At 51.5% G+C, this 53,116-nt stretch carries 50 protein-coding genes and 1 pseudogene; 29 read left to right on the top strand and 22 right to left on the bottom strand.

Going from position 1 to position 53,116, the window contains the following annotated elements; all coding sequences use genetic code 11:
* Positions 1-167: 167 nt before the first annotated feature.
* The 8 genes from CLV80_RS17650 to CLV80_RS17615 all read right to left on the bottom strand — a co-directional run bounded on the left by CLV80_RS17650 (position 168) and on the right by CLV80_RS17615 (position 7,419).
* Positions 168-1,025 carry a hypothetical protein gene (locus tag CLV80_RS17650; protein WP_133169797.1) on the bottom strand — a complete coding sequence of 286 codons (858 nt, stop codon included), beginning with the start codon at positions 1,023-1,025 and terminating at the stop codon, positions 168-170.
* Entirely contained in the window at positions 1,015-1,548 is a 534-nt protein-coding gene (locus CLV80_RS17645) for an NUDIX hydrolase (RefSeq protein ID WP_106359261.1), read from the bottom strand. Before CLV80_RS17645 ends, CLV80_RS17650 begins: the two co-directional genes overlap by 11 nt.
* Positions 1,541-2,647 carry a class I SAM-dependent methyltransferase gene (locus CLV80_RS17640; RefSeq protein WP_106359260.1) on the bottom strand — a complete coding sequence of 369 codons (1,107 nt, stop codon included), beginning with the start codon at positions 2,645-2,647 and terminating at the stop codon, positions 1,541-1,543. Before CLV80_RS17640 ends, CLV80_RS17645 begins: the two co-directional genes overlap by 8 nt.
* A 66-nt stretch (positions 2,648-2,713) precedes the next feature.
* On the bottom strand, positions 2,714-3,256 hold the full coding sequence (locus CLV80_RS17635) for an ATP-binding protein (RefSeq protein WP_106359259.1): 543 nt from the start codon (positions 3,254-3,256) through the stop codon (positions 2,714-2,716).
* Positions 3,253-4,788, bottom strand: coding sequence for a GNAT family N-acetyltransferase (locus CLV80_RS17630; RefSeq protein WP_106359258.1), 1,536 nt, complete (start codon positions 4,786-4,788; stop codon positions 3,253-3,255). The genes CLV80_RS17635 and CLV80_RS17630 overlap by 4 nt, the downstream gene beginning before the upstream one ends.
* Entirely contained in the window at positions 4,763-5,554 is a 792-nt protein-coding gene (locus tag CLV80_RS17625; protein ID WP_106359257.1) for a helix-turn-helix domain-containing protein, read from the bottom strand. Before CLV80_RS17625 ends, CLV80_RS17630 begins: the two co-directional genes overlap by 26 nt.
* An 81-nt stretch (positions 5,555-5,635) precedes the next feature.
* Positions 5,636-6,694 carry an N-acetyltransferase gene (locus tag CLV80_RS17620; RefSeq protein ID WP_106359256.1) on the bottom strand — a complete coding sequence of 353 codons (1,059 nt, stop codon included), beginning with the start codon at positions 6,692-6,694 and terminating at the stop codon, positions 5,636-5,638.
* 179 nt (positions 6,695-6,873) lie between these two features.
* Positions 6,874-7,419 (bottom strand): recombinase family protein, encoded by a 546-nt coding sequence (locus CLV80_RS17615; protein ID WP_106359255.1) that lies wholly within the window; start codon positions 7,417-7,419, stop codon positions 6,874-6,876.
* Between the two features lie 497 nt (positions 7,420-7,916).
* Here CLV80_RS17615 and CLV80_RS17605 point away from each other — a divergent pair, with 497 nt between their 5' ends.
* The 4 genes from CLV80_RS17605 (at position 7,917) to CLV80_RS17590 (ending at position 14,077) form a co-directional block, all read left to right on the top strand.
* Positions 7,917-8,339 (top strand): ImuA family protein, encoded by a 423-nt coding sequence (locus CLV80_RS17605; protein ID WP_311135540.1) that lies wholly within the window; start codon positions 7,917-7,919, stop codon positions 8,337-8,339.
* Entirely contained in the window at positions 8,308-9,765 is a 1,458-nt protein-coding gene (locus CLV80_RS17600) for a Y-family DNA polymerase (RefSeq protein ID WP_106359252.1), read from the top strand. Before CLV80_RS17605 ends, CLV80_RS17600 begins: the two co-directional genes overlap by 32 nt.
* A complete protein-coding gene (locus tag CLV80_RS17595; RefSeq protein ID WP_106359251.1) occupies positions 9,762-13,079 on the top strand; it encodes an error-prone DNA polymerase in 3,318 nt (1,105 codons plus the stop codon). The genes CLV80_RS17600 and CLV80_RS17595 overlap by 4 nt, the downstream gene beginning before the upstream one ends.
* Before the next feature lie 386 nt (positions 13,080-13,465).
* Positions 13,466-14,077, top strand: a complete 612-nt coding sequence (locus CLV80_RS17590; RefSeq protein ID WP_106359250.1) for a hypothetical protein — start codon at positions 13,466-13,468, stop codon at positions 14,075-14,077.
* A 233-nt stretch (positions 14,078-14,310) separates the two neighbouring features.
* Here the strand turns inward: CLV80_RS17590 and CLV80_RS17585 are convergent, their stop codons facing one another.
* From CLV80_RS17585 to mgtE, 4 genes are read right to left on the bottom strand one after another with little or no spacing between them, the layout of a single operon-like run.
* Positions 14,311-15,354, bottom strand: a complete 1,044-nt coding sequence (locus CLV80_RS17585; RefSeq protein WP_106359249.1) for a succinylglutamate desuccinylase/aspartoacylase family protein — start codon at positions 15,352-15,354, stop codon at positions 14,311-14,313.
* Complete coding sequence (gene rimK, locus CLV80_RS17580) at positions 15,354-16,259, bottom strand: 30S ribosomal protein S6--L-glutamate ligase (protein WP_106359248.1); 906 nt, start codon at positions 16,257-16,259, stop codon at positions 15,354-15,356. Before rimK ends, CLV80_RS17585 begins: the two co-directional genes overlap by 1 nt.
* A 35-nt stretch (positions 16,260-16,294) precedes the next feature.
* Positions 16,295-16,744, bottom strand: coding sequence for an ATP-dependent zinc protease family protein (locus CLV80_RS17575; protein ID WP_106359247.1), 450 nt, complete (start codon positions 16,742-16,744; stop codon positions 16,295-16,297).
* A gap of 2 nt (positions 16,745-16,746) precedes the next feature.
* Positions 16,747-18,120, bottom strand: coding sequence for a magnesium transporter (gene mgtE, locus CLV80_RS17570; protein ID WP_106359246.1), 1,374 nt, complete (start codon positions 18,118-18,120; stop codon positions 16,747-16,749).
* A 52-nt stretch (positions 18,121-18,172) separates the two neighbouring features.
* Between mgtE and CLV80_RS17565 the strand changes: the two genes are divergently transcribed.
* Positions 18,173-18,493, top strand: coding sequence for a hypothetical protein (locus tag CLV80_RS17565; RefSeq protein ID WP_243394614.1), 321 nt, complete (start codon positions 18,173-18,175; stop codon positions 18,491-18,493).
* Between the two features lie 118 nt (positions 18,494-18,611).
* Here the strand turns inward: CLV80_RS17565 and CLV80_RS17560 are convergent, their stop codons facing one another.
* Positions 18,612-18,977, bottom strand: coding sequence for a hypothetical protein (locus CLV80_RS17560; protein ID WP_106359245.1), 366 nt, complete (start codon positions 18,975-18,977; stop codon positions 18,612-18,614).
* Positions 18,978-18,997: 20 nt separating this feature from the next.
* Complete coding sequence (locus tag CLV80_RS17555) at positions 18,998-19,465, bottom strand: helix-turn-helix transcriptional regulator (RefSeq protein WP_106359244.1); 468 nt, start codon at positions 19,463-19,465, stop codon at positions 18,998-19,000.
* Positions 19,466-19,563: 98 nt separating this feature from the next.
* Here CLV80_RS17555 and CLV80_RS18830 point away from each other — a divergent pair, with 98 nt between their 5' ends.
* From CLV80_RS18830 to CLV80_RS17515, 8 genes and pseudogenes are all read left to right on the top strand, one after another.
* Complete coding sequence (locus CLV80_RS18830; protein ID WP_106359243.1) at positions 19,564-19,752, top strand: MerR family transcriptional regulator; 189 nt, start codon at positions 19,564-19,566, stop codon at positions 19,750-19,752.
* Positions 19,753-19,940: 188 nt separating this feature from the next.
* Positions 19,941-20,183: a helix-turn-helix domain-containing protein gene (locus CLV80_RS18825; RefSeq protein ID WP_375342205.1), complete on the top strand. Its 243-nt coding sequence runs from the start codon at positions 19,941-19,943 to the stop codon at positions 20,181-20,183.
* A gap of 239 nt (positions 20,184-20,422) precedes the next feature.
* Positions 20,423-20,932: a PDDEXK family nuclease gene (locus CLV80_RS17540; RefSeq protein ID WP_243394613.1), complete on the top strand. Its 510-nt coding sequence runs from the start codon at positions 20,423-20,425 to the stop codon at positions 20,930-20,932.
* Positions 20,929-23,052 (top strand): TnsB C-terminal domain-containing protein, encoded by a 2,124-nt coding sequence (locus CLV80_RS17535; RefSeq protein ID WP_106359241.1) that lies wholly within the window; start codon positions 20,929-20,931, stop codon positions 23,050-23,052. The genes CLV80_RS17540 and CLV80_RS17535 overlap by 4 nt, the downstream gene beginning before the upstream one ends.
* Positions 23,039-23,995, top strand: coding sequence for a TniB family NTP-binding protein (locus tag CLV80_RS17530; protein ID WP_106359240.1), 957 nt, complete (start codon positions 23,039-23,041; stop codon positions 23,993-23,995). The genes CLV80_RS17535 and CLV80_RS17530 overlap by 14 nt, the downstream gene beginning before the upstream one ends.
* Positions 23,988-25,796: a TniQ family protein gene (locus CLV80_RS17525; protein ID WP_165793420.1), complete on the top strand. Its 1,809-nt coding sequence runs from the start codon at positions 23,988-23,990 to the stop codon at positions 25,794-25,796. Before CLV80_RS17530 ends, CLV80_RS17525 begins: the two co-directional genes overlap by 8 nt.
* A 373-nt stretch (positions 25,797-26,169) precedes the next feature.
* The gene (locus CLV80_RS17520; protein ID WP_106359238.1) at positions 26,170-26,403 is read left to right on the top strand and encodes a recombinase family protein; all 234 of its coding nucleotides are present in this window, start codon (positions 26,170-26,172) and stop codon (positions 26,401-26,403) included.
* A 419-nt stretch (positions 26,404-26,822) separates the two neighbouring features.
* Positions 26,823-27,056, top strand: a pseudogene (locus CLV80_RS17515) (integrase core domain-containing protein); the annotation flags it as partial.
* A 366-nt stretch (positions 27,057-27,422) separates the two neighbouring features.
* On the opposite strand, the gene CLV80_RS17505 reads toward CLV80_RS17515, so the two are convergent.
* Entirely contained in the window at positions 27,423-28,436 is a 1,014-nt protein-coding gene (locus CLV80_RS17505) for a LacI family DNA-binding transcriptional regulator (protein WP_243394612.1), read from the bottom strand.
* A 192-nt stretch (positions 28,437-28,628) separates the two neighbouring features.
* Between CLV80_RS17505 and iolG the strand changes: the two genes are divergently transcribed.
* The 13 genes from iolG (at position 28,629) to CLV80_RS18765 (ending at position 42,767) form a co-directional block, all read left to right on the top strand.
* A complete protein-coding gene (gene iolG / locus CLV80_RS17500; protein WP_106359235.1) occupies positions 28,629-29,615 on the top strand; it encodes an inositol 2-dehydrogenase in 987 nt (328 codons plus the stop codon).
* A gap of 112 nt (positions 29,616-29,727) precedes the next feature.
* On the top strand, positions 29,728-30,651 hold the full coding sequence (locus CLV80_RS17495) for a sugar ABC transporter substrate-binding protein (protein WP_106359234.1): 924 nt from the start codon (positions 29,728-29,730) through the stop codon (positions 30,649-30,651).
* A 64-nt stretch (positions 30,652-30,715) separates the two neighbouring features.
* Positions 30,716-31,822, top strand: coding sequence for an ABC transporter permease (locus tag CLV80_RS17490; protein WP_106359233.1), 1,107 nt, complete (start codon positions 30,716-30,718; stop codon positions 31,820-31,822).
* Position 31,823: 1 nt separating this feature from the next.
* The gene (locus CLV80_RS17485; protein ID WP_106359232.1) at positions 31,824-32,603 is read left to right on the top strand and encodes an ATP-binding cassette domain-containing protein; all 780 of its coding nucleotides are present in this window, start codon (positions 31,824-31,826) and stop codon (positions 32,601-32,603) included.
* Positions 32,604-32,679: 76 nt separating this feature from the next.
* The gene (locus CLV80_RS17480; RefSeq protein ID WP_106359231.1) at positions 32,680-33,792 is read left to right on the top strand and encodes a Gfo/Idh/MocA family protein; all 1,113 of its coding nucleotides are present in this window, start codon (positions 32,680-32,682) and stop codon (positions 33,790-33,792) included.
* 4 nt (positions 33,793-33,796) lie between these two features.
* The gene (locus tag CLV80_RS17475; protein ID WP_106359230.1) at positions 33,797-35,719 is read left to right on the top strand and encodes a bifunctional 5-dehydro-2-deoxygluconokinase/5-dehydro-2-deoxyphosphogluconate aldolase; all 1,923 of its coding nucleotides are present in this window, start codon (positions 33,797-33,799) and stop codon (positions 35,717-35,719) included.
* Positions 35,720-35,726: 7 nt separating this feature from the next.
* Positions 35,727-37,571, top strand: a complete 1,845-nt coding sequence (gene iolD / locus CLV80_RS17470; protein ID WP_106359265.1) for a 3D-(3,5/4)-trihydroxycyclohexane-1,2-dione acylhydrolase (decyclizing) — start codon at positions 35,727-35,729, stop codon at positions 37,569-37,571.
* Positions 37,572-37,581: 10 nt separating this feature from the next.
* Positions 37,582-38,493, top strand: a complete 912-nt coding sequence (gene iolE, locus CLV80_RS17465; protein WP_106359229.1) for a myo-inosose-2 dehydratase — start codon at positions 37,582-37,584, stop codon at positions 38,491-38,493.
* The gene (iolB, locus tag CLV80_RS17460) at positions 38,486-39,280 is read left to right on the top strand and encodes a 5-deoxy-glucuronate isomerase (RefSeq protein ID WP_106359228.1); all 795 of its coding nucleotides are present in this window, start codon (positions 38,486-38,488) and stop codon (positions 39,278-39,280) included. Before iolE ends, iolB begins: the two co-directional genes overlap by 8 nt.
* 28 nt (positions 39,281-39,308) lie before the next feature.
* Positions 39,309-40,091 carry a TIM barrel protein gene (locus tag CLV80_RS17455; protein WP_106359227.1) on the top strand — a complete coding sequence of 261 codons (783 nt, stop codon included), beginning with the start codon at positions 39,309-39,311 and terminating at the stop codon, positions 40,089-40,091.
* A 282-nt stretch (positions 40,092-40,373) separates the two neighbouring features.
* Positions 40,374-40,790 (top strand): BAR domain-containing protein, encoded by a 417-nt coding sequence (locus CLV80_RS17450; RefSeq protein ID WP_133169796.1) that lies wholly within the window; start codon positions 40,374-40,376, stop codon positions 40,788-40,790.
* 60 nt (positions 40,791-40,850) lie between these two features.
* Entirely contained in the window at positions 40,851-41,120 is a 270-nt protein-coding gene (locus CLV80_RS17445) for a hypothetical protein (RefSeq protein ID WP_106359225.1), read from the top strand.
* Positions 41,121-41,129: 9 nt separating this feature from the next.
* Positions 41,130-42,767 carry a S8 family peptidase gene (locus CLV80_RS18765; RefSeq protein WP_106359224.1) on the top strand — a complete coding sequence of 546 codons (1,638 nt, stop codon included), beginning with the start codon at positions 41,130-41,132 and terminating at the stop codon, positions 42,765-42,767.
* On the opposite strand, the gene CLV80_RS17435 is transcribed toward CLV80_RS18765, so the two are convergent.
* The gene (locus CLV80_RS17435; RefSeq protein WP_165793419.1) at positions 42,764-43,387 is read right to left on the bottom strand and encodes a helix-turn-helix transcriptional regulator; all 624 of its coding nucleotides are present in this window, start codon (positions 43,385-43,387) and stop codon (positions 42,764-42,766) included. The genes CLV80_RS18765 and CLV80_RS17435 overlap by 4 nt on opposite strands.
* Positions 43,388-43,688: 301 nt before the next feature.
* Between CLV80_RS17435 and CLV80_RS17430 the strand changes: the two genes are divergently transcribed.
* The 3 genes from CLV80_RS17430 to CLV80_RS17420 are packed head-to-tail and all read left to right on the top strand — an operon-like array spanning position 43,689 to position 47,806.
* The gene (locus CLV80_RS17430; RefSeq protein WP_243394611.1) at positions 43,689-45,539 is read left to right on the top strand and encodes a tetratricopeptide repeat protein; all 1,851 of its coding nucleotides are present in this window, start codon (positions 43,689-43,691) and stop codon (positions 45,537-45,539) included.
* A gap of 9 nt (positions 45,540-45,548) precedes the next feature.
* Positions 45,549-46,415 carry a phosphatase PAP2 family protein gene (locus CLV80_RS17425; RefSeq protein ID WP_106359222.1) on the top strand — a complete coding sequence of 289 codons (867 nt, stop codon included), beginning with the start codon at positions 45,549-45,551 and terminating at the stop codon, positions 46,413-46,415.
* 2 nt (positions 46,416-46,417) lie between these two features.
* On the top strand, positions 46,418-47,806 hold the full coding sequence (locus tag CLV80_RS17420; RefSeq protein ID WP_106359221.1) for a S8 family serine peptidase: 1,389 nt from the start codon (positions 46,418-46,420) through the stop codon (positions 47,804-47,806).
* Positions 47,807-47,841: 35 nt separating this feature from the next.
* On the opposite strand, the gene CLV80_RS17415 is transcribed toward CLV80_RS17420, so the two are convergent.
* The 6 genes from CLV80_RS17415 to fghA form a co-directional block, all read right to left on the bottom strand.
* Positions 47,842-48,399 (bottom strand): PQQ-dependent catabolism-associated CXXCW motif protein, encoded by a 558-nt coding sequence (locus CLV80_RS17415; protein WP_106359220.1) that lies wholly within the window; start codon positions 48,397-48,399, stop codon positions 47,842-47,844.
* A complete protein-coding gene (locus CLV80_RS17410; protein ID WP_106359219.1) occupies positions 48,396-49,226 on the bottom strand; it encodes a substrate-binding domain-containing protein in 831 nt (276 codons plus the stop codon). Before CLV80_RS17410 ends, CLV80_RS17415 begins: the two co-directional genes overlap by 4 nt.
* Positions 49,210-49,686, bottom strand: a complete 477-nt coding sequence (locus tag CLV80_RS17405; protein WP_375342206.1) for a c-type cytochrome, methanol metabolism-related — start codon at positions 49,684-49,686, stop codon at positions 49,210-49,212. The genes CLV80_RS17410 and CLV80_RS17405 overlap by 17 nt, the downstream gene beginning before the upstream one ends.
* Before the next feature lie 121 nt (positions 49,687-49,807).
* Positions 49,808-51,610, bottom strand: coding sequence for a lanthanide-dependent methanol dehydrogenase XoxF5 (gene xoxF5, locus CLV80_RS17400; protein ID WP_106359217.1), 1,803 nt, complete (start codon positions 51,608-51,610; stop codon positions 49,808-49,810).
* A 121-nt stretch (positions 51,611-51,731) separates the two neighbouring features.
* Complete coding sequence (locus CLV80_RS17395) at positions 51,732-52,157, bottom strand: c-type cytochrome (protein WP_165793418.1); 426 nt, start codon at positions 52,155-52,157, stop codon at positions 51,732-51,734.
* 28 nt (positions 52,158-52,185) lie between these two features.
* Positions 52,186-53,016, bottom strand: a complete 831-nt coding sequence (fghA, locus tag CLV80_RS17390; protein ID WP_106359216.1) for an S-formylglutathione hydrolase — start codon at positions 53,014-53,016, stop codon at positions 52,186-52,188.
* Positions 53,017-53,116 lie beyond the last annotated feature (100 nt).

The raw sequence follows: 53,116 nt of genomic DNA, 5'->3' as shown, positions 1-53,116 counted from the left end.
AACATGCCAGAAACGGAATGCTGTCGCCCGTCGACTTCGAAAACAGACAGCTAAATGTGAACCAAGAAGGTGTCTAGGAAACTAGGGGCTATTCACCGGTAGGAATCGATTCAGTTGAATTTAAGCTATCTGAACTTGCCGTTTTGCTCATTTTGCCCGCCTCACTGTTAATCAACTACCTTTTCGATGGAAACGTTTGGATCACAAACGCCCTCTGTCTTCATGCTTTTCGACCATACTGAATCAAACTGAGAGACAGCCATAGCGTGAAAATCGGGTGAAGCCGCTTTTGTCGCATGAAGCATCGGACGATTGCGGGCCGGAACTTTGTAAGCGTAAAGCTCTATGGACGCACTGGATTCACCAGCTAGCTTCTCGACCGCCAAGATACTGAATGACATCGCAATATCACATGTCCTAACTTCGACATGATCATACTTTTCTGCTAAGGCCTCAAATAATCGGAGAGCAGAACGGCATTGGTGGCGGTACGCTTCTATATCATCGCTTTCATAAACAACTTCGTTGCAAAGCCTTTCAACCGCATCACTATCTGGGTGGCACACGACTAGTTGAATCGAACATCCCTGCTCGGCAAGTTCTTCGAACAAGCTGCGGTATTCATTTGCCAGCCGAAAAAGCGAGCCACCAGAGATCTTGAGGCTGGTCGAACCAGCCAACCTACCTTCTAGCGGTGGTAAGACCTTCCTTGATCCAACCAGTGAATCAAGTCCCACATTTGTTGGCAGGCTTATCCGATCGCCCAAAACCGTCACGTCGTCGCCGATTTTTTCTATCATATTTCTGTTTTCGCGGTTCACGAACCAACGTTCAGAAAGCAGCGTCGCGGCGATGAGTACATTGACTGCCAAAAGTCCCTGCAAAATGGTCTCTGATGTCAGTTGGTAAAAGCTGGCCGCCGTCGTCAAACCTATGCAAGCAAACAACGTCAGAACCGGAGGACTATCTCTAAGTAAAAATACTATAAAATTACGAAATTTGTGGGTAGTTGTTTCATTTTTCATTCAAGATACTCTTCCTCGAGATGCGATCGTAGATAAGCAGACTGGTTATCGACTTCGGGTCTGTAAGCTCGCCGCTATCAATGGCGGATCGAATTTGGCTGGGCGAAAGGAGGCAAGTTTCCGTAATTTCTTCCTCGGTAGTTGGTACCGGTGATCCTTCGCCTACAATCTCCGTTTCATACAAATGAGCAAATTCGTTCGAAAAATGAGGTGCAGTATAGAATTTCCGAAGGAGGCACGCGCATTTCCCTTTCAATCCTGTTTCTTCGCGAAGTTCTCGCAAAGCAGCGGTTTTTGGATCCTCATCGGCCTCAAGCTTGCCCGCTGGCAATTCAAGTATTTGTAAGCCTGTAGCCACACGATGTTGGCGAACAAATGCAATTTCACTTTGTTCCGTTAGAGCTATACAAATTACTATGTTTGGCCGACCGATGTACTCCAGTCGAACATCTTGATTTTGGATTTTGCGACTTGTCTGGTGGACTGACAGGTGCTTTCCAGAATACTTGAGTATATCATTCATCGGCCTCACCCTTTGCGACACAAAGATACCCTATCCAGTTTTTTTGCCGCTCTACCTCTTTTGTCCTGAAACGGTTCAGAACTTCGAAGCCGGCATCGGACAAGAGTTGCGAGAAAGCATCCTCTGTCCAACTAGACCTAAACCGAAGCATCTTTTTATCGTAGTCTTCTTTGACAAAAAATCCTTCTGAGCCTTCCAATTCGGACGTAGTATTGATGAATATTCGGCCACTTCTGACCAACCAGCGCCGTACTCGTAGTAGTTGTTTCAAAGCAATTTCCTTTGGAAACAAATGGATGAATGCTCCCATGTAGACACCATCAAAGTGGCAATCTGGAAAATCAACATCCTGTACGTCGGCTATGACGACTGACGCGTTGGGTGCCGCTTTTTGTGCAATTGAGGCCATTTTTGGTGATAGCTCGACTGCTATCACTTGATCGCCAACTGAGCCAAGGTGGGCCAATACGCTTCCAGATCCGGGACCCAATTCAAGGAGCCGCTTTGGGCAATCGCGTAAGCCATCGGTTAAGTGGGACGCTAGATCTTGCGGTGGTTCTTGACTTTCCCCGGGCGTTTCAGCCCGATCAATGTACTCTTTTGCAAGGACTTCGTACGCAATTTTATTGATAACAGACGTGATCTTTCCCTTGGTATGCAACGAAAGGGTTAAAATGATCTCTCCTAACGGTGTCCGGGCCTCCGTCACTCGAAATCCTCTGTCTGTTAGATAAGAAAGTAGCGGCTCGTATTTTGGATAAACCGTCACAAAAAGTGTTTCGACGCCTTTTTCCACAAGAAAAAGAAGAACACTCGACAAGAGCTGATCAGCGATGCCCTGGGCGCTTGCTCCTTCAGAAATTTTGAAAGTAGAAAGCTTAGCGCTTAGTGAGGCATCGCCGTGAACCCCCTCACCTAGTTTAATGATCGCAATAGCGACCAACCGGGCATCAGGAGTATTAGCGATCCAAGCTTTTCTGGTTTCCGGTTCTTGGGATACCTTCGCGCACCACTCTTTGAATGTCGGGTAGTCTTGATACAAGCTTGCAAAAAGAGGGTCCGAAAAGTCGATATGCGAGGTTGAAATAGGGGTTATCATTTTTTCTGAATGCTCTCCCCACCGTAGGCGTCGACGTCCTTCCAGATTGCTATAAATATCGTCATGCTATTGCAGCCCTAGGATGAATGAACTCACGGGCTTTACGTCCATATTGGTTGCCTCAATCAACGGTACATTCAGTGACCGACACATAGTCTTTGCTACTGCTATGGAGCGTGACTGATGTTCAAAAATTTCCTGTTTGGACAAGATCGGGCGATCTCTTTTATCATCACTAATCCTGTGCTCCAGAATTCTTGTTGGGTCGGCCGACAGATGCACCATACCGTCTATGTTCAAAGCTTCAAATATGTCGGCACTTAGTTCTTCTAGTCCCAACGGGCCATGAATCACGACATGACCGTCCATGATAATATATCGTTTATTGAGATCTCGCGATTGATGAAATCCTTCTATCAGGAATTGCTGATTTTCATCGATGTCGGCTAGTCGAAGTCGATCGCGATCAGATGACTTAATCGCACTGCCCATTTTGATGAGCGTGCCCGCTGTTAAGTGTTGTATCGGCAGATCTTCGGCCAACTGTCGTGCAAAGGTCGTCTTGCCGACACCAGAAATCCCAACCAATGCGACTATCTGCTGCTTCATACGTCAAACCCCAAATTTGCCCTAGATAATATGTCTTCAAAGGGCTTGCCCTTTATCTCAAAGATCGATTGTGGGAAGCCTCGGATTACCTGCATTTTTTTCAGTTCATCGTATCCTATTGGTGGGTCCACGTAGCCAACGAGTAAATAGTTTATGACCTTTACTGGCTTTGCCGGACTAGCCTGCCAGGCATCTAGTTCTTTTTCGCCATAAACAGATCGCCCACCAGTCTTTAGCATCAGGTCTTTTGTCGATGTTGCCATTGTGACTTCTTCCAGCACGCCTATTGCCGTGATTGCTCGAGAGGGTAGCTCTTTTGAAGTGCTCTTATAGAAGAATAGTATCGATCCTGGTTCTGCTAGCTTGGACGGCGCTCGGCAAAGGTACACCTTCCGGATAGTGTTCCCTGGTCTAGTAGGTGACTCTGCGCGCGAGGCACCTACAAAAAGGTCCGCCTGCTTCGGCTCCCATAAATCAGGATACAGTGTATCGTGATACTCTTCTTGGATTGGAATTCCAAAGCAGCGTACCTGATCTGTGACAAGGAACCGTGGATAGTTCCGACGCGTTGTTTGGAACACTGTTTCAGAATGTTTTGGCACGAGCTTAGATGACCCAAAAGAACGCTCATATATCAACTCGCCGTCTGCTTTGCTGCCAGCCCGCACAAAGCCATAGTATTCTAAGAGTTCGATCAGAGATGTTTGATCTTCAAAAGTGGTGAGATAAGCTAAGTCGTAGGCATTTGACTGTGCAAACCAAAGAACCTGCTTCAGAAGTAGTTCACCCAGCTTCACCCCTCGCATTTCTGGGTGAACCTTGAATGTGCATACTTTGAGTATCCGAGTGGATTTTGTTACCGCGTCGGTATCGTCTCCGGTCTCGTCTTTTCTAACAATTAGGCCAGCGAGGTTCTCATCTTCATAGACGACCCAACATGGACGCCGTTGTTTAATGCACTTGTCATTCCACCAATTGTCAAAGCCCCTATATCCGTCCCTTAAACTATCAAAAAAGCCATCTTCATGATCGATCGTGTGAGCCGCGACTTCAGAAACATGCCTGATGGGAACCTCTTTTGGCTCGTAGGTTTGAACTAGAAGATCTGCGGCGTCACTAATGAACAAGACACGGCGTGCCATATCTGTCGAATGCCTAAGGGCACGTTGGTGCAAACCCTTATCTTGAGTTACGAGGAAATCGACCGCCCCGATTTTTAATGCGTTGAGCAGTGTAGCATCGACCACATCGTTTGGCTTTTTTAGTGTGCCAAAGTCCTGTTCCAGCTCCGTTTCCGTTAGTCCTCGGCGCTTCGAAAGAACCCTATACTTATTTAATTTGCTCACCGATATTTGGCGACGACGTAAATCTTTGTCTCGTGCGATGTCATCCATTGCCGCTGCATGCACAAAAACATCGATCTTATGCTTGGTCGAAAGGCTGAGAAACCTAGCATAAGCTGGATTTACCGCATGGTCGTCCTCAAGACCTATAAGGATGTTCGTATCAATGAGATACGACTGAAGATTCATCCTTGAGAGCCCTTCTTAGGTCACGTTTTGCATATAGGTAAGACTGAGGAGGCTCGAAACCAAACTGCTCTCTCAGCTTTGATAACGGTATTGGATCCGAGAACGTCCGAACGTCGTCAAACAGCAATGCAAAACCAAAATCCCGTCCTTCAAAATACTTGTCAAAATCTGGCTTATCAATAAATGCTGTATCCTCAAATTCGCTCCATATCTGATCAATCGGAAGCTTCAAAACGTCTTTGATTTCCGCCACCCCCACCATAGCACGAACTGGTGAGGTAGAATAAATGTATGCAATTGTACCGCTCGGTGCAGAGACTGGAAACCGGCGGCGTAACTCTACAGTTTTACTGCCTTGGAGTATCTTGTCCGTGTATTTTGGCCGAATAGAGAGAACTACGTCACGCTGTGCTTTGAAGGGTTCATCACCCAAGAGTGGTAGCACCATTTGATCATCGTTACCAAACTCCACGTCAAAGGCGTCTCTTATGCTAAGTGCGAGTGGCGCATCAGCCGGAAAGCTGGCGTCGATGCGCAGAGATGCACCCAGAGCTTCAACATATTTTCGTACAGTCGAAAGATGTACGTCTCCACCCTTTTCGATCTTGGATATGGCCGCTTGCTGCACCTCAAGACGAAGAGCCATCTCCTTCTGGGTTAAGTTTGATAACAACCGCAAACGCCTCAAAGATGGTCCAACGTCCTCTGTTCGGCCCTGTGTGGTGGCTGCAAAGGCCTCAATGATTTTTCCCGACAGTTTGCCCATACTTGATCCCCATTTTCGTTTCGTCGTATGCTAGCTCGACATTCCTTGCAAGGAATATTTCAGTGCGACAGGCATCATTTCCTAGTCGATTATGATGCCGCTCGGGACTTCCGCGAGCTCGAGCAACCGACGGGCTTGTTCTTCTGATAACTCCTTAAGATCCCAGCGGGGCTGTTCCGCTATTAGAACGTCTTCTAGGAGGAATTTGCGGATAATACGTCGTTCGAATGCTGCGTTGTAGAGCATTCTTAGCGTAGAAGTTCGAGCGCTGGTCCGGTAGGCGGTCTTCAGTTCAACTTCTTCAAAAACGCTGTGTTTTTTGCAATAAGCAATGAATTCCGCTTCATTTTCAAAGTCTTTTTTTCTTTTGCTCTCGACGGCCACACAGACAGATGTGGCGACAGACCTAAAGTATGCAGGGCCCTTCTTGTCACAAGTACGGTACATAAAGACAATGTCTCCCGCATTAACTCGAGACAAAGCTACTTTTCCGACATAGATTTTTTCGATCGTGTTGGTATGAGATACGTCACTGACAGTGTCGACGGGATCTGTCACCAGCTTTGAGTCGGGCAGCAATCGCGTATGGTACTCTGGGTAGATTGCAAGAAGCCAACACTTGCGACCTCCCAAACTAAGCCGAGGGTAATTTAGACGGATGTCCGAATGGTCGGTCTGAAGATCCTTTACGAAAACGCATTCCACTCCGCTAACTGAGTCCTTTTGACCCCGCAAAGCAAAGCCATATCTCTCTAGCAGACTTATAAGCTCTTTGTGTTTGGCGAAAACGGTTACATATACGCCTACGCACTCTTCCGCGACGGCATGGTCGAAGGCTTTTTTTATTACTCGTTCACCTGCTTTAGTTCCGGCCGCGTTTATCTTGAGCGTTCCGACTTTAAGCCATCTTCCGGGCCCAAGATTAGGTTCAATGTCTTGGATGGGGCCCTCTTCTATCTTAATATAGAGCATACCCTGTACAGCATTGGAGATTGAATCTTCCAATATGTAGGCTTTTTCAGCCGCCTTCGAAGCAAACCACCTATCAAAACCCACATATCCATCTCGCAGGCTGTCGAAGAATTCGTCTGATACGTCAACATCCCCAAGGGCTTTGTAAACTAAAACTCGATCTGACACTTGGCCTCACTATACATTTTTGGTCTAGAGCTTGGTCCGACCTGTTAAATCTTGTTCGAGTTTGGCGACCAGTCGGCACAATCACAAGGGGAATAATGCCGTCATACACAGCCAAAAGTCGAACTATCTTCAATCAGCTCCAATGAAGGTCACCTCATTGCGCCTGCTAGCTTGTTGTCTCAGCGAAGCCTTGAAATCGTGGTGTGAGCGACACCCAAATCTTTAGCTATAGCGCGGCAGGTATCTCCTGCTGCCAGGCGATCGCGAGCGAGCTGACGTTGGTGCTCCGTAAGTTTTGGCTTGCGTCCAAACTTCACGCCTTTGGCAATCGCGATCTGTCGACCTTCATTCGCACGACGGGTTATGCGTTCTCTTTCGTCTTCAGCTAAGGCTGAAAGAAACGCGAGGATGCCTTTCCCCATTGGGGTGGTGAGATCGAGCCAAGGCTTATCCAAAACGTTAACGGTCGCGGATCGGTCAGCGACACGTTGGATAATTCCGATCCCATCCATCATTGATCTAGTAGCCCGATCCCATTCCGCGATGATCAATACGTCCCCTGCCCCCAAAGCATCGATGGCGCGTTCCAACTGAGGCCGGCCTTTGACGGTCCGACCGGATGCGACTTCACGGAAAATCTTGTCTGCCTTGGCAGTGTTCAGCGCACCGATCTGGCGATCGAGGGATTGCCCCTGACTGGACACTCTGGCGTAACCTATGAGCATACGAAAATCCCAAATAATATGAATACATTATGCACCGGATATATGCACCGCTTCAATTGCATGTTTTCAAGGCTTCAGAAACGTGGTGCAAATATCATGAATTTCGCTACACACACCTAAAGCAGTCGTTGCAGCATTGTGCAGCGAAAGTCTCAAAAGAGCCCAAATTGCGTAATGCTGCAAAAAGTATGAACGACGGCAATGGACGAAAGCGACCGTTCGCTGTGCTTTGCACAAATGCCAAATATGCGGAAAAGCCATCATTTACCGTTCTTTCCTTATAGGTTTTTGGCGACACTCAGAAACTAATGTTGCTTAAGGCCTTTGGATTTATTCACCTCTAAAGCGTTTAAGTTTCGTGCATGTCATGTAATGTCCCTCCCATGCTCAGTTTTTTCACGCACTTCCCCCTAAAGGTTTCACGCACGCATGAAGTTTGCGGCCCAGCTGCGGTGTCATTTGCCTTTGCGTTAGCAGCGCATTGCGGAGGCAGTGTAATGTGGGTTTCTAAGGCTTGGCAGGCTGAACAGATCAATCCCAATGGGTTTAGCGCGTACATGGATCCGCAGAACCTGCTTATCTCCAAAGTTAAAGACCAAGATGACGGACTGGCCGTTGCCGAGGAAAGCCTGCGCTCTGGTGCAGTGTCTTTGACGGTCATCGAACTGACTAAGTCCCTTAGCTTTACCGCAGGGCGGCGGTTGCAACTTGCCGCTGAAACGGGGCGTTCAACTGGATTGTGCATTATCCCCGAAGGCATGGGCAACAATGCAGCCGAGAGCCGTTGGCGATGCAGCCCACTTTTTGACCCGCAGGACTCGACTCTTCAGCGTTGGGAAATTATTAAGAACAAATCGGGAACATTAAGCGCGTGGGATGTGAGATGGGATGCAGAAACGCGTCGTGTCATTGTGGTTTGAAAAACTACCCAGCGAGAGGGTTTTACGCGCGCACCCGACGGATGCGCCATTTGCCCTAACCCACCACCAAAAGAACACCGACCGCATTTATTGTCTGAATACCGAGGCTGAAAAAGCTGGACTGCATCGTGGCATGGGGTTTTCGGATGCGCGGGCATTTTGTCGTGATCTGCAAAGTCGCCCTGCTGATCTGAACGCCGATGAGCGCTTTCTGCATATGCTGGCACGGTGGAGCAAGCGTTATTGCCCTTGGGTTGGCCTTGAAGGGCGTGATGGGTTGAGCCTGAACATCACGGGGTCTGCGCACTTATTTGGTGGTGAGGGCCCCTTGCTGGATGATATGCGCCTCCGCCTTACCCGTTCAGGCATTAGCGCACGAATAGGGCTGGCGGATACGCGTGGTGCCGCATGGGGTATGGCGCATTATGGTGCGGGCGGGGTTTGCACCCAGCCGCGCTTGGCTTCCCTTCCTATTGCAGCTTTGCGTCTCGATGAAAAAGCCTGTGTGGGCTTGCAACGGCTTGGCGTGCGCAGCATCGCTGATTTGGTAGCGTTGCCTCGCGCTACTGTTACCCGCCGTTTTGGGCGCGATGTGCTGTTGCGCCTTGATCAAATGATGGGGGACCAGCCAGAGGATATTTCGCCCCTGCCCGATGCCCCCCATTACGGGGTTCAAATGACACTTCCCGAACCGATTGGTCTTAAAGAAGACGTGATGGCGGGGGCGGAACGGTTGCTGGGCCGTTTGTGTGCCAAGCTTAAGGCGAATGAAAAAGGCGCACGGATATTGCAGCTCACCCTGCGCCGTGTGGATCAGGGAAGTCAGCAGGTTGAACTGCGCCTTGCCCAACCGCTACACGACGCGGCCCGTATCCTGCCTCTGTTTGAACGCGGTGTGGATACTGTTGATGCGGGCTTTGGCATTGATCAGTTGCGCCTTGTCGCCACGCAAATTGAAACTTGTCAGGCCAAGCAGATCAGCCATAGTCGGGGGCGAGAAACTGACAGGTTAGACGACCTCATCACACGAATTGGTGTGCGCATCGGTTTGGAAAATGTTCAGCGGTTTTTACCCGCTGATAGTCACATCCCAGAGCGCAGCTTTATCATTTCACCTGCGGCTTATTCCGCACCGACAAGCAGTTGGGCCACCCCGCAACCACGCCCCATATGTATATTCCCCCCAGAACCCATCACAGCCCACGGCCCACGTCCACCTGCGCGGTTTAAGTGGCGGCGTATGCCCCTAACAACAGGCCGTGCAACGGGGCCAGAACGTATCGCCCCAGAATGGTGGTTGAGCGATGACAACTGGCGTTCCGGCATTCGTGATTACTGGAAAATTGACACACGCGAAGGCCGCCGCCTTTGGCTGTTCTACACACCGCAATCGCCCAATTGGTATGTGCAGGGGATTTTCGCATGAGGTATTCCGAGCTTTGCGTCACCTCAAATTTTACCTTCCTAAAGGGAGCATCCCACCCTGAGGAGTTGATGTTGCGGGCCGCCGAACTGGGGCTGTCTGCTATCGCGATCACGGACCGTAATTCACTGGCGGGTGTTGTGCGGGCCTATTCTGCGTTGAAGGAGCTCAAGCGCGGCGCAACGGAAGCGATCAAAGTGCGATCCAGTCAGCAGATGGATTCCGATACACGAAAACGCGACGGCCCTGCGCTTGAGATACCACGCCCTGAGACAATGCAATTCCCGAAGCTCATTGTCGGGTGTCGTTTGGTGTTGCGCGACAGCCCCGTTGATTGGATCGCCTTGCCGCAAGACCGCGCGGCATATGCGCGTCTGTCCCGTCTTCTGACCCTTGGAAAACGGCGGGCCGAAAAGGGCGACTGCCACCTTGATATGCATGATCTGTTAGACGGATGCGCGGGCATTATCTTGATTGCTTTACCGCAGGGGAATATCCACGCCAAACCAGTGCGTGATCATATCCAAGCTGCGATTCGCAGTTATCCCAACCATGTGTTTCTTGGGGCGGCACCTAGATACAACGGGTCCGATCAAGCCTATCTAAAGTCTTGTGCAGAACTGGCGCGGCGCACCTCGGCGCCGATGGTCGCCGTTGGGGATGTCTTGATGCACCACGCCAATCGTCGCCAGTTGGCGGATGTGCTGACCTGCATGCGCGAACATATCACCATCGACCAGATCGGCACTCATGCTTTGCCCAACGGCGAACGTCGCCTCAAGGGTGCGCAAGACATGGCGCGGATGTTTCGCGACCACCCTGCCGCCATTCAGCGCACGCTTGAGATCACCGCACGGTGCGGGTTTTGTTTGAGTGAGTTGTCGTATGAATACCCAGATGAGATTAGCGACAGTGAAACACCCCAACAGCGCCTGACGCGCCTTGCCTATGAGGGGTTAAAACGGCGCTACCCAAATGGCGCGACTGACAAGGCCATCGCCCAAGTCAAAAAGGAATTGATCCTTGTCGAGAAACTGAAATTCCCTGCCTACTTTCTGACGGTGCATGACATTGTGCAGTTTGCACGCGGCGAAGGCATACTGTGCCAAGGGCGCGGGTCTGCGGCCAATTCGATCCTGTGTTACTTGCTAGGCATTACCGATGTCAGCCCCGAAACCATCACGATGGTTGTTGAACGCTTTGTGTCCGAACATCGTGGCGAACCACCCGACATTGATGTCGATTTTGAACATGAACGCCGCGAAGAGGTGATCCAGCATATCTATGCCAAATACGGACGCCATCGCGCAGGTCTATGCGCCACGGTGATCCATTTCCGATCCCGTGCAGCCATCGGCGAAGTTGGTAAGGTCATGGGCTTGTCGAAAGACGTGACCGCCAATTTGTCGGGGCAAATTTGGGGCCACTCCAACAGCGGCGCCGACCCCGAACGCATCCGCGAACTTGGTCTTGATTTGAACGACAAGCGCCTCGCCCAAACCATACGTTTGATTGGTGAAATCATCGGCTTCCCACGCCATCTGTCTCAACACGTTGGGGGCTTTATCATCACCAAGGGGCGGCTTGATGAACTTTGCCCGATTGAAAATGCGGCGATGGACAACCGCACCATTATTGAGTGGGACAAAGATGATATTGATACGCTTGGTATTCTGAAAGTCGATATCCTCAGCCTTGGAATGCTAACGTGTATTCGTAAAACCTTCGATTTGATTGCAGCGTCGGAAGGCGGCGAACCGCTGAGTATCGCGACTGTGCCGCAAGCGGATACCGCAACCTATGACATGCTATGCGCCGCTGACGCGGTTGGTGTGTTTCAGGTCGAAAGCCGTGCGCAGTTGAACTTCTTGCCCCGCATGAAACCCCGTGAGTTTTATGATCTGGTGATTGAGGTCGCCATCGTGCGCCCCGGCCCGATCCAAGGCGGCATGGTGCATCCCTATATCAACCGTCGCCAAGGCAAAGAAAGCGTGAGCTTCCCGTCCCCCGAACTGGAAAAGGTATTGGGCAAAACGCTGGGTGTGCCGCTGTTTCAGGAACAGGCAATGCAGATTGCAGTTGTTGCGGCGGGGTTCAGCCCCGAAGAGGCCGACCATCTGCGCCGTTCATTGGCGACGTTCCGGCGGATGGGAACAATCAGCACTTTCAAAGACCGCTTTATCGGTGGGATGCTTGAGCGCGGATATGAACCAGATTTTGCTGAACGATGCTTTGGCCAGATCGAGGGGTTTGGTGAATATGGTTTTCCAGAAAGCCATGCCGCCGCCTTTGCACTGCTCGCCTATGTGTCTGCTTGGCTCAAATGCCATCACCCTGCGGCCTTTGCATGCGGGTTGCTGAATTCACAACCGATGGGGTTTTACGCACCGGCCCAGATCGTGCGCGATGTCCGCGAACACAGCGTTGAGACACGGCCGATTTGCGTGAACAACAGCGCATGGGACAATACGCTTGAGCGCCGCTCGGATAGCAGCTTGGCGCTGCGCCTTGGGTTTCGTCAGATCAAAGGGTTTCGCGAAGAAGACGCAGGTTGGATTGTCGCTGCGCGTGGTAATGGCTACCCCGACCCTGAAAGCCTGTGGTTACGGGCGGGCATAGCCCCAAACGTGCTGGAACGGCTGGCCGAGGCCGATGCATTTTCTGACATGGGTTTAGGGCGACGCAATGCGCTGTGGTATGTAAAAGCGATCCGTGGACAGCAGCCTTTGCCCTTGTTCAACGACCCCATCGAAGGCGAAGGCATCTTTGAGCCGCGCGTTGATTTGCCCACCATGAACCTTGGCGAAGAGGTGGTGGAAGACTACGTTTCTATGCGCTTGTCTTTGCGTGCGCACCCGATGGAATTGTTGCGCCCCAACATACCGAACCTCACGACCCACGCCGCCCTTGCCACGGCCCCGCTTGAGCGCACATGCGTTTGCGGCCTTGTGATAACACGCCAGCGTCCCGGCACGGCCTCTGGCGTAGTTTTCCTGACGCTTGAAGATGAAACAGGCGTTTCCAACGTGGTGGTTTGGCGCAAAGTTTACGAACAATACCGCCGTGTTGTCATGGGCGGGCGTCTGTTACGGGTCACGGGGTATCTGCAACGTGAAGGCATCGTCGTGCATTTGGTTGCGCAACATATCGAAGACCTATCGCACCGCCTAAGCGAGCTTGGGCATCCTATGGATGACGCAATCGGGATAACCGAACCCCAAGCTGACGATGCGCCGCGCAAGCCTCGCTATCCCTCGCGTGCCAGGCATCCGCGCGAGCAGGCAAAGCGGCTATTTCCGAGCAGGGATTTTCACTAAAGATATCTTAGATTTTAATGTCACACATTGGATACATAGACGTTGAAGGATACCGCTATCGACTCGTTGTCGACGTTCGCAGTATCTGCACGAAGGTCGGCCTTGGGCCATCTAGCAGACATTTCGAACGACACTTTGAAGGTGAAGTTTGTCCGCGCTGTGTCAGTTCAGACAAGCCGCAGCGAACGGCACGATTTCCTGAACCGATCATTGGTGCAGAACGCGGCGAAGGTCTCAAGAGAGCCCGAAGTAACGGCTGCTGCGATTTGCACGAGTGTCTGGTTCTGCGGGTCTCTATCGCTTATCTGTTTTTCAAGCCTGTTCTGTGAAGTTCGTCCAGAGCAGAAAATTGTATTGATGCGCATTCAGCGATAGGTCTAAATAACATGCCTCAAGAAGTCAGACTTGCAGGTAAGAAGTTGTTTTTGTCACCGCTTCTTACTGGTTCAATCATTTTTGCCTCACAAATATCTCAAGTCCTTGCCGATGAGACTACATTGATTGCGTCACGAACGCTTGACCTCGACGGTGACGGTCTGGCAGAAATTATCGAATTGCGTGGTTACGATGAGCTTAGACTCGATATTAGATCTTCTGACGGTTCAAAAATTCTTGCGTCAGGTGGAGTTGTTGGTTGGCTCAATGAGCCAAGTGATCAGCCGCAACTTGAAATGAATGATGTCGGCTCTTTGACTGTCACATCTGAGCACTTGAACGGGCCAAGTAAGTACCGAGTGAACCTTGTCGTAGCGCACCGTGCTGAGGCATATCGCGTTGTGGGCCTAACGTATGATCAATGGGGTCTTGATTTTGATGATCCTGAAACTGGGGAAATGTTTGGTCAAAGTTGTGAGATGAATTTGCTGACTGGCAATGGTCACACAACATTTCCAGATTTTGGTGATTTGCAGGTTCGGAGCATTGATTTTCCGGTACCGACCTTAGAGGACTGGCGATGGGAAATGCTTGAGGATATTTGTGGAGAAGGTGCCGAATAGGGTTCGGCAAATATCGCTTAGTGCGGTCATTCCAAGTCAAGTTTTGAACGGCAGCAAAGTCCGCGCTGTGTCAGTTCAGACAAGCCGCAGCGAACGGCACGATTTCCTGAACCGATCATTGGTGCAGAACGCGGCGAAGGTCTCAAGAGAGCCCAAATTACCAAACTGCTGCGACGCAGCGAATGCACGCTATTTCATGTGCTACCAAATGAACACGTTGCAGGCCTAGGGGGTCATATAATCTCGTCTTCATCGAACAGTGGGTCATCTGATAGCTGGTCGTTCAAATCTTCGACTGTGCCTTCTGCGACAGACATGGATTTCACACGTGCGAGGTGGAACACAGCGTCACCTTCATTGACGATGGGCAGAACGGCCCGTCCCACGACGATGCCATTGAAAGGCGCGACGATATCTTCTTCGGCTTCGCCGAAGGGGTCAGCGACAACCGCCATGATGTCGCCCTTGGCGACCACATCGCCATCGGCACGGAATGTTCGAAGTAGCCCACCTGCAGGTGCGCGGAGCCATTTGCTGGACATGCAATATTGTGATGCAGCTTTAGGCTTTGCGATGCCTTTTGCCGAAAGCATTCCGACATGCCGCAGCACGCGCAAGATGCCCGCAACGCCAGCCCGTACCGACATTTCGTCAAACCGCAGACCTTCACCCGCTTCATAAAGCAGAACATCCTTGCCAATATCCTTTGCCGCCCCCCGCAATGATCCTTCGCGCAGCGGCGATTGCAGGATCACAGGTGCTCCAAATACTTCGGCCAGTTCTGCAGTATAGGCGTTATCAGGCGAAATGCGCACTTGCGGCAGGTTTGTGCGATGGATCGCAGCCGAATGAAGGTCGATTCCAAGATCACAACGCGCGACGATTTCGTTCAAAAACAGATGTGCCAGCCGCGAAGCGAGCGACCCACCTGGCGTGCCGGGGAACATGCGGTTCAAATCCCGCCGATCAGGAAGATAGCGCGAATGGTTGATGAACCCGAAAGCGTTCACAATCGGGATCACAATAAGCGTACCGCGCAGCGTTTTAAGATTGGGTGCCCGCAAAAGGCGGCGTACGATTTCAACGCCAATCACTTCGTCCCCGTGGATGCCCGCGCTGACAAACACAGTCGGACCATCGGCCTTGCCGTGAATGACATGCACCGACATCGCGACAGGCGTGTGGTCCGACAGAACGCTGACGGGAAGGTCAACGGTCTGCCGTGTGCCTGCAGGGATGCTTTGGCCACCAATTTCAAATGCTGCGCGCCGCGCCATTAGCCTTTACCTTTGGTCTTGGTGTTGCCTTTGGCGGCGCTTTTCTCAAGATACTCGATGATTTTTCCCGCAACGTCCAGACCAGTAGCCTTTTCGACGCCTTCCAGACCCGGGGATGAGTTCACCTCCATAACAACAGGCCCATGGTTTGCGCGCAGCATATCAACACCACAAACATTCAGGCCCATGGATTTTGCAGCGCGAATGGCTGTTGAACGTTCTTCTGGTGAAAGCTTAATCACCTGAGCAGAGCCACCACGGTGCAAGTTCGACCGGAAGTCACCTTCGGCACCTGTGCGTTTCATGGCTGCGATGACTTTGCCGCCGACAACAATGGCGCGAATGTCGGTTCCGCCAGCCTCTTTGATGAATTCCTGCAAAAGAATGTTCGTGCCTGTTGCGCGAAATGCCTCTACCACAGAAGTTGCAGACCGGTTGGTGTCAGCCAAAACCACACCTAGGCCCTGCGTGCCTTCCAACAGCTTAATAACGATAGGTGCACCGCCAGCCAGTTTCAGAACCTCGTCGGTTTGTTTGGGGTCGTGCGCAAAAGTCGTCACAGGAAGGCCGATGCCATCACGGGCAAGCAACTGCATGGAACGCAGCTTGTCTCGGCTACGGCCAATCGCAACGCTTTCGTTCAAAGGATACACACCCATCATTTCAAATTGGCGCAACACGGCTAGGCCATAAAACGTGATAGATGTACCAATGCGGGGGATAACCGCATCAAAACCTTCAAGTTTTTCGCCGTTATAATACATTTCAGGACGCCGCGATGCGATGTTCATATAGCAGCGCAGGGTGTTAATAATGTGGAACTCATGCCCACGTTCTTCAGCGGCCTCTTTCAGGCGTTGGTGTGAATACAGTTTAGCATTGCGTGCCATCATAGCGATTTTCATATCGAAAACCCTTTCTGCCTCTGGGGCGTTGACCTTTAAGAACTGGTCAAGTTTGCGCGGCGTGTATGCACCGCAATGTTATGTTTCTTGAGCGCGGTGCGCCCTATGATCATCGGAAATGTCATGTTGCTGCGATCAGCAAGAGACACTGATATGAGCCAAGATTTATTCGTCAGCTTTAGGCGTGTGCGGATCACAATACGCACCTCGGGAACGCCGCTTGTGTTTTTGATTTCACGTCGATCATAGACGGGGCATTCGGCCCAATGAGTTGGTGCATCGTCGGAAATTTGCGTCTGGAACCGCACCCATTCAATTCCGTCGTTGTCAAAGACTTCGATATGCGTCGCATGCAGCGCGGATGTCCGGGCGCCTGTGTCAATCTTGGCCTTCAATTGCCGGACATCAAGATCTGGAAGATCAAGGTGTTCCATCCATCCAATAACCAGCAGGTCAGGTTTGGGCTTTTTGGTTGCTTTGCTCATCGTTACACCAGCCATGGCATCAAAAGTGTCGCAAGGCTCAGTACGAAAAAGAACCCAGCCATATCAGTTACAGTCGTCAAGAGCGGCCCGCTCGCTACGGCAGGGTCTTGGCCGATCCGTTTGAGTAATAGGGGCACCACGCCGCCAATCGACACGGCCAACATGGTATTCAGTGCAAGGGCCGCACCAATCACGAGCCCAAGCGCAGGGCTTCCCTTCCAAATCCAAGCAACGATGCCAATGAGAATGCCTAAGGCGATCCCGTTGATGACACCAACGCTGATTTCTTTAAGCCATACTTTGAAAGCATCCTTGGGACGCACAAGACCGAGGCTTAGTTCGCGCATGGTGACGCCAACCGCTTGGTTGCCTGAACAGCCGGACATGTCCGATACCATCGGCAAGAACACTGCGATTGCGATGACCGCGAGCAGCGTTTCCTCATAAGCGGAAATCACCGATGCCGCGATCATATTCAGCACAATATTGGCTGAAAGCCATGCTAGCCGCCGCCGTGACCGCAGCCAGGTTGGCATTGACCGTAGTTCGTCCCCGACAACACCTTGCAGTTTGAGGTTCTCGCTTTCGGCACGTTCTAGCAATGCCTGAGAAACGGCATCGCGGCTCACGACACCCAGCACCTTGCCATCATCGCCCACGACCGGCACGCCCAGAAAATCAAACTTGTCGAAAATGTCTCCAAGATCAGATAAAGTCGCGTTCGCTAGTACCGTCTTTGGTTCAACCATAATGGTTGTCAAAAGCGCGGCCCGTTTGGTTGCAAGCAAACCACGCAGCGAAACCACGCCAACCAGACGACCAGTACCGTCAATAATATAAGGGTGCTGGCCGCGATATCGGTCAACATCATCATCGTCTTTGGCAAGCACCTTAATGACGTCGCTGACTGTCATTGTGTCCGCGCATGCGAATACTTCTGACATCATCAGGCCACCAGCAGTGTCATCTTCGTATTCTGACAGCCGGCGGACATCAGCAGCTTCCTCAGCATCCATCTGGCTAAGGATAGCCTCGGCTTCTTCGTGCTCCATGTCGCCGATAAGATCGGCCTGCACGTCAGAATCCAGTTCGTCCATAATTTCGACGGCGCGTTCAGTCTCAAGGCCCTCCATAAGGTCTGCAGCGACTTCATGCGGTGCTTCCTCAATCAGGTTGGCAGCCATTTCGGGTGAGACCAGCGTCAGAACAGAACCGCGTTCTTCTACTGTCAAGTTCAGTAGCTCTCGGAGCGCTTCTGACAGTGAAAGCCGTTCAAGTAGGGAATCCAATTGCACAGCATCGCCAGCCGCTACTGCAGCTTGTAATTCTTCCGACAAGTCGATGTCGATCTCAATAGGGGTGACGTGCTGATTCATTTCGGTTTCTCCATGCGGAGTATTTACATAGGCAAATATTTATTGTCTATAGATGAAAAATGATCACGTATTGGAAATTAAAATGTCTCACTTTCAGGCTGCTGCGCAGCAACTATCTAACCTCTACGCAAAGAGCTTTGGTGGCAAAGAAAGTGGCCGGTTTCGAATGTCATCGAAGCAAGTCAAAGAGTTGTTAGGAAAGAAACGGCTTTATGCTGACGATATCGAACAGCTGACACGCGCCGTCTTGGAGGAAGGCTATGTGCTCATCAATATGGATAGTTTTTTTGTCGTGCTCAGCGCTAATGCGTTTGTAAATTATAGGCGGGTCAGCGGCGAGGCGCTAACGACCGCGATGACAGGGGCAATCTAGGAGGCGCAGCAATCAATTTCTGAAGTACGTCACTGAAGCGGACACTGGAACGGTTGCATCGAGCGGCCGCTCTGTCCCACATCGCGGACACCAGCCCTGCCCGAGATGAAGGTCTGGTTCAAAGCGAGTGAGGAGCATCCTTGCGGCAGGCCTTCAACGTTTGAACGAAGCGCATGCCAGCAGCCAAATTTAGTTCGCTGTTTTGGGCATCAACAAACCTCTGCGCCATTCGCCAATGCCTAAAGATTGCAGCCAGCGATTTACTTAGGCAAACTACAAAAATCGCCATGCTGGCTAGCAAAGCCAAGTCTAGTAAGATCATATTCGACAGATGCTGTGAGACGATAATATGAGCCGCTCGGATCGTCAGAAATAGCATGGCGAGCTTGATTGCTGCAAAGGTGGTTACTTCAAGAAAGTCACCTGTGTCGGATAAGTTCCGAAGGCCAATTTCGTGTATTAATTGCTCATCTGATTTCTGCATTTATCTTTCGGCTCCCGATGTCATCTTACCATTTCGACCCAAATTCTAGCGCTATCGCGGTGTTCTACCCTGCGGTGTTGGCGTCCTTGAAACCATCTCGCGAGGACGGCTCTGCGCTGCGCATTAGAAAGTTCAATTTTTTTGACTTTCAGATATCGATCGACCGCTTCAGTGAAGCTTTCAATGTGTTTTAAATCGTCAACTGAAGGCTCATCCACGATACCAAGAACCAGCCAATTCAGGTCGAGTTCAAAAAAGGTTGCGATCTTGGCGAGTAGCTCGACGCTGAAGCTTCTCTGACCCTTTTCGTAATGATGATATGCCCTCAGCGAGATGCCCAATTCTTGAGCAAGCTCTGCTTGGGTTTTTTCATATTCGTGCCTGACGATGGAAAGGCGCGCACCAATTGCTTCAGCAGAACTGTCGACAATTGGGTTCGTGATGTTTTGCTTCGTTTGCAAGGTAGCTTTAACCTTCACTATGTGCATATTTGTGCACATTGATTCTTGTAATGTGCATGTTGCGCAATGTGCACCGATTGGACAGATCATGTCAAAGCTGGGCGCGTTTGTGAGGATAAAAGAGAATGATCGACGATGGTGAATACTTGAGCCCCAAAGAGTTGGCGGAGCGCGCGGGAGTTACAGTTGCGCTCATCCGGAGATACATGAAGGAGGGAGAACTCGAGTACATTGAACATTCTCCCAAAAACCGGAAAATCAAATACAGTTCATGGCTTGACTTGGTTGCGCGCCGAACACACCCCGTCAAGTGACCCTCGCTAGCCTGTTTGAGCTAAAAGTGCCGAACTGATGCCAACCGATACAATCGGCGCATCGTGATGCTTAACGTCGCTACTGCGCGCCATCAGCGCATATTAGCGCTTGATAACATTATCATTTTATTGATTCGTTGATTCGCGCCTGTTAACTCTTCACTACGAAATCTCGCAATTACTACGAGATGTGGGGGGACCCAATGGCCGTTGACATAGAACAGCACGATGCAATCAAACGTCGTTTACGCGCAAAAAACGTTAGGTTCACTGACATCGCAGCAGAGGTGGGGTGTACAGCAAGTTTGGTGACTATGGTTAGTCAAGGTCACCGGTCCCATGAAGACGTCGAGAACACAATTTCACGTCATCTTCAGGAGCCAAAGGCAACTTTGTGGCCATCCAAGCATTTCGAGGAGGCGCAACAATGACAAAAACTTAGTCCCTAAAGGAAAACGACCCTAGGAGGTGGTACTCCCAAGGCCGCTAAATTCGTTTGGTACGATGCGTCCTGTTTTCCTGAAAATCGTCAAAAAGTCAAGGCTAAGCGTCGGCAATGCTGACGGTTAGTGCCCTTTACTCAATCACAGGAGAAACGCCTTTGGGCGATCAGTCAAACACGGCTGTTCATCAGAGCTATCGGCTCGCCCAACAAACGGCGTCACAAGTCATGAAAAAGAATCAAAACAAATTTATCTATCGCGAACCGCATGCCAGCCGTGCGGCCCGAAAAGTACTAACCCGATCAACGGCCAGCTTGCGCGGCCTGATGGTTGCAATGCTGCCAGCGTATGAATGGCCTAGAGAGATACATTATGAGAGCGCGCTGGAGTACCGGTTTCTATGCCTGATGCTGATAAGACCGGATGTTTTCGATCTGCGTGAGCAAGCACCGGGGATCCGTTATCGAGGGCAAGATAACGCACCCAAAACTCACTTCTTCGATTTCTTGGTGACATTCACAAACGGCGAACGTGTCGCTTTCGCCATCAAACCATTGGATCGTGTGATAAAGCTGGGATTTGTTGCTGAGCTTGAAATCATCCGCAATGCGACCCCCAAGCATTTCGCTGACAAAGTTGTTCTTGTCACGGAACAACAGTTGGACCGAAAGGCTGCGACCGCTGCCGCACGGCAATTGATGCGGAACCGCCCTAGCCTGACGGAGGCTGCAGCATGACCTATCATTTTCGCTTTGGGAAATCCGATATGTTCTGCTTCAGTGGCGTCCAGTACCGACCGATTGAGGTGACCTCGGATTGCGTTATCTTGGAACGCGCCGATGAGCCTGGAATAACAGAGGTCTTCTCACATGAAGAGCTGTTCAGTCTGGTGCAGACGCCTGAGGCAACTTTCCGGCCAGGGTATTTTGACTGGTCGGATCGTAAGCTTCAATCCAGCGTAGCATTCGATGCTTTGTCGGTCCTTGATGACAAAAGGAAACCGCAAGTTCTTTGGCGTCAAGCGATCTGCGACGCCTACATCGACTTTGAAGTTCGAAGGCTCATCAATCGGACCGAGGCCAGCTTTAATGAGATGAAACCCCAACTCGAAGCCGAGGCCTTAAGACGTGATGGCGAAGAATTCCGCAACAAAGGCAAACGTGCAGGCACGGACTTGCGCAAGTTAAAATTTCCATGCTCAAAATCTGTCTTCAATTGGGTTCGAACTTATCAAGATAGTGGGTACGACCCACTCTCGCTCATCCCCAAACGGCACCGCTCTGGCAACCACGGGCTGCGTTGGTGCCATGAGACAGAGGCATGGATATCTCGCGTCATAGAGACCTATGCTGATACACAACGCCCAACAAAAATTGCTGCGATCGACGCGACGATCGCAGCAATTAAAAAGGAAAACGAGCGCCGTCGAAAGACCGATGAACATCCCCTTCATGTTCCATCCGTCCGCGCGGTTCGCGCGCGACTTGCGCAAGCCGATCCATACTACATCCATGCGAAGCGATACGGCATCGCGGCAGCAAACAAGAAATTCACATTGTTTGAGACCGGTGTTGATGTGATTGCACCCATGGAACGTGTTGAAATGGATGAGTGCAAACTGGATATCAAGTCATTACTGGCAGCCACCGGTATACTTGAACACCTTGCTCCAGAACGCCGTGTCGCCTTGGAGCAAGGTCGCCGGTGGATTTGTGTCGCTATCGATTGTGCCACCAAGTCCATTCTAGCCCTGCGCATATCTGAAAACCCTTCGGCGGATGAGGCAATTCGCACGTTGCGAGATGTCTATACTGACAAAACTGCGATAGCGCAGGCTTGCGATTGCGAAAGTACGTGGCATCAATCGGGGCAGATTGGTTTGCTGGCGGTGGATCAGGGTTCGGCATTCGCGTCCGAAGCATTCCAGACCGCAGCGAAATCGCTTGGAATCGTCCTTCAATTTCCACCGGGTGGCCTTCCATGGCTACGAGGTCACATTGAGACATTTTTTCGCACATTGGGTCATCAATTGCTGCCGCTTTTGTCGGGGCGTACATTTTTTAATCCAGTTGAGCGCGGCGATTATCCCTCTGAACAATTGGCATGCCTCAGTGACGATGACTTAATTCAGGTTCTTATCACGTTTGTTGTCGATATTTATCACAACCAGCCCCACGGATCTCTGGGTGGTGAAACGCCGGGCGATTGTTGGGACCGGCTAGTGGCAGTGGAAGGCACGCCATTCACGCCGGACGGGCATGTAATGCGAAAAGCCTTTGGACGGCGGTTTGAAAGGCAGTTGCGCGGCGATGGCGTTCTTTTTGCCCGCACAGGTTATAGCTGTGATGCATTGCGCGAAGCATTTTTGCACTCGCCCGAACGGAAAGTCGAAATCTGTGTCGACACCCGTGATCTCGGCTGGATCTTGGTCAAAGTGGGAGGTGTTTGGCACGCAGCAACAGCGAATGTGTCCGGGTTGGATGGTGTATCCTATGAAGTCCTTAAAGAAGCCTCACGGTCATTGCGTTTGAAATTCCAAAATCAAGCCGAACTCAACTTTCCAATTATACAACGGGCTATTTCTCGGATCTCTGACACAAATCGTGCCGCAATGATCAGGTCGGAACTAACCCCGTTCCATGTGACCGACGATGAGATCAGACGGAATGAAAAGGCCCTCCACTACTCCCTTCGTTCGGCAGAGGAAAAGCTATCATCGGGCGCAATTAGCAGAGATCCGCTCGCCGATGGCTTAGAAATTTCGATGTCTGAAAACCAGCCAGAAGACCCCCTGCCCGCTACTGACCATCAGAAGCCATCACGCAGGTCATCATGGAGGTTTGATGATGGAGAGTGACCTCGGCAATACCGCTGACCGCATCGCGGCCCTGAAGGACCATTTCGTCTGGCATGAACGGTTCGAACCACTGCAAGAGCGGCTATCGCTGCTGATGGAAAAGAGGTTGGCAGACTTGTCCGCCGACCGGATCACCGAGGCGCGCGGTATCGCCCTGTCGGGCGCATCTGGCACCGGTAAGAGTCGTGCAATGACACACCTCATTTCTGGTATTTGGAAGCGGTTTGCGGAACATGACCTGCCCCATGGGGCCATCATAAGCTTGCGAGTGCCATCCCCAGCGACACTAAAATCTGTAGGGCAAATGGTTTTGAGGGCGCTTGGCTACAAACTCTCTGCCGAAAGACAGGCATGGTACATTTGGGATTTGGTCCGTTTTCAACTCCGCGAACGCAAAGTCCTTTTCTTACATCTGGACGAAGCACAGGATCTCAGTTCACGCGGGACCCGCAATGAAATGACCTCGGTTGCCTCCATGTTGAAAACACTGATGACAGATGAGGATTGGCCAGTTGGCATCATTTTATCAGGAACCACTGAACTTGAAGAGATATTAAACCACGACCCGCAACTAGCACGGCGTATGAACACAATCCGCTTCGATCCTATTTCTGCAGGCGCGAATGCAGAAGATGTGCAGGGGTTGCTTGCCGGTTACGCCAAACGGGGCCAAATAAGATTGGCAAGTGATACCGTCGGCATCCCGTTGTCTGAACGCCTGATACATGCCGCAGCGTTTCAATTTGGTTTAGTCATCGAGATCATAATCGAAGCAATCGAGCTAGCTTACGTCCGCGGTGACGAAATTCTCAGTCAACATCATTTCGCACAAACGTACACGGATCGCACCGCATGCGCAGATGCGTTTAACCCATTCATTGTCGATGACTACTACGCAATCGATGCCAGGCGCGTCTTTACCCGGGAGACTGACCGTGACTGAAATTTCTCAACTGCCTCTGACCGTAGAGTTGACCATTGGTGAGAGCGCTATGTCGTTGGCATCTCGGCTTGCACGCCGCAATGGAGTTCCGCGTATGCTCACCTTTTGCTCTGACCTTGGTCTTGACCACAAGGCTCTGGCGAATGGGAACGACAACGAAATCAATCGACTTTCAAGTGTTGCCGGTTGCGATCCAAAGGCAGTTTCATTCTGGACCCCAAAATTCGGAGATGATGGGTATTTTCAGCTTGGAGAGGAGAAGCTTAAATTTACCTCCTTTGATCGCACCCGTGTGCGCGCATGCCCTCGCTGCATCTCCGAAAGCCGTGAAAGACACGGAGAGACCGGCCCTGTTCACCTGGGCATCTGGCAACTTTATAGTATCCGCACCTGCCATCGCCACCTATGCATGTTGGTAGATTTACCGGAGCCTAAAAATCGGTCCGATAATTTCGACTATTCTCGAATTCTTGATCAGAGCATTTCAAAAACTGCCGCTCCGGTACGGCGGGACGATCAAAATTTCGAGCGTTGGCTGTTGGCACGGCTTGAAAACGGTCCGGCCAATAGCTGGCTCGATAGCCTTCCACTCCACGTCGCAACGCAGTTATGCGAAAACTTCGGATTTTTAGTCGCTTTTGGGCCCGAAATTCCACGGTCAAAAATAACGGTAGAGCAGTGGCTCAAAGCAGGCTGCAAGGGATTTGATGTCCTGCAGCACGGCCCCAAAGCATTAACCGATACACTGAAAATGATACAGTTACAGTCCCCAGTAGATGTTAAACAGTACCGAGAACGCTATGGGATCTTCTTCAAGTGGCTACGTGATCGCAATAAGGATCCTGCGTTTGACGACATCCGTAATCTTGTTCGCCCGTTCATCTGGTCGAATTTTCCGGTGCCTGAAGGTGGTGTAGTGTTAGGTGAGGTCTGCCCAAGACAACACGTCTTTACTCCTAGAACTGCCCAGAAAAAGTTTGGGATTAGCCGTTGGAAATTTGAACAGCGCTTGATCGAAACAGGCTTTGCACCAAAGCCCCCTGACGGGAGCCGCCCAGTCTTGCCTGACTATCCCAGTTTGGAGACGATAGAACAGATTGTGCGCGATATCGAGAAGTTACGAGATGCAAAGAGCACCGCAAGCTTTCTGGGCATTGAGCGCGGAACATTACTCATTCTAGTCAAAGCCGGTATATTTCAGGTTGAGCTGAAACTTGACACTAAGGCACCCTATTATGACAGTCGCAAAGTCTCTGCGTTTCTTGCTCAGCTAAGAAAGCAGTGCATCAAAAGTGACGGTTCGATTGATGCTGGCACCGAGCCCTTCTCAAAGGTGGCTGTTAGGTCTCAGTGGGGGCTAGGTGAGCTACTAAAGCTCATACTGTCAGAACGATTAACTCTTCACGCCGACAATCCAAAAACGGCCAAATTCCACGAATTTAGGGTGTCATTTCCTGTGGTGCAAAAAGCAATGGCGCAACAGAATGGGACATTTTGCAGCCTCAGTGACGCTGCAGAAACCCTTGAGATTGACACCAAAACTGTTCGCGCACTGATCAGTTTAGGTTTCATCGACACTGTTTCACGTTCACCTCAAGAAACGCGCCAACGCTGGCAGATCGTATCAAAGAAATCCGTTTCTGAGTTTGACAGAAAGTATATTTCGTTGAAAAAACTCTGTTTGCTAAGGGAAGAAAGCATCCAGTACATGACTAAAGAACTCATCAATGCACGATATTTGCCCCTGCCTCTCGGCCGAAAGACACAACGAATTTTCCGACGATCTGACGTGCTAAAATGAGATAGCACGTCACCTATCACCACTTCGAGATAGAGCCAGCGTTCCGCTGGCTTTTTCTTTGGCGTTAAAAGGAATATTTATGCTGCCGAAAAGGAAACTTGGCTGCGCAATTCAGATTTAGGTCCGTTGATTTCATTGTATTTTAAAGGCTGAAAAAGGAACTATTATGGGTTCCTGATCACCCTTTTTTGTCATTGGAGCGTAACTATGCAAGTTGCGTGTCAACTCAGTAAATGCGCAACAGTCCCCTCTTTCGAAATTTTAAAATCGCGTATAGCCTTTATATCAGACACGTTTGACGTGTTTTGTGTTCATCGGCTGTGAGGTTTGACCCTTGTTATTCGGATACATATCCAAGTGCCCGCATGAAGATATGTCCTGCCTTGTCCTTCAACGCGAGAAACTGATGGCTTATGGCGTGGTCCCAGACCGAATATTTTCCGACACTCGTCAAAAGAAACGCGATAACCAAATTGGTCTGCGCAACTACCTCAAAGCCCTGCGCGCCCAAAGCACATTGATCGTTTTGACGTTGGATCGTTTAGGAGATCACACGCTTGATATCGTTGAGCTCGGTGGTGTTTTCTGCGTCGCGAGACCGGTCTGAACGTCTTATCTGGCCTTGGATCCGACCTTGATTTCTCGTCGAAATCTGGTCGCAAAGCCCTTGAATCTTGAGCGCTTCTTTCTGATTTCCAAAGAGAATGTCACAGCGATAAGATATTGAAAGGCTTAACTCAATCGCGTGCGCGTGGGATCGTTGGAGGTCCGCGATTCAAGCTGTCAAAGAAACAGGTCATACGAGCACAAAAGATTGTGTGCCAGTCGAGAAATCACTGTCAAACAACTTTGCCAAGAACTCGGAATTGGAACTGTAACGCTGTATCGATATGTCGATCCAAACGGCAATTTGCGCGAATATGGTCGACGCGTATTGAATGGATAAGTCGCACGAGCCAAATTTGGCGAAAATTTATAATCACGCAACGCGCTTAGACTAGTTGCAGGCTAAGAGGTGCTTGCCGGTATCCCAAGACGATCAGATTCGATAACGGGAGCGAATTTATCTCTCGGGACATGGGCTTGTGGGCGTATCAGCGCAACGTCACGCTGGACTTCTCACGACCAGGAAAGCCCACTGATAATGCCTTCAACGAAGCCTTCAATGGCCGGTTCCGCGAAGGATCTTTGAACGCGCACTGGCTCATGGCGCTTGAAGATATGGATACACACGTCAAAGTAAGGTACATCACCGAAGCCTCAAAATAGTCGTGTGAGCAGCCCCCAAGTCTTTAGCTATAGCCCTACAGATACACACCATCGAAAGCCGAACGAATTTGTGGAACCCGCCCTCCTCTCAGCCAAGATGGCTTCGCCTGTGCCGACAAGCCCTTTCGCCGCGCGCTCTTGGCCGAGGGAGATCCATTATGAGAGCGCGCTGGAGTACCGGTTTCTATGCCTGATGCTGATAAGATTGGACGTTTTCGATCTGCGTGAGCAAGCTCCCGGAATACCAGCCCTTGGAATCGCTTGTTTAAAGGGTGACAAAGCCAAGGCCTTAAGCCTCGATACCATGACCATCAGGTGAACGCACTAAAACTGCCCTAAGCGCCATTCGCAACCTTGCTATGCGCTGTCTCGCGTGATGAGTTGTCCGTGGAATGTGCGTGTCATGTCTTTGGATTCTGATTGTTCCAACACGTCGACGAGATAATCTGCCATTGCAGTCAGTGGCTGTCTGTAGGTAGTGAGCTTGTAGTTTGGGCTTGCTGCTAATGGAACATCATCAAAGCCTATAACCGCGATGTCTTCAGGTACGCGCAGGCCCAGCTGGTGTCTGATTGCGTCGATCGTGCCGATGGCAAGTGCGTCATTTTCGCAAACGATGATGTCGGGCCGCGTGGTTTCTTGTTGATTGGCGAATTGGTGACCAACCATTTCAGCGGCAATGTTTGCATCGTATGATGGTGCGCTCATTGAGGGTACTGTCTGGTCCGTGTGTTTCAGCCAATGTGCCAGAAATGTTTCCTTGCGCATTAAATGGGCGGAAACTGTGCGCGGCCCCGCAAAATAGAAGGGACGCTTATAGCCGCGATCGAGCACGTATTGGGCTATTTCACGTGTTGCTGCTGCGTCGTCGACCGCAATAGAGATCGTGTTGGGGTTCTCTGATGTGCGTGCAAAGATGATGAGCTTTTGTAGCCTGCGTGCGCCAAGGGCGGCCGCCAGCACTTCGTCGTCAAATTGAATGCCAATGAGAATAGTTGCATCGACGCGCCGCTGGCTGGCGTTCGCAATTGCCGGGCCGGCATCTTCCGCGTTAAGCGTGTTAACGAGCAGCGTATCCCACCCACGCGAGCGCAATGCTCTTGTGAGGCGTTCAAGCATCACCAATTTGTGTGGGTTTGCAAAATCATCCACCAGCAAAGCAACAAGGTTGGACTTGTCGGATGCAAGGGCTGCGGCGCGTAGATCAGGTAGATATCCTAACTGGCTTGCCGCTTGCATGACCTTTTCACGCGTCATTGGTGAAATAGAGGCGTCTTTCTTGAACGCCCGATTTACGGTCCAGCGAGAAACGCCTGCAGCTACGGCCACATCATCGGCAGTCACGTTTTCGGATGCTTCGTTCTTGGGCAAGCCTATTTTCCTTTGTCGATCCCAATCGTTTTAAGATCGTCCTATCCAAATTCATAGCCCTAACGAAAATGACCCATTTTGGGGCCTAGAGGGTTTTTTGCACACGAGTGCAAAAAGAGCTTGCACGCGCGTGCAAGATTGATGCACATTCGCCGCAAGCAGGGATCTGCAATATAGATTCGGGAGGAATACATGCTGAAAGTTGGTTTACTTGGTGCTGGACGCATTGGTCAGGTGCACGCTGTAAATATTGCGGGAAACTCGCGTTCGTCACTTGTTGCGGTTGCAGACGCTCATGCGCCAGCCGCGGCGACGCTGGCCGCGCAATACGGCTGTGAGGCACGCAGTTCCGCCGAGATCGTTAGTGATCCAAACATTGATGCAGTATTGATCGCGACATCAACCGACACGCACGTTGATTTTATCGAAGCCGCCGCGAAAGCGGGCAAAGCTGTGTTATGCGAAAAGCCTGTTGATCTTTCGCTTGAGCGGGCCCAGCAATGTCTGATCGCGACGAAAGACATGGGCAGCCCGATCATGATCGGTTTTAATCGCCGCTTTGACCCTAGTTTTGCAGCGCTACGTGCACAAAGCGCGCGGGGTGAGATCGGTAAATCAGAGCTTTTGTCTTTGACGTCATTTGATCCTGCACCACCGCCTGTGTCGTATATCAAAGTGTCCGGCGGATTGTTCCGGGACATGATGATTCACGATTTCGATATGGCGAATTTTTTGATGGATGATCGCCCGGTTTCCATTCGTGCAGTTGGTACATCTCAGGTGTCTGAAGAGATTGGACTGGCTGGCGATGTCGATACCGCTGTGGTCACGATGACATATGCCGATGGCCGCATTGCTGTCATCAAAAATAGTCGCCGCGCCGTTTACGGTTACGATCAGCGGATCGAACTGCTGGGGTCATATGGGTTGCTTCAGGCACATAATATACTTGAAAATTCTGTCGTAAAATCGACCGTCGAGGGTGTCGTGTCCGGCAAGCCGGTTCACTTCTTCCTTGAACGTTACATGCCTGCCTATGCCGCAGAGTGGGAGGCATTTGTAACGGCAGTCATCGACAAAACCCCGATGCCGATCACGTTGGAAGATGGCGTTGCAGCTCTCGCAATGGCCGAAGCCGCGACTTTGTCCGCACAGACAGGACAGCTCGTCGACGTTTAAGAATTCGAATGTGGCCTGCATCGCAGGCCCCAATGCCTAGCTGAATAGCTAGGTGAAATCCGGCAGGGGGAGCTGCCGACAATCTAAGAACCTTTTAGGGAGGGAAACTATCATGAAAACACTATTGGCAACGGTCGCCGCGACGGCTGCACTTGCAGGTGCAGCGCCGGTTATGGCGCAAGACATCATTGTTGTTGCACACGGTCAGGCAAATGATCCGTTTTGGTCAGTTGTAAAAAACGGCGTTGAAAAAGCTGCGGAACACACCGGCGTAAGCGTCGATTTTCGGTCGCCAGAAACCTTTGATATGGTCGCGATGAGCCAGCTAATTGATGCGGCTGTGAACCAAGAACCTGACGGGCTGGTTGTATCCATCCCAGATGCAGATGCTCTTGGGCCGTCAATTGAGCGCGCTGTCGCTGCGGGCATTCCTGTGATCTCGATGAATTCGGGTTCGGATGTCGCGGCCGAACTTGGCGCGTTGTTGCACGTCGGTCAGTCCGAATATGACGCAGGCGTTGCTGCGGGTGAAAAACTGGCTGCGATGGGCGGGTCCAAAGGTATTTGCGTCAACCAAGAGGTCGGAAATGTCTCGCTTGATCTGCGGTGCCAAGGTTTCGCTGATGGCTTTGGCCAAGAAGTATCCGTTATTCCGACACAAAACGATCCAACAGAAGTGCAGGCCAAAGTACGCGCCGCACTTGAGGCCGACGAAGACGTCGATACCGTTCTTGGTCTAGGTGCATCACTGGTCGGTGAACCCGCTGTTGCTGCCGTAGAGGCACTTGGCCGTAATGATGTGTTGATCGCGTCTTTTGATCTTTCTGCTGGTTTCCTTGAAGCCGTTTCAGAAGGCAAAGCATCCTTTGCAATTGACCAACAGCAATTCCTTCAAGGCTATCTGCCGGTCGTTTTTCTGGCGATGAACGCTGAATACGGTTTGGTTCCTGGCGGTGATGTGCCGTCTGGCCCGAACTTGGTTACTCAGGACGCCGCAGGTCTCGTCATCGAACTGTCTGCCCAAGGCATCCGCTAAACGAAAATTGCGGGCTGCAGAAAATTTGCAGCCCGTTCCTAAGTCTTCAAGGGGGACCGATCACATGCTGGCAAAAGCCAATCCGGGGATCGACGAACGCATCAAATCAGAGCCATTCATGACACGCTTAATGAAGCGCCCGGAGCTGGGTGCCATCGGTGGCGTTATTTTGGTGACAATATTTTTTATGATCACTGCCGACAGCGCAATGTTCACACTGTCAGGAATTATGAACTTTATGACGCCGGCTGCGCAGCTTGGCATTCTTGGAATCGCGGCGGCGATGCTGATGATTGGCGGAGAGTTTGACCTGTCGATTGGATCGATGGTTGCTTTCGCGGGCATGATTTTTGGGGTGTTTACAGTTAACGTCGGGCTCCCTCTTATTTTTGCTATCCCGCTTACACTAGCTTTTGCCGCTTCGATTGGCGCGGTGAATGGAATGATCGTCATTCGGACGGGGTTGCCTTCGTTCATTGTGACACTTGCCAGCCTTTTCATCTTGCGCGGCGCTTCTCTGGTTGGGTTAAAGCTGTTCACTGACGGGTCCACCCAATTACGTGGGGTGCGTGATGCGGTCGAAAACGACTTTTTGACGCCCATTTTTTCAGGCGAGGCATTCGGATTTGTCTTCCGAAAACTAGCCGATATAGGGGTCTTGGAAACGTTCAAATCAGGTCTGCCAAAAGTGCCCGGTGTTCCCGTTGAAATTCTTTGGTTCATCGCGTTTGCCCTTGTTGCCACTTATATCTTGCTGCGTACGTCTGCTGGAAACTGGATCTTTGCCACAGGTGGCGATTCCAATGCAGCACAGAATTCTGGTGTGCCGGTACGTCGGGTCAAAATCTCTCTTTTTATGGTGACTGCTATGGCTGCGGCGCTGGTTGCAATCATCACTGTGATCGACGCCGGATCGACTGATGCGCGGCGCGGGTTCATGAAAGAATTCGAAGCAATCATTACGGCAGTAATCGGTGGCTGTCTTTTGACTGGCGGGTACGGTTCAGCGATTGGTGCGTTTTTTGGCGCTATCATTTTTGGGATGGTGACCATCGGGCTGACCTACACCGACTTTGACCAAGATTGGTTCCAAGTCTTCTTGGGCGGCATGCTGTTGATTGCTGTAGTCTTTAACAATGCCATCCGCAAACGCGTCACCGGGGAGCGCTGATATGACCAATCCTATTATTCATATGGAAGGCATCAAAAAGCACTTTGGAAACGTTATCGCGTTGAATGGTGTCACCTTTGATGTGTTCCCGGGCGAATGCCACTGTCTGCTTGGTGACAATGGCGCTGGGAAATCGACGTTCATCAAAACCATGTCTGGCGTTCACAAGCCAACCGCAGGAACGATCAATTTTGAAGGAAAGCCGCTTTCGTTTAATTCTCCACGTGATGCGATGGAGGCGGGGATTGCGACCGTATTCCAAGACCTTGCAATGATTCCGTTGATGAGCGTGACCCGCAATTTCTTTATGGGCCGCGAACCCACAAAGGGGCGTGGTATTTTAAAGCGGTTCGACATCGACGCAGCAAATGAAATTTGTGTCGAAAAGATGCGCGATATGGGCATCAACTTGCGTGCGCCAGATCAGGCTGTTGGTACGCTTTCTGGCGGCGAACGCCAAACCGTCGCGATTGCACGTGCTGTCCACTTTGGCGCAAAGGTGCTGATCTTAGATGAGCCGACTTCGGCGCTGGGTGTTAGGCAAACGTCGAATGTATTGTCCACAATTGCACGGGTCCGCGAACAAGGCGTTGGTGTCGTATTCATTTCGCACAACGTGCGACATGCGATGGCTGTTGGCGATCGGTTCACAGTGTTGAACCGTGGTCAGACGCTGGGCACCGCATCTAAGGGTAATATCACGCCTGCGGAACTGCAGGACTTGATGGCTGGTGGACAAGAATTGGCCACTCTTGAAGGGTCGCTTGGCGGCACTGTTTAGGTCCCCCCTGCGGGCGGTGGCCAACGTGGCCCCGCCCGCATTTTTTGACCTAACAGCATGAAGAAAGAAAATGCGAATGCTCGGAATGCCAAAGAAATCGTTGGGTGTTGCGCTAGTCGGCACAGGTTTCATGGGGAAATGCCATGCGATGGCATGGAACAATGTCGCTACCGTTTTTGGTGGCGCGCGCCCGCGTTTGGAATTGCTTTGCGATGCAAACATGGCTGGCGCAGAACGCCTTGCCGAACAGTATGGATTTCAACGGGCTACGGATGATTGGCGCGCAGCCGTAACTGACCCTGCTGTTGATGTTGTGTCGATCACCACGCCGAATGGCATGCATCGAGAAATGGCAGAGGCTGCTATTAGTGCAGGTAAACATGTCTGGTTGGAAAAACCGATGGCTTTGCGGTTGGAAGACGCACAGTCGATGGCAGATTTGGCCGCACTGCATCCAAACCAAGTCACGATGCTGGGATACAACTATCTGCGATCGCCGGCATTTCAGACGGCGTTGCAGATCATCGATAACGGTTACATCGGCACACCACACAGCTTTCGCGGTGTGTACGATGAAGACTATTCCGCTGACGAACACCTCCCATGGAGTTGGCGGATGACCCACGAGGCTGGCGGCCTTGGCGCCTTGGGCGACCTTGGCTGCCACCTTGTGAGTCAAATGTTAGCGTTGATGGGGCCGGTCAGTTCTCTAAGTGCGCTGACAAGTATTGTCGTGCCAGAACGCCCTTCTTCTGATGGTCCGAAGCAGGTTGAAAACGAAGATAGCGCGATGGCGATGCTGCGTTTCGCCTCGGGAGCGACCGGGAGCTTTGCAACCTCACGTGTGGCGCGTGGCCGGAAATGCCGGCTTCAGTGGGAAGTTCATGGTAGTGACGGCAGCATCGTTTTTGATCAAGAAAACATGAACGAGCTATGGGTTTGCAGCAAGGGAGAGGCCGGTTTTACCCGGCATCTAACAGGGCCTATGCAGCCGGATTTTGGCGCATTTTGTCCGGCCCCCGGCCATAACTTTGGCTTTAACGAACAAAAGGTCATTGAGGCGCGGGATCTGTTGGTCGCGATTTCAGGCGAAGAAAATAAAGGCCCCGATTTTGTGCAGGGGCTGGGTATTGAACGCATTATTCACGCGATGGCCGGATCAAACGGCCACGTAGTATCACTTGGGTAGAACGATGACGAAACAGCAACTTGATGTAATTACAATTGGTCGCGCAGGCGTCGATCTTTACGGATCTCAGGTCGGCGGCCGGCTCGAGGATATGGGGTCGTTTGATAAATATATCGGCGGTAGCCCTACGAATATGGCCTGCGGAACCGCGCGGCTTGGATTGAAATCCGGACTGATTTCACGTGTCGGTGACGAACATATGGGGCGCTTCATTCTTGAAGAATTAGCGCGGCACGGTGTTTCAATCGAAGGCGTGAAGACGGACCCAGATCGGTTAAGCGCGCTTGTGATTTTAGGTATCCGCGACGAAGAACAGTTTCCTTTGATTTTCTACCGTGAAAATTGCGCTGATATGGCGTTGTGCGAGGATGATATCGATCCAGAGTTTATCGGATCGTCGCGGTCTGTCGTCGCTACGGGAACGCATCTGTCGCACAAACGCACCGAAGCTGCGGTGCTGAAGGCGCTTAAGGTTGCCCGCGAAAAAGGTCTAAAAACGGCGCTCGATATTGATTACAGGCCTAACCTTTGGGGCGTTGCTGGACATGGCGACGGTGAAAATCGTTTCGTCGCCTCCGAGGCCGTCACCGCAAAGCTTCAGGAAACACTGCATTATTTTGACCTGATTGTTGGTACCGAAGAAGAGTTTCATATCGCTGGTGGTTCAACAGATACGCTTGCGGCGCTGCGCGCTGTACGCAAAGTGTCTGATGCGACGCTTGTCTGCAAACGCGGTCCAATGGGTGCAACCGCATTTGAAGGCGATATTCCGGATAGTTTAGATGGTGGACAAACTGGTCCGGGATTCCCAATCGAGGTCTTTAACGTTTTAGGCGCCGGGGATGGTTTCATGAGCGGCCTTCTAAAGGGTTGGCTGGACGGCGAAGATTGGGCGACAGCGCTGAAATATGCCAATGCTTGCGGTGCCTTCGCGGTTAGCCGCCATGGCTGCACACCAGCCTACCCAAGTTGGCAAGAGCTTCAATTCTTTTTCAAACGGGGCATTGTGCGAAAAGATTTGCGCAATGATGCAGAGCTTGAACAAGTCCATTGGGCGACAAATCGACATGGCGACTGGAGCACGGTACGCACCTTTGCTTTCGACCATCGGCTACAGCTTGAAGAAATGGACGGTTATACGCTGCAAAAGGGTGGCGCGTTTAAAAAACTATGTTTGCAAGCTGCCTTACAAGTCCAAGACGGTAAGCCGGGCTATGGCATTTTATGTGACAACCGCATTGGACGCGAGGCATTGCACTCCGCCTCTGGGACGGGGCTTTGGATAGGTCGCCCTACAGAACTGCCCGGTTCACGCCCGATCGAACTTGAGGCCGAACTGGGCGCCGATTGCGGTCAATTTAACCAGTGGGCTCGCGAAAATGTTGTGAAACTACTGGTTTTTTGCCACCCCGACGACGATGCTGAAACCCGCACAAATCAGGAAGCTGTGGTCAAACGATTGTTCACCGCGGCACGGCGTAACAAGCTTGAATTCCTACTCGAGGTGATCCCGTCGAAGGTGGGCGCTGTTGATGACGACAGTACAGCGACCTTAATCCAGCAGTTTTATGACGCAGGTGTCTACCCCGACTGGTGGAAGCTAGAGCCCTTTAAAACCGATGCGGCATGGCAAAACGCAGTAGATGCGATTGATCGAAACGACCCCAATACACGCGGAATTGTGGTTCTTGGCCTTGATGCGCCCGAAGATGAATTAGCTGCAAGTTTCGCAATGGCTGCGAAACAACCTTTGGTTAAGGGGTTTGCTGTTGGTCGCACGATTTTTGGTGATGCAGCCCGTGCGTGGCTGACTGGCAATATGACTGATGCTGAGGCCGTAGATCAGATGGCAACACGTTTCGCCAGACTAAGCCGTGTTTGGGATGAAGCACTTGCAGCGGCGGCTTGGCCAAGCAATGAAGGGTGATGATAAAATGACTGATACGATCCGGTTAACCGCTGCCCAAGCAATGGTGAAATGGCTAAGCGTGCAACACACCGAAACAGGTGAACGCTTTATCGAAGGCATCTGGGCGATCTTTGGTCACGGAAACGTGGCTGGCTTGGGCGAAGCTCTGGAGAAATCGCAAGCCGTATTCCCGACGTGGCGTGGGCAAAATGAACAGACGATGGCGCATGCCGCGATTGCCTATGCAAAGGGTAAAAAGCGCACGCGGGCTATGGCCGTGTCATCATCTATTGGGCCCGGAGCCACAAATATGGTGACGGCGGCTGCGCTCGCGCATGTTAACCGGCTTCCTGTTCTGTTTATTCCCGGTGATGTGTTTGCTAATCGCCGGCCAGACCCGGTGTTGCAGCAGATAGAAGATTTTGATGACGGTACGATAACCGTCAACGACTGCTTTCGGCCTGTGTCACGGTATTTCGATCGCATAACGCGCCCGGAACACTTGCTGACCTGCCTGCCGCGCGCACTTGCGACGATGACCGACCCAGCTACATGCGGTCCCGTGACCCTATCGTTTTGCCAAGACGTACAGGCCGAAGCGCATGACTATCCGGTTGCGTTCTTTGAACCAAAGGTGTGGCGCATCCGGCGTCCTCAACCCGACATGCAAGAGTTGGCAGATATTGCCGCGCTTATTAAAGCTGCGAAAAACCCCGTGATCGTGGCCGGGGGGGGAGTGATCTATTCCCAAGCCGAAGACGCGTTGAGCACGTTCGCGGCCAGACACCAAATTCCCGTAGTAGAAACACAAGCTGGAAAATCGGCGCTGGCGCAAAGTCACCCAATGAATTTTGGTGCATCTGGTGTTGACGGCTCTGCCGCTGCGAATTCTGTGGCGGAAGATGCTGATTTGGTGATTGGGGTCGGCACACGGTTCCAAGATTTCACAACGGGATCTTGGGCGTTGTTTAAACATCCGGACCGCCAACTGGTTTCGATCAACGTTGCTGCATATGACGCGATGAAGCATGGCGCGATCCCACTGATGGCTGATGCAAAAGTTGCGCTTGATCTCTTATCGGATGCCATTGGATCTTATAGAACGTCAAAGCTTGATACTGATGCACGCGTTGCATGGCTTGATGCTGTCACAGCACATTGCTTGCCACGCGATGACAGTTCAGACGGCGACCGCCCTATGGATTGCGAAGTGATCGGCGCAGTACAGCGCGCCACAGGTGAAGACGCCATTGCGATGTGTGCGGCAGGCACGATGCCGGGCGCATTAAAATTGCTTTGGCAACCCAGCCAAGGCGGTTACCATATGGAATACGGCTTTAGCTGCATGGGCTATGAAGTTGCTGGTGCAATGGGCCTGAAGCTCGCCTGCCCAGACCGAGAGGTCATCTGCTTTGTCGGTGACGGTTCGTACATGATGGCGAACTCTGAACTCGCGACTGCTGTAATGCGCAAAATACCGTTCACCGTCATTCTGACAGATAATCGGGGATATGGTTGTATTAATCGGTTGCAGCAGGGGTGCGGTGGCGAAGAATTCAACAATCTTTACAAAGATTGCGCCGTCGAACAGCAGCCAGAGATTAATTATGTGGCCCATGCCGCTGCTATGGGCGCACATGCGGTGAAGGCCAAAGACCTTGTTGATCTTGAACAACAGATTGCGACAGCGCGTTCACGAGACATTCCAACCGTCATTGTGATCGACACTGACCCGACTGTCGGGCCGGGCTTCGGTGATGCCGGTCATTGGTGGGATGTCGCTGTGCCCGAAGCTGGCGATAGCGACAAACAACAAGCCGCATATGAAAACTATCTCCAAAATTTGGCGCTTCAGCGCCTCACGAATTAATAGGCAGAACATGATCCAATTCGGCACAAATCCAATTGCTTGGGCCAATGATGATGACCAAAGTTTGGGCGCGGACATTCCGACCCAGCGCATTCTTGAAGAAGCGGGACATCTGATCGGCTTTGACGGTATCGAAAATGGGCATCGCTGGCCCGACGACCCCGAGGCGCTCAAAAACCTATTAGGCGGCTACGGGCTTCAGTTTATCTCGGGGTGGCATTCGCTGAATTTGCTGGCGCACTCTGTCGAGGACGAAAAAAAAGCAATCCAACCGCATCTGGATAAATTAAAGCACAACGGCTGCAAGGTTTGCATCGTTTGCGAAACGTCCAATTCCGTCCAAGGGCTTGATGCGCCGCTGGCATCACGCCCGATGTTAGATGACGTTGCTATGAATGAATTTGCCGCAAAGGTCGAGGAAATCGCGCAATACTGTGCGGATCAAGGGATATACCTTGTTTATCACCATCACATGGGCACAGTCGTTCAAAGCCCTGATGATATTGATGCGTTTATGGCCGCTGTCGGTCCCGCGACGAAGCTACTGTTCGACGCGGGCCATTGCTATTTCGCGGGGGGAAGCCCCGAAGCCGTGCTGAAAAAACATATCGCCCGCGTGGGGCATTTTCATGCGAAAAACGTGCGTCCCACTTTGCGTGCACGCGTTGAGAATGATGGAATGTCCTTCATGGATGGTGTGCGTGCCGGTGTCTTTACAGTGCCAGGCGACCAAGAAGGCGGTGTCGACTTTACGCCTTTGCTGCGCATATTGGCCGAGAATGAATATGACGGCTGGATCGTCATCGAAGCCGAGCAAGATCCAGATCTGCGTAACCCGCTGATGTACCAAACACTTGGTTTGCACACGCTAAAACGCATTGCGCGTGAAACCGGACTAATCGAAGGAAACAACAATGGCTGATCTTTTAAAACGCCCCTTTGGTGATCATGGAAAGGTGCATCAAATCACGCCCGAAAGCGCAGGCTGGCGGTATGTCGGGTTTGAACTGCTGCGGTTGCGTGCAGGCGAAGATGCGTCCGATGTTACAGGTGAAACCGAAGTCATTATTGTCATGGTCGAAGGTAAGGCAAATATCACTGCCGCCGGACGTGATTGGGGTGAGCTTGGCGACCGCATGAACGTATTCGAAAAATCTCCACCGCATTGCCTTTATGTACCGAACCGCAAAGATTGGGTGCTGAAGGCAACAACCGATTGCACGATTGCAGTTTGTAAGGCACCGGGGAATTCAGGCCATGACGCGCGCAAAATTGGCCCCGACGGAATCACGCTGACCCAGCGCGGCGAGGGATCGAATACCCGTTTCATCAACAACATCGCGATGGAAAATGAAGACTACTGTGACAGCCTGTTGGTAACCGAGGTCTTTACGCCCGCGGGTAATTGGTCGTCATTCCCAAGCCATCGTCACGACGAAGACGATTATCCCCGGATCACCTACCTCGAAGAGACATATTATCATCGCCTTAACCCCGCCGATGGGTTTGGCATCCAGCGGGTTTATACGGATGACCTAAAGCTAGATAAAACAATGGCCGTACATGATCACGACGTTGTCTGCGTGCCACGTGGTCATCACCCATGCGGGGCGCCGCATGGTTTTGAGATGTATTACCTCAATGTTATGGCAGGCCCATTGCGTAAGTGGCGTTTTGTGGCAGCCCCGAATGTTGAACACCTAATGTAAGGCCAGCGTGGTCCAAGGAGAACACGAAATGACGCAACCGTTTCAACTGGCCGTTTGTGCCGAAATGCTGTGGCCTGAAAAAGCGATTGATTGGCGCGCTGCACGCCTGACAGAACGCGGATTAGGGGTGGGATTATGGAACTACCCAGATCATGACCTAACAAAGCTCGCTGCCGTTGGTGCCAACTACACGATCATGAACGGCTATCTTGAGGGACGGTTGGCTGACGACGAGGGAGCAGATATACTGTTGCAATCTGCCTATGAAACGGCTCAAATCGGCAAAAACTTGGGGGTCGACCGTCTGAACCTTCATGGCACCGGGCTTGGTGACGGTGGTATCCCAATCTGGCAGCATGATGTTGTGGATGGCCCTATGTGGTTAAAAGCCCGCGATACGCTCAACCGTATTTGTGACATGGCCGAAGCCGAAGGCGTCGTTTTCACCCTCGAGAATTTGAACGGTCTTGACCACCCCGGTTGCCCGTTTGGTTCGACCGCGGATGTGTTGGCGCTAGTATCGTCAATCAATCGTCCACAGTTGCGCATTAATCTTGATCTTTACCACACACAAATCGGCGAAGGCGATTTGGCCCGCTGGTGCGAAAAATGCCTGCCTTGGATCGGAGAAGTCCAAGTGGCCGATAATCCGGGTCGTTGTGAGCCCGGCACAGGTGAAATCAACTATCACGGTGTGGCCAACGCTCTTGATAAGCTGAGATATAACGGCCCGGTCGGCATGGAAGCATTTGCCTTGGGCGATAGCGACGCTGCTGTGGATGCGTTCGTGAACGCGTTCACACTTCGATAGAGGTTAACGGTCGATCAGCGGTACAACATCAGACGGATGTTGTCCGCAGCGCGTCAAATTGACCAAAGACTATGCCGCTGGCGATCCAGTCCAGCGCCATGGGGATTTCGTGTCGGAATTTTGAACGCCTATTCTCGAAAAACAAACCAAAGATCGCGGGTTCTAGTCTCATCCGCGTCACATTTTTCTCTAAAGAGAGTGAACCTCTCTCCTTTGATTGTTCGAAAAACTAAGGGCCAAGCGTTTGGCGCACTTAATTTCAAACAGTCAAAGGAGACAGAAATGTCTAGTACTTATTCTCAAATGGAATTGAACGAAATGGCCGCAGAATTCGCTGAAATGGATGCTGAATTTGCGGAGTTTGGGCTTGAAGAAATGGACAGTGAACTGTCCGAAGCATTTGCGGAACTTGATGCGGAACTTGATGCTGCAGGCATTAGCGAGCTTGGTTTTGACACGGCGTCGATCGGCGAACTGGCTGACAATGAATTCGACCAACAGTTCATCGGAAAATACCTTTATAACAAAGCCCGCAAGCTGATCGCGACGATTGTCCGTCTCGTGCGCCGCTATGGGAAATGCTCCAAATGCGTTCCGAAGGTTTTGAAAGCAGTGCGTTATTTCAAGGCGAAAAAATACGCATCTGCGATCCGTGCCGCTTACGACGCGTATCGCTGCATCAAGGCATGCACCAAATAAAATTCCGAACTAACGCGCGGCGCTCTATTTGAGCCCGCGCATATTTTTCAGGAGAAGACCATGACCCGCACCTTGATCAGAGACGACCTACAAGACATTGACACATTTTTCAGCGAATTTTCATCTGAAGCATCGACTGATGACCTATCAACAGACGCATCAATCGAATTGCTGATTAATCAGCTCGAAGCCAGTTTTGACACGGCCGAAGCGCTTTCATCAACGCAGCCAGAAGAACCCGAAGACCTGCGTGTTCAGGTCCAAGACCTTGCCCGGCGACTGGAAAGCATCGCAACCGAGCTAGCCCAAATTAATCAACAGTTACAATAGGAGGTAGCCATGCCAGAAGTTGGATCCAAAAAGGACAAAGCTCAAACGCAAAAATACATTTTGGGCAAACCCTCTATCACCCCGGCAAACGTTGACGAAGTGGATCTCGAAAAACTAAGTGTTGAACTTGCCGGAAATGTCGCAGCATTTGCGGCTACGGCAGACGGCGACACCGACAAAACGGCCCCTGCTTTCGAAGTGATGCGCCACCCAGACACGAATGACATCCATACGTTAACTGCAGAACTGACCGAAGAAGGCGCCGATAAGCTGAAAAGCAAATATAAAGGTGCATTGCTTGTTGAACCGGATCATCAGCTTTTCATGCAAACTGCGGAATCTACGTTCGAGATGAGTCAGCTGCCAATTACGGCAGCAAACAGTAGCAACGAACTCAAGATTACATTGAAGGTTGTCGACGAAAATGGCGCACCGGTTGCGAGCGCCCGTGTCGATTTAGCCGGAGAGGTATGGTCAGACCAACAAATGACGAATGCCCAAGGTCGGGTTGCGCTTAAACTATTTGGTGAAACGCTCGACAGTTTGACAGAGCTGCGGATTAAGCCAGCACTGGATCATTGGAGCCGGATCATCCAACAGCCCGCGTTTGCGGCAAAAGAAAACACGGTAACCGTCACCAGCCTACCCGCCAGTTTGGATGCGCCACAGGTAAATCTTTGGGGCAACGATGCGATTGGGAACGTCGAAATGCCTGCGTCAGATCGCATTCGCGTTGCGGTGATAGACAGCGGTTTTGCGGATGGCCACCCTGACGTTGTCGCTGCAGGCGGTCGTGGCTTTGCCGTCGAAGGGAACCCCGAAGAAGACTGGAAAACTGATGACAGTGGGCACGGTACGCATGTCGCTGGAACCATTAGCGCACTGAACAACGGAATAGGGATGCGTGGTGTTGTTGACCGCGTCGATGTTTTCGCCTTGCGTGTCTTTCCCGGTGCAAGCTTTTCAAAGCTCATTGCCGCGATTGACGAAGCTATCGCGCTAAAGGTCGATGTGGTGAACATGTCGTTGGGCGGGGCAAATCAAAGTGACCTACTACAACAACGCATGCAAGCCGCCAGAGAAGCCGGTATATTGTTGGTCGCAGCTGCGGGTAATAGCGGCGGGACTGTCATGTATCCCGCAGCCTACCCCGAAGTGATGGCTGTGTCTGCAATCGGTAAATTTGGGACCTTCCCAGAAGACAGCTTTCATAGCCGCCATGTAACGGACCATGTGACAAGTGACGGGTCCTGTTTCGCCGCGCGTTTCACATGTCGCGGGCAAGAGATCGATGTCTGCGGTCCGGGCGTCGCAATTGTATCGACGCTACCCGGACCTGGCTTTGGCAGCTATGACGGGACATCGATGGCATCACCACATGTCGCCGGCGTCGCCGCAGTTCTGCTTGCTCAGCGACCAGACATTCATGGAATGCCACGCAACGGTGCACGCTCAAACACCCTGTTCCAAGCAGTTCTTGGCAGTTGCCAGTCGCTTGGGCTACCGGCTGAATTGCAAGGGCACGGAATGCCTACTCTGACCGCGGACAATATTAGCGCGCCGCCCTCGGAAGACGGGATGGATGTGATCGCAGATCTTATCAAAAAGGCATTGGACGCTGCAAAGACGATCAAAGAAACGACTTAACTTAGCATTTGACCGTGTTCAAAATGCTCTGACCATCCAGTTTTAACAGCTGCGATGGCCAGAGCAGTTCTATTGCGTGCGCCCGTCTTGCGCATAATTGATTTTAGGTCGCCTTTAATCGTTGTAACAGGAACCTGCAGGCGCATCGCAATTTGTTTATTCTGTTCGCCTTTCAGCAAGTGGCCTAGAATACGCCCCTCGCGCGCTGTTAGTTTCGTCTGAAGTGCGGCGCCATTTACTGAAAATTCGGTTTCCTTTACCAAAGTTTGCAACAGGTCAGCCGCTCCGTCAGGTAAAATCCGCTGACCGTCAGCAACCAGTTTCAAATAATGAGATATCGCATTGACCGGCACAGCCGACGACAAGCATCCCGCGCAGCCAATTTCGAACAGCCGCGTCAGCAACTGCGCGTTATATGACGGTACAATCAGCAGCGACCTAAACGCATGCTGTTTCCGATGATATGCGGCCAGCTCTTGAATAAAGGCCTCGTCGGGTTTTGTGACCTCTAGCACCGCGATATCTATGTCTGGTCGTCGAATATTTGCCTGCGTCATCAAATCTCGTATGGATGTCGCTTGAGCAACGACCGCAAATTCAGAGCGATTTAACTCGGTCATTAAGGCTTGGTTGAAAAAAGAACTTTTAGAAATAATTGCGGTATTAAACATAGCAGGCTCCCCAAAATCATAAGAAGGTTCCTATCGAAAGCCCTGTTAGAAAAACGTGACTGCCACATTAACGCCGCGCATAACGCAGGTATGGAAAGCCGTACTATTCGATTTTCAAAATGAGAGTCTAAAATCGTTCACTAACGCAAGCCGCGGTAACTTATCGCGATGCCTATAAATTATATAACGTTTCACTAACGCCGCCTATTTCACAGTGATTCTGCATTTTGCGAAGAAGTGGATAAGTGCTTTGATACAATCATTTGAAAAACATAAAATTTCAAAAGGTGCTGCGCTGACTTCGCACCTTGGCACAGTTTGTAAAACTGTAGACGATCAGAACCTATGTCGCCCTTCAGAGCATTCAGCCGATGCAGATAAGCGTGACGGCTATTACGCCAAGCTATTCGTAGTTGGCCCCATATCCCTTACTGACGCAACAGGCCAAAACCGCACCCCGCGTAGTAAAAAGGCAGTCGCGCTGCTCGCGTTATTAGCACTCGCGCCCAGACGCCAACGAACCCGGGTATGGCTACGTGATAAACTTTGGAGCGAGAGCGACGAGCGAAAGTCGTCGACCAGTCTACGGCAGGTCATTTTTGAACTTCGCCGTGATTTGGGTGGATTGTTTGACGCAATAATTGCGCTCGACCGCCATACAATCACGCTAAAGGATGACCGGCTATGGATCGATTACATTGCCGTTCAACAGGATGTCTCTCAGATGTCGACCTTGAACATCTCGCCGGACACTACATTGCTAGAAGGGATCGATATTCGCGACGAAGAGTTCGAAAATTGGCTGCTTCTTGAACGACAAACATGGGTAAGAAAGTCTGAACAGTTGATCGCCGCGCGCGACGAAGCACCGGTCAATGTTCCGCAAAAAATTGACACCCGACAGGTCACAGTGCAGCCGACACAGCGAACACTACGTATCTCTGTGGGCATTCTGCCAAACATTCAGCAGGGCTGCGATACAAATACGGCTCATGTTGCTGATAATGTGCTTGAAGGAATAGCCAAGAACCTGTGTGAACTACACCCACTGGACATTTATGACTTTCGTGATTCCTCGGCCCATTCGGATGCTTTGGCAGGTGCGAGCGATACTGATTATTACATTCGCGTCCGAGCGCTCCAAATACGCGAGTCTTTGACGCTGACGTTCTTTTTCTACCAGGCGACACGCATGTCGTTGGAATGGAGCCAGTCTATTCAAACTTCTGTAGCCGATGTGCTGGATTGGGACAGCTACGTTATTTCAGGTTTCGTCACACAGAATGTCGACCGCATATCGAAATCCATAACAGATCAGGCCGGCAACATCGGCACGCATTTAGATCAGTCACAGGTCGCGGGATATACGGCCTTGAACATGATGTTCCGTTTGGACCGCATGGCGCTCAACAATGCCGAACAGCTGCTTTCTTCCACGCGAGACACCCAAAACAGCGCACTATTCTCAGCGCTTCGTGCTTATTCTGCCTCGTTCAAAATTGGTGAAAACCTTGGGATTATTGACGCAACTACTGTCAGCGACACCGTCGAACTCGCGCAAGATGCGCAGAACAAAAACCCATTTAACGCCATATCGCTTGCCTGCTTGGGGCATACGATGGGCTATGTATTTCGCGACCATGCTATGGCTGGTGCGTTAATCGAACGGGCTTTAAACCTGAATCGCAATCAAGCCTTTGTTTGGGACCACTACGCATTACACAAGCTGTATACCGGTGACTACAAAGCAGCCCATAGCGCGGCCCAACGGGCGGTTTATTTGGGCAGTTACAGCCCTATAAGCTATAGCTACGACACAACGCTTGCGATGACCGCGACGATGCTTGGCGATCACCGCAAGGCAATCGTATCCAGTCAAAACGCGCTCAAGAAGCAACCAAAATTTTCGGCTGCCATGCGGTATTTGTTGGTCAATCTTTCAGACACTGGACGCATGACCGAAGCCGCCGATGTTTATCACGACTTGCTGCGTATCGACCCTGACTTTGGAGACCCGAGCGTTCAAAAAGAACGCTTTCGGCTCGGGGAAAACCCGAAAGAAGCAGATTTTCTCGAAGCAATAAAACGATGCTCACATTAGGAGAACACTTTGGATATTCATCAAATTCTGACAAGTAATAGCTTTACGGTCACGCCAACTGGGTTGCGATTGAACGAAGATACTGCACAACCTATGGCCGACTTAGCCACGGCCGCGACTGCCGGCGGGGCGTTGTCACTGCTGGCACTGAACCGCAATCGGAACCGAAACAGGAACCGCAATCGTAATAGAAATCGTAATCGGAATAGAAACCGGTCTCTTGAAACTGTTGTGGGCGGTACGTTGCAGGAACCTTGGAAGGAACGTGAAAAGCTACATTCGCTCATCAATGAATGGAACAACCTACCTATTCCATTGCCGCCTGCCCCCGAACAATTGCGCCGCGAAGCAATTGACCTGCTGACCAAACAACACCTGCTCAAGACAACGCCCGAGCAACTACGTCGAGACGAAATTTTCAGAGAAGCCGAGATTGAGCTATCTGGGTATCTGCGTCCTCTTGGTATCGAAAACGTCGGTGGATACGAGGCAACAGAGCATTTATTCCACCTCGTCTTAGTACTAACTGACGAAATTGGATTACGCTATAAAGACCGTTACCGCGTTCTGCGCCCGAACCAGATCGAACCGCGCCTTCGGCCCGTGTTACCAAACCCACCACATCAGTCGTATCCGTCAAACCACGCGTTTCAGTCATTTTCCATCGCATTTTTGTTTTCGCGAATGCTGCCCGAACATCCGGCAAGCTCGGAGTTATTCAATAGCGCACGAAGGATCGCCGAAAATCGAGAGTGGGCAGGCCTGCACTACGCGTCCGATACCGATGCTGGCTATAGATTGGCGCGCATGGTGACGCCGGTGATGGAGAAAGTGTGCAAAGCCCAAATGCTCTCTGCACTACAAGAGTGGATTTAGAAATGACAAAAATTGAAACACAACTGACTGGTACAGAAATCTATCCTCAGTATGATGCGTTATGGCACCTGAAAACGTTGGGCGTGCTTGGCGAAAACAATGCTCCAAATGGATGGCGCGCGACCCAACAATCCAAACCGACACGGATTGCCGTGATTGATACATCGGCCGCCATTGATCACCCAAATCTTGTCGGGGCGATAAACACCGAACTGTCTTTGGATCTGTTTTCTGCGCGACTGGGTTCATTTCCATATTTGCCAGCAAATCAAGAATCCATCGGTGACTTAGAGCTAAACTGGGCAACGAATATCGCAGACGGATTGCCACATTCCGTTCGCTTATTGGCAGAATTCATTGACCGCCTTTCGCACGGATCGAAACCCCACGCGGATATGGTTCAGCCTTGCGTTTCGCCGTCGTTTTCAAACCATGGAACAAGCATTTCCGGGCTGGTTGGCGCGCGCCCTTGTGTGTCGACCCAGACCTTAACAACGGGTCATGCCATACCAATCGCGCTTCCTTACTCTGGTGTTGATCCGATGTGTGAGATTGTTCAAATCTCTACAAATTTTGATCCCAACCCCGAAGGCCTGATCTTGGCATTTTTGTATGCGGACTTAATCGACGCAGACGTTGTGCTTTTCCCGCGCAATATCGCGGACCCAACGCGCACTGTGCCAGAGCTGGGTGATCACACTGTCGACGGTGTCGCGCTCAATGATCTGGTGCGGCAAGTCTCAAGCGACGTTGACGATAACAATGCTTGGTCTGAACTTGCCCAACTTATTGAAAACGTGTCCCAAGCCCGCCCGGTGGTATGTGCCGCTGGGAATTCGAATGAAGACAACGCAATTTATCCCGCAAATTTGGCATCCGAACACAACGGAATTATTTCTGTCGGTGCAATCAATGCAAAGGGGCATCGCAGCAGCTATTCAGGTAGTCGGAATATTACTGTTTTTGCTCCGAGCAACGACGCCGAAGTCTTTGACCGTAACGAAGTGCGTTTGGACGAACAAAGCCCAGATTACGATCCAACAGGCGTCCCTGCCAATAATAGTAACCACATGTTTTCCAGCTATGATGTGATCAGCACTGACGTGCCCGGCCCTGCCGGTTATTCTGGCAGCCCCTATCAAAGCGCGTCTCTTAACAACACCATGCGCGAATTTGGGTCTTACTTCAGCAGGTTCGGCGGGACATCCGCGGCCTCGGCCCTGATTGCAGGGTTCTTGTCGTTGGCGAAATCCACTGGCCGCAGCACGCTATCGACAGGAGTTGGCGCTAAGACATGGCTGATCGCCCAGTCCCACGAAATTGGCGTAGACGACGAAAAGCTTGCGGTTCCTTGCTGGTCCGGCGAACCAACTTTTCCCGATAAGGTATGATCATATCGGAATGACGCGCGGGGTCTCTTGATGCGTTATTCCCGCGCTCCAAATCCGGGGACAGGGAATATCTCTTCGGTGGGGTGGTTTGCCTTGCCCCACCCGTCGGTGCCATCCGGAAACCAGTAGACGTGTTTGTAACCCAATTCGGTGACCGCGCGCTTCGCAGCGTTCCAAGACATCCAACATTCGCTGAGGCAAAAAAACACCACTGGCGCTTTGGGGTCACTGTTTGTCGCCTGCGCCATCTCGGCTTCGAAATAGCCGACACTGACTTGCGCGAGTTGCCCGTAGCCGACGTTTGGCAACCATATCGCACCGGGTATCGATAATCTGGGCTGTTCGCGCCAGACGGTGTCTTTTGGTAACTCGGCTGGCTTTGGTGCACGCGGCAACACATCGATAAACACCGCATGCCCTGTCAACCACAATGCGTGGGCCACGTCAACATCAACGACTGTCGCACCGGTCAGTGTATTGGGAACCGGCGCGCGGTATTGCTCCATCCGATAGCTATCGGGCTCTGGCACTGTTTCGGCGATGCTTGGCGCTGGTAGCATCAGCAAGAATGCAAATGCTCCTGCGCGCATCATTGTTCCAGTTCCAACAGACCGGTACCCATATCGTTGATGAGAGGGACACCAGCATCACTCAGGATAGTATTGATTTCAGTCTGATTGCGCCGGATGAGCGAATTCAGTTGTCGCTGCCATACCTTTTCACCCTGTCGCACACCCATTGTGATACGAAAGAACAAACGCGGCGGCATCGTTTCTTTGACCAGCGGTGTGACTTGAAGGTCTGGGTAATCGGCCTTGACCAGTGGTCCGGCAATTGGCCCCCAGATCAACGCGCCGTCTATCTCTCCTGTGTTCAGGTCATTCAGCATATCGGGGATCGGGGATTCATGACGCCGGTCGACAACCAGATTGTATGCCCGCGCATCAGCGATCAGCCCATTACGCGCAAGATGTGTCGCAGGGGGCGAACCGGCGACGACGCCCAGATGCAGCCCCTGAAGTCGCGCATCTGACAAAGTGTCGACATCAGCAATCGCGCCATCTCGTTTTGTGACCAGAGTATACGCGGAGGTAAAATAGTGGTTGGTGTTCAACACCATTTCGTGCCCTTGCGCATATCCGATCACAACGTCGCATTTGTTCGCACGCAAAGTATTGCGAATAAAACCCGTGGACATCGGATACCATTCATATTGAACCGGAAGCTCGAGCTGGGCCGCGAAGAGTTCCGCCAGCCTGTTTTCGAACCCATTTTCATCGCGATCAGACATGGGTGCGTTTGCCGGGTCAGCGCAAACCCGAAAGGCCGTCTTGGACACAAGATCAGAGGTTTGCGCCTGAGCAGTTAGACCGCACAGCGCAATACCTATGACCAAAAGGCTTTTAGCCCAAACACGCATTCTCGTCCTCGCGAATTACGTCGGACTTTGCTTCTTTGGCTCCGGGGCGTCCGCGTGGAACGGCCTCGACTCCGCGCGCCTTGAGATAGACGTAGATATCATCAAGGTAGCACATGACATTTGGGTTATCACCAAACGCTGGCATGACCGAGTTTTCGGCAGCGTTGATGCGCTGGCGTCCGTTCACCACGACATCCACAAAATCGTAATAGTCCATTTCGATCGCCGAGTTCTTAAGTGCGGGTGCATAGCTGGACCCTTCGCCTTCTGGCCCGTGACATACGTGGCATTCAGAATGATAGCGACGGAAGCCTGAATAGGTCAGCCAATCAATGGTACCATCCTCAGTAATGTTGAAGGTCGGGATATCTTCTTCGGTATAGTAGCGCCCGTCTTCACTATAGGCGGCGTCGATGTTTGTCATATCGTCTTGGGCGAATGTCGCCTGACCGACTGACATAAGGGCTGCAGTTCCCAGCGTGAGTGCGAAGTTGCGCATTAGTTTCTGACCTCTAAATCTGAGCAAGCGGACCGGCGCAGGCCGTGTGGTTGCGCCGGTCCATGTTCAACTTTGCGTACCTTTAGTCAGGCAGTGCAAAGACTGTCATTTGACCACCAAGAGCGGTGTAATCGCTAAGCGCGGCATAACCACCCACAGCACCAAGACCATCGTTCGGGTTGGTCAGACCAGCCGCTAGACCGATACCAGCCCAGCCCCCAATACCTGACAGGATCGCAACGTATTGCTTTCCGCCTTGGGTATAGGTCATCACGTTACCGATGATGCCTGATGGTGTTTTGAACTTATAAAGCTCTTCACCGGTCGCAGCGTCGACAGCTTTCAGGTAACCTTCCAGTGTACCGTAGAACACCACGTCACCAGCTGTTGCCAGCGCACCAGACCATACAGAGAACTGCTCTGGCAGTGACCAGACGATTTCGCCTGCTGTGTTGTCCCAAGCGATAAAGTTACCCATACCACCGTGGCTGTCAGGAGCAGGATACATCGCAAGCGTCGCACCTACATATGGTTGACCGGCAGTATAGCTCACCCGGAATGGTTCGTAGTCCATGCAAACGTGGTTTGTTGGAACATAGAACAGTTCGGTTTCAGGTGAATAGGCCGCTGGTTGTTGGTCTTTTGAACCAAGAGCCGCAGGACAGATGCCAGTAGAGTTCACATCTTCGCCGTTTTGTTCAGTGGAGTATTCGGCCACAACAGCTGGACGCCCGTAGGTATCAGAGTTGGGGTCCATATCCACACCCGTTGTCCAGTTAACGGCGGGATCGAACTTTTCAGCGACCAGCAGTTCGCCAGTGATACGATCAAGCGTATAACCCAGACCGTTACGGTCGAAGTGTGTCAGCAGCTTGCGCTCAACACCGTCGATCTCTTGGTCGGTCAGGATCATCTCGTTGATGCCATCAAAATCCCACTCATCGTGAGGAGTCATCTGATAGAACCACTTGGCCATGCCTGTGTCAGCATCGCGTGCCATGATGGTCATAGACCAACGGTTGTCACCCGGACGCTGCGCAGGGTTCCATGTGGATGGGTTACCTGTGCCATAGTAGACAAGGTTTTCATCTGGATCATACGAGTACCAGCCCCATGTGGTGCCGCCACCGATTTTCCACTGATCACCTTCCCAAGTATTAAGACCGGAATCGACGCCAACAGGTGTACCCAGATGGGTTGTCATCTCTGGATCAACAAGGATGTCGCTGTCTGGACCCATTGAATAGGCGCGCCACGCTTGGCTGCCGTCCGCAATGTTATACGCTGTCACAGAACCGCGCACACCAAATTCACCACCGGAAATACCAACGATGATCTTGTCACCAACTGGCAGAACTGTTGCGGTGTTGGTTTCACCAACGGCTGCATCACCGTTCATGACGCTCCATTCGACCGCACCGGTGTCTGCATTCAAAGCAACAACAGTGGTATCCGCCTGGTGCAAGAAGATCTTGCCATCCGCATAAGCCACACCACGGTTAACCGTGTCACAGCACATAACCGGAATAACATCTGGGTCTTGCTTGGGTTCGTATTTCCAGATGATCTTGCCTTCATCGGTCAGATCAAGCGCATAGACGATGTTCGGGAAAGGCGTGTGAACATACATCACATCCCCGATCACCAATGGTGAACCCTCGTGGCCACGCAGAACACCTGTCGAGAATGTCCATGCGACCTGCAGATCACCAACGTTGTCTTTATTAATCTGATCCAGTTCCGAATAGCGCTGGTTCGCGTAATCGCCAGTCTGGATAGCCCATTGATTAGGATCATCCATCAAGCTCATCAGCTCATCATTTGCTGACGCCATGACCGTCGAGCTTAGAAGTAAAGCCGCGGCTAAATATTTTGTCTTCCTCATAGTAACCTCCCTAAAGGTATCATTGCTGGATCCGACCATCCCTGCCGTCCAGCGCCCGGATTTCACGGGCCGTTCCCATGGGCATTAATACCGATGGGTATCTCGCATTCAGTCGTCCCTCCTACTCTGAAAATGTCGCCAGATAGGCGATTAGGTTTGCGCGGTCCTCCTCTTTGCGCAAACCGGCGTACGTCATTTTTGTGCCTTCGATGTAGTCGCGTGGCTTGGTCAAAAACGCGTCAAGCGTCTCTGGCACCCACACCAGTTCTTCGGCGGCAGCAAATTCGATCATTGCGGGCGAATAGTCGAAATCTTCGGCAATAGCGGCCGCACGACCAACGATCCCGTTCAACACAGGTCCGGCTTTTGCCTCGGCACCCTCACCAACGGCATGGCAGGCAGCACAGCGGCGAAAGACGCGTTCACCCGCAGCAGCGTCACCAGTTATTTCAAAGGCCACTTCTTCAGCGTGGCTTTCGGCGGATGCACCGCCGGCCATCGCAACACCTGCGACAATCGCTAGCCCTATCAGTGATCTTGTTTTCATGGTCTATCTATTCCTCGTCCCTTTGAAACTAGTAGTCGTGAAGCCGTTCCGCGTGCCAAGTCACGTGATCTTCGGCAAAGCTGGAAACAAAAAAGTAACTGTGATCGTGCCCGTCATGCGTACGCAAAACACAAGGCTGACGGCGACGTGACGCGGCATCTGCAAATGCCTGTGGCCGCAACAAGTCGATGAACTGGTCGTCAGCACCTTGGTCGATCAGAATGTCGCCATGCCAACCAAGTTCAGACATCAGTATTGTAGCATCATATTGGGCCCATGTGGATTCATCGTCGCCCAGATAGGCGCTAAACTGTTTGCGACCCCAGTCAGATTGACTTGGGTTCACGATGGGCGAAAACGCAGAAAGCGACGTAAACAACTTTGGGTTTCTCATTGCGATGATAAGCGCGCCGTGCCCGCCCATTGAATGCCCTGTGATCCCATGCCGGTCGTTGATCGGCAAAGCGCCCTGCAGCAGGCTCCGCAGCTCGCTCACGACATAGTCGTACATCTGAAAGTGCGGCTTCCACGGGCCTTGCGTTGCGTTCACATAGAACCCGGCGCCCATTCCCAAATCATAGGCTTCGTCATCTGCAACACCTTCGCCACGCGGAGACGTATCTGGAAATACCAAAGCAATGCCATGTTCAGCGGCATGTTTCTGAAATCCGCCTTTGGTCATTGCATTATCATGGGTGCAGGTCAGTCCAGACAGATACCAAAGCACCGGAACAGACTGCGTCCGCGCTTGCGGCGGCAGATAGACCGCAAAGGTCATCTCTGTCCCGCACACCGATGACTGGTGTTTGTAGACTGACTGCTGCCCATCAAAGCATTTGTTGCGAGAAACGAGTTCCACGACCTAGTATTCCACGACAGCGCGAATTGATTTTCCTTCGTGCATCAGGTCGAAGCCTTTGTTGATGTCTTCGAGCTTGAGCTTGTGGGTGATCATTGGG

Origin of the sequence: Yoonia maritima (assembly GCF_003003285.1) — a bacterium.
Lineage (GTDB): Bacteria > Pseudomonadota > Alphaproteobacteria > Rhodobacterales > Rhodobacteraceae > Yoonia > Yoonia maritima.
The sequence above is the reverse complement of the archived record's forward strand: the minus strand, read 5'-3'. Positions and strand labels throughout refer to the sequence as shown.

Excerpts from the sequence above, each read along its gene's own strand:
- iolG (WP_106359235.1), top strand. The coding sequence starts at position 28,629 with ATGCTGAAAGTTGGTTTACTTGGTGCTGGACGCATTGGTCAGGTGCAC.
- CLV80_RS17600 (WP_106359252.1), top strand. The coding sequence starts at position 8,308 with ATGCAGAAACGCGTCGTGTCATTGTGGTTTGAAAAACTACCCAGCGAG.
- CLV80_RS17410 (WP_106359219.1), bottom strand. The coding sequence starts at position 49,226 with ATGCGTGTTTGGGCTAAAAGCCTTTTGGTCATAGGTATTGCGCTGTGC.
- CLV80_RS17625 (WP_106359257.1), bottom strand. The coding sequence starts at position 5,554 with ATGGGCAAACTGTCGGGAAAAATCATTGAGGCCTTTGCAGCCACCACA.
- iolE (WP_106359229.1), top strand. The coding sequence starts at position 37,582 with ATGATCCAATTCGGCACAAATCCAATTGCTTGGGCCAATGATGATGAC.
- CLV80_RS17650 (WP_133169797.1), bottom strand. The coding sequence starts at position 1,025 with ATGAAAAATGAAACAACTACCCACAAATTTCGTAATTTTATAGTATTT.
- CLV80_RS17420 (WP_106359221.1), top strand. The coding sequence starts at position 46,418 with ATGACAAAAATTGAAACACAACTGACTGGTACAGAAATCTATCCTCAG.
- CLV80_RS17575 (WP_106359247.1), bottom strand. The coding sequence starts at position 16,744 with ATGAGCAAAGCAACCAAAAAGCCCAAACCTGACCTGCTGGTTATTGGA.
- CLV80_RS17565 (WP_243394614.1), top strand. The coding sequence starts at position 18,173 with ATGAAAAATGATCACGTATTGGAAATTAAAATGTCTCACTTTCAGGCT.
- CLV80_RS17605 (WP_311135540.1), top strand. The coding sequence starts at position 7,917 with ATGTGGGTTTCTAAGGCTTGGCAGGCTGAACAGATCAATCCCAATGGG.
- CLV80_RS17395 (WP_165793418.1), bottom strand. The coding sequence starts at position 52,157 with ATGAAAACAAGATCACTGATAGGGCTAGCGATTGTCGCAGGTGTTGCG.
- CLV80_RS17495 (WP_106359234.1), top strand. The coding sequence starts at position 29,728 with ATGAAAACACTATTGGCAACGGTCGCCGCGACGGCTGCACTTGCAGGT.
- CLV80_RS17540 (WP_243394613.1), top strand. The coding sequence starts at position 20,423 with ATGAAAAAGAATCAAAACAAATTTATCTATCGCGAACCGCATGCCAGC.
- CLV80_RS18765 (WP_106359224.1), top strand. The coding sequence starts at position 41,130 with ATGCCAGAAGTTGGATCCAAAAAGGACAAAGCTCAAACGCAAAAATAC.
- CLV80_RS17645 (WP_106359261.1), bottom strand. The coding sequence starts at position 1,548 with ATGAATGATATACTCAAGTATTCTGGAAAGCACCTGTCAGTCCACCAG.
- xoxF5 (WP_106359217.1), bottom strand. The coding sequence starts at position 51,610 with ATGAGGAAGACAAAATATTTAGCCGCGGCTTTACTTCTAAGCTCGACG.
- CLV80_RS17595 (WP_106359251.1), top strand. The coding sequence starts at position 9,762 with ATGAGGTATTCCGAGCTTTGCGTCACCTCAAATTTTACCTTCCTAAAG.
- CLV80_RS17555 (WP_106359244.1), bottom strand. The coding sequence starts at position 19,465 with ATGCACATAGTGAAGGTTAAAGCTACCTTGCAAACGAAGCAAAACATC.
- CLV80_RS17455 (WP_106359227.1), top strand. The coding sequence starts at position 39,309 with ATGACGCAACCGTTTCAACTGGCCGTTTGTGCCGAAATGCTGTGGCCT.
- CLV80_RS17535 (WP_106359241.1), top strand. The coding sequence starts at position 20,929 with ATGACCTATCATTTTCGCTTTGGGAAATCCGATATGTTCTGCTTCAGT.
- CLV80_RS17435 (WP_165793419.1), bottom strand. The coding sequence starts at position 43,387 with ATGACCGAGTTAAATCGCTCTGAATTTGCGGTCGTTGCTCAAGCGACA.
- CLV80_RS17590 (WP_106359250.1), top strand. The coding sequence starts at position 13,466 with ATGCCTCAAGAAGTCAGACTTGCAGGTAAGAAGTTGTTTTTGTCACCG.
- rimK (WP_106359248.1), bottom strand. The coding sequence starts at position 16,259 with ATGAAAATCGCTATGATGGCACGCAATGCTAAACTGTATTCACACCAA.
- CLV80_RS17640 (WP_106359260.1), bottom strand. The coding sequence starts at position 2,647 with ATGATAACCCCTATTTCAACCTCGCATATCGACTTTTCGGACCCTCTT.
- CLV80_RS17635 (WP_106359259.1), bottom strand. The coding sequence starts at position 3,256 with ATGAAGCAGCAGATAGTCGCATTGGTTGGGATTTCTGGTGTCGGCAAG.
- CLV80_RS17475 (WP_106359230.1), top strand. The coding sequence starts at position 33,797 with ATGACGAAACAGCAACTTGATGTAATTACAATTGGTCGCGCAGGCGTC.
- CLV80_RS17450 (WP_133169796.1), top strand. The coding sequence starts at position 40,374 with ATGTCTAGTACTTATTCTCAAATGGAATTGAACGAAATGGCCGCAGAA.
- iolD (WP_106359265.1), top strand. The coding sequence starts at position 35,727 with ATGACTGATACGATCCGGTTAACCGCTGCCCAAGCAATGGTGAAATGG.
- CLV80_RS18830 (WP_106359243.1), top strand. The coding sequence starts at position 19,564 with ATGATCGACGATGGTGAATACTTGAGCCCCAAAGAGTTGGCGGAGCGC.
- CLV80_RS17585 (WP_106359249.1), bottom strand. The coding sequence starts at position 15,354 with ATGGCGCGGCGCGCAGCATTTGAAATTGGTGGCCAAAGCATCCCTGCA.
- CLV80_RS17405 (WP_375342206.1), bottom strand. The coding sequence starts at position 49,686 with ATGTCAGTCGGTCAGGCGACATTCGCCCAAGACGATATGACAAACATC.
- CLV80_RS17485 (WP_106359232.1), top strand. The coding sequence starts at position 31,824 with ATGACCAATCCTATTATTCATATGGAAGGCATCAAAAAGCACTTTGGA.
- CLV80_RS17560 (WP_106359245.1), bottom strand. The coding sequence starts at position 18,977 with ATGCAGAAATCAGATGAGCAATTAATACACGAAATTGGCCTTCGGAAC.
- CLV80_RS17630 (WP_106359258.1), bottom strand. The coding sequence starts at position 4,788 with ATGAATCTTCAGTCGTATCTCATTGATACGAACATCCTTATAGGTCTT.
- CLV80_RS17530 (WP_106359240.1), top strand. The coding sequence starts at position 23,039 with ATGATGGAGAGTGACCTCGGCAATACCGCTGACCGCATCGCGGCCCTG.
- iolB (WP_106359228.1), top strand. The coding sequence starts at position 38,486 with ATGGCTGATCTTTTAAAACGCCCCTTTGGTGATCATGGAAAGGTGCAT.
- CLV80_RS17445 (WP_106359225.1), top strand. The coding sequence starts at position 40,851 with ATGACCCGCACCTTGATCAGAGACGACCTACAAGACATTGACACATTT.
- CLV80_RS18825 (WP_375342205.1), top strand. The coding sequence starts at position 19,941 with ATGTGGGGGGACCCAATGGCCGTTGACATAGAACAGCACGATGCAATC.
- CLV80_RS17480 (WP_106359231.1), top strand. The coding sequence starts at position 32,680 with ATGCTCGGAATGCCAAAGAAATCGTTGGGTGTTGCGCTAGTCGGCACA.
- CLV80_RS17415 (WP_106359220.1), bottom strand. The coding sequence starts at position 48,399 with ATGATGCGCGCAGGAGCATTTGCATTCTTGCTGATGCTACCAGCGCCA.
- mgtE (WP_106359246.1), bottom strand. The coding sequence starts at position 18,120 with ATGAATCAGCACGTCACCCCTATTGAGATCGACATCGACTTGTCGGAA.
- CLV80_RS17520 (WP_106359238.1), top strand. The coding sequence starts at position 26,170 with ATGTCCTGCCTTGTCCTTCAACGCGAGAAACTGATGGCTTATGGCGTG.
- CLV80_RS17490 (WP_106359233.1), top strand. The coding sequence starts at position 30,716 with ATGCTGGCAAAAGCCAATCCGGGGATCGACGAACGCATCAAATCAGAG.
- CLV80_RS17615 (WP_106359255.1), bottom strand. The coding sequence starts at position 7,419 with ATGCTCATAGGTTACGCCAGAGTGTCCAGTCAGGGGCAATCCCTCGAT.